The 57671-nt window shown below is 54.4% G+C and carries 39 protein-coding genes (2 of these 39 cut by a window edge); 17 read left to right on the top strand and 22 right to left on the bottom strand.

What is annotated here, in order from left to right:
- Window positions 1-76 carry the start of a sensor histidine kinase gene (locus OHL19_RS21330; RefSeq protein WP_263359865.1) on the bottom strand. Its footprint begins 1088 nt before the window's first position, so the window shows 76 of its 1164 coding nt (coding positions 1-76); it begins with the start codon at window positions 74-76; the stop codon falls past the left edge of the window.
- A 185-nt stretch (window positions 77-261) separates the two neighbouring features.
- On the opposite strand from OHL19_RS21330, the gene OHL19_RS21325 reads away from it, so the two are divergent.
- On the top strand, window positions 262-3105 hold the full coding sequence (locus OHL19_RS21325) for a TonB-dependent receptor (RefSeq protein WP_263359864.1): 2844 nt from the start codon (window positions 262-264) through the stop codon (window positions 3103-3105).
- 176 nt (window positions 3106-3281) lie between these two features.
- Here the strand turns inward: OHL19_RS21325 and cynS are convergent, their stop codons facing one another.
- Window positions 3282-3731 carry a cyanase gene (cynS, locus tag OHL19_RS21320; RefSeq protein ID WP_263359863.1) on the bottom strand — a complete coding sequence of 150 codons (450 nt, stop codon included), beginning with the start codon at window positions 3729-3731 and terminating at the stop codon, window positions 3282-3284.
- Between the two features lie 372 nt (window positions 3732-4103).
- Here cynS and OHL19_RS21315 point away from each other — a divergent pair, with 372 nt between their 5' ends.
- Entirely contained in the window at window positions 4104-5729 is a 1626-nt protein-coding gene (locus OHL19_RS21315; protein ID WP_263359862.1) for a glycoside hydrolase family 5 protein, read from the top strand.
- An 85-nt stretch (window positions 5730-5814) separates the two neighbouring features.
- Window positions 5815-6219, top strand: a complete 405-nt coding sequence (locus tag OHL19_RS21310; protein WP_263359861.1) for a nuclear transport factor 2 family protein — start codon at window positions 5815-5817, stop codon at window positions 6217-6219.
- A gap of 140 nt (window positions 6220-6359) precedes the next feature.
- Here OHL19_RS21310 and OHL19_RS21305 read toward each other — a convergent pair whose 3' ends face one another.
- Window positions 6360-6905, bottom strand: coding sequence for a carboxymuconolactone decarboxylase family protein (locus OHL19_RS21305; RefSeq protein WP_263359860.1), 546 nt, complete (start codon window positions 6903-6905; stop codon window positions 6360-6362).
- Window positions 6906-7063: 158 nt separating this feature from the next.
- On the opposite strand from OHL19_RS21305, the gene OHL19_RS21300 reads away from it, so the two are divergent.
- Window positions 7064-7624, top strand: a complete 561-nt coding sequence (locus tag OHL19_RS21300; protein WP_263359859.1) for a TetR/AcrR family transcriptional regulator — start codon at window positions 7064-7066, stop codon at window positions 7622-7624.
- Between the two features lie 129 nt (window positions 7625-7753).
- Here the strand turns inward: OHL19_RS21300 and OHL19_RS21295 are convergent, their stop codons facing one another.
- Window positions 7754-9607: a S9 family peptidase gene (locus OHL19_RS21295; protein WP_263359858.1), complete on the bottom strand. Its 1854-nt coding sequence runs from the start codon at window positions 9605-9607 to the stop codon at window positions 7754-7756.
- Between the two features lie 57 nt (window positions 9608-9664).
- Here OHL19_RS21295 and OHL19_RS21290 point away from each other — a divergent pair, with 57 nt between their 5' ends.
- Window positions 9665-10297: a TetR/AcrR family transcriptional regulator gene (locus tag OHL19_RS21290; protein ID WP_263359857.1), complete on the top strand. Its 633-nt coding sequence runs from the start codon at window positions 9665-9667 to the stop codon at window positions 10295-10297.
- 160 nt (window positions 10298-10457) lie between these two features.
- On the opposite strand, the gene OHL19_RS21285 is transcribed toward OHL19_RS21290, so the two are convergent.
- Together OHL19_RS21285 and OHL19_RS21280 are read right to left on the bottom strand one after the other, a co-directional pair.
- Complete coding sequence (locus OHL19_RS21285; RefSeq protein ID WP_263359856.1) at window positions 10458-10808, bottom strand: cytochrome P460 family protein; 351 nt, start codon at window positions 10806-10808, stop codon at window positions 10458-10460.
- A complete protein-coding gene (locus OHL19_RS21280) occupies window positions 10774-11496 on the bottom strand; it encodes a c-type cytochrome (RefSeq protein WP_263359855.1) in 723 nt (240 codons plus the stop codon). The genes OHL19_RS21285 and OHL19_RS21280 overlap by 35 nt, the downstream gene beginning before the upstream one ends.
- A 529-nt stretch (window positions 11497-12025) precedes the next feature.
- On the opposite strand from OHL19_RS21280, the gene OHL19_RS21275 reads away from it, so the two are divergent.
- Window positions 12026-12373: a PadR family transcriptional regulator gene (locus OHL19_RS21275; RefSeq protein ID WP_263359854.1), complete on the top strand. Its 348-nt coding sequence runs from the start codon at window positions 12026-12028 to the stop codon at window positions 12371-12373.
- A complete protein-coding gene (locus tag OHL19_RS21270; protein WP_263359853.1) occupies window positions 12370-15120 on the top strand; it encodes an ABC transporter permease in 2751 nt (916 codons plus the stop codon). The genes OHL19_RS21275 and OHL19_RS21270 overlap by 4 nt, the downstream gene beginning before the upstream one ends.
- A 52-nt stretch (window positions 15121-15172) precedes the next feature.
- Here the strand turns inward: OHL19_RS21270 and OHL19_RS21265 are convergent, their stop codons facing one another.
- Window positions 15173-17842, bottom strand: coding sequence for an ABC transporter permease (locus OHL19_RS21265; protein WP_263359852.1), 2670 nt, complete (start codon window positions 17840-17842; stop codon window positions 15173-15175).
- Window positions 17839-18186, bottom strand: coding sequence for a PadR family transcriptional regulator (locus OHL19_RS21260; protein ID WP_263359851.1), 348 nt, complete (start codon window positions 18184-18186; stop codon window positions 17839-17841). The genes OHL19_RS21265 and OHL19_RS21260 overlap by 4 nt, the downstream gene beginning before the upstream one ends.
- A gap of 562 nt (window positions 18187-18748) precedes the next feature.
- Between OHL19_RS21260 and OHL19_RS21255 the strand changes: the two genes are divergently transcribed.
- The gene (locus tag OHL19_RS21255; protein WP_263359850.1) at window positions 18749-19105 is read left to right on the top strand and encodes a TonB-dependent receptor domain-containing protein; all 357 of its coding nucleotides are present in this window, start codon (window positions 18749-18751) and stop codon (window positions 19103-19105) included.
- A gap of 353 nt (window positions 19106-19458) precedes the next feature.
- Here OHL19_RS21255 and OHL19_RS21250 read toward each other — a convergent pair whose 3' ends face one another.
- The 7 genes from OHL19_RS21250 to OHL19_RS21220 all read right to left on the bottom strand — a co-directional run bounded on the left by OHL19_RS21250 (window position 19459) and on the right by OHL19_RS21220 (window position 32966).
- Window positions 19459-21045 (bottom strand): EAL domain-containing protein, encoded by a 1587-nt coding sequence (locus tag OHL19_RS21250; protein WP_263359849.1) that lies wholly within the window; start codon window positions 21043-21045, stop codon window positions 19459-19461.
- A gap of 297 nt (window positions 21046-21342) precedes the next feature.
- The gene (locus OHL19_RS21245) at window positions 21343-22131 is read right to left on the bottom strand and encodes a response regulator transcription factor (RefSeq protein WP_263359848.1); all 789 of its coding nucleotides are present in this window, start codon (window positions 22129-22131) and stop codon (window positions 21343-21345) included.
- Window positions 22128-22838 carry an RNA polymerase sigma factor gene (locus OHL19_RS21240; protein WP_263359847.1) on the bottom strand — a complete coding sequence of 237 codons (711 nt, stop codon included), beginning with the start codon at window positions 22836-22838 and terminating at the stop codon, window positions 22128-22130. Before OHL19_RS21240 ends, OHL19_RS21245 begins: the two co-directional genes overlap by 4 nt.
- Before the next feature lie 878 nt (window positions 22839-23716).
- Window positions 23717-25786 (bottom strand): sigma-54 interaction domain-containing protein, encoded by a 2070-nt coding sequence (locus tag OHL19_RS21235; RefSeq protein WP_396126818.1) that lies wholly within the window; start codon window positions 25784-25786, stop codon window positions 23717-23719.
- A gap of 508 nt (window positions 25787-26294) precedes the next feature.
- Window positions 26295-28382: an alpha-N-acetylglucosaminidase gene (locus tag OHL19_RS21230; RefSeq protein ID WP_263359846.1), complete on the bottom strand. Its 2088-nt coding sequence runs from the start codon at window positions 28380-28382 to the stop codon at window positions 26295-26297.
- A 215-nt stretch (window positions 28383-28597) separates the two neighbouring features.
- Entirely contained in the window at window positions 28598-29545 is a 948-nt protein-coding gene (locus OHL19_RS21225) for a metallophosphoesterase family protein (RefSeq protein WP_263359845.1), read from the bottom strand.
- A gap of 31 nt (window positions 29546-29576) precedes the next feature.
- Entirely contained in the window at window positions 29577-32966 is a 3390-nt protein-coding gene (locus OHL19_RS21220; protein WP_263359844.1) for a TonB-dependent receptor, read from the bottom strand.
- A gap of 443 nt (window positions 32967-33409) precedes the next feature.
- Here OHL19_RS21220 and OHL19_RS21215 point away from each other — a divergent pair, with 443 nt between their 5' ends.
- Entirely contained in the window at window positions 33410-34795 is a 1386-nt protein-coding gene (locus tag OHL19_RS21215; protein WP_263359843.1) for a hypothetical protein, read from the top strand.
- A 215-nt stretch (window positions 34796-35010) separates the two neighbouring features.
- The gene (locus OHL19_RS21210; RefSeq protein ID WP_263359842.1) at window positions 35011-36501 is read left to right on the top strand and encodes a metallophosphoesterase family protein; all 1491 of its coding nucleotides are present in this window, start codon (window positions 35011-35013) and stop codon (window positions 36499-36501) included.
- A gap of 373 nt (window positions 36502-36874) precedes the next feature.
- Here the strand turns inward: OHL19_RS21210 and OHL19_RS21205 are convergent, their stop codons facing one another.
- Window positions 36875-37057 carry a LuxR C-terminal-related transcriptional regulator gene (locus OHL19_RS21205; RefSeq protein ID WP_263359901.1) on the bottom strand — a complete coding sequence of 61 codons (183 nt, stop codon included), beginning with the start codon at window positions 37055-37057 and terminating at the stop codon, window positions 36875-36877.
- 386 nt (window positions 37058-37443) lie between these two features.
- Between OHL19_RS21205 and OHL19_RS21200 the strand changes: the two genes are divergently transcribed.
- From OHL19_RS21200 to OHL19_RS21190, 3 genes are all read left to right on the top strand, one after another.
- The gene (locus tag OHL19_RS21200; protein WP_263359841.1) at window positions 37444-37599 is read left to right on the top strand and encodes a hypothetical protein; all 156 of its coding nucleotides are present in this window, start codon (window positions 37444-37446) and stop codon (window positions 37597-37599) included.
- Window positions 37600-37635: 36 nt separating this feature from the next.
- On the top strand, window positions 37636-38529 hold the full coding sequence (locus OHL19_RS21195) for a TolC family protein (RefSeq protein WP_263359840.1): 894 nt from the start codon (window positions 37636-37638) through the stop codon (window positions 38527-38529).
- A 90-nt stretch (window positions 38530-38619) separates the two neighbouring features.
- Complete coding sequence (locus OHL19_RS21190; protein WP_263359839.1) at window positions 38620-38940, top strand: hypothetical protein; 321 nt, start codon at window positions 38620-38622, stop codon at window positions 38938-38940.
- 314 nt (window positions 38941-39254) lie between these two features.
- On the opposite strand, the gene OHL19_RS21185 is transcribed toward OHL19_RS21190, so the two are convergent.
- A complete protein-coding gene (locus tag OHL19_RS21185) occupies window positions 39255-41918 on the bottom strand; it encodes an ABC transporter permease (protein ID WP_263359838.1) in 2664 nt (887 codons plus the stop codon).
- The gene (locus OHL19_RS21180) at window positions 41915-42265 is read right to left on the bottom strand and encodes a PadR family transcriptional regulator (RefSeq protein ID WP_263359900.1); all 351 of its coding nucleotides are present in this window, start codon (window positions 42263-42265) and stop codon (window positions 41915-41917) included. The genes OHL19_RS21185 and OHL19_RS21180 overlap by 4 nt, the downstream gene beginning before the upstream one ends.
- Before the next feature lie 404 nt (window positions 42266-42669).
- Here OHL19_RS21180 and OHL19_RS21175 point away from each other — a divergent pair, with 404 nt between their 5' ends.
- The 4 genes from OHL19_RS21175 to OHL19_RS21160 are packed head-to-tail and all read left to right on the top strand — an operon-like array spanning window position 42670 to window position 48895.
- Entirely contained in the window at window positions 42670-43062 is a 393-nt protein-coding gene (locus OHL19_RS21175; RefSeq protein WP_263359837.1) for a hypothetical protein, read from the top strand.
- 54 nt (window positions 43063-43116) lie between these two features.
- Window positions 43117-44376, top strand: a complete 1260-nt coding sequence (locus OHL19_RS21170) for an efflux RND transporter periplasmic adaptor subunit (RefSeq protein WP_263359836.1) — start codon at window positions 43117-43119, stop codon at window positions 44374-44376.
- A 2-nt stretch (window positions 44377-44378) separates the two neighbouring features.
- Window positions 44379-47570 carry an efflux RND transporter permease subunit gene (locus OHL19_RS21165; protein ID WP_263359835.1) on the top strand — a complete coding sequence of 1064 codons (3192 nt, stop codon included), beginning with the start codon at window positions 44379-44381 and terminating at the stop codon, window positions 47568-47570.
- Entirely contained in the window at window positions 47567-48895 is a 1329-nt protein-coding gene (locus tag OHL19_RS21160) for a TolC family protein (RefSeq protein ID WP_263359834.1), read from the top strand. Before OHL19_RS21165 ends, OHL19_RS21160 begins: the two co-directional genes overlap by 4 nt.
- 232 nt (window positions 48896-49127) lie before the next feature.
- On the opposite strand, the gene OHL19_RS21155 is transcribed toward OHL19_RS21160, so the two are convergent.
- The 4 genes from OHL19_RS21155 to OHL19_RS21140 all read right to left on the bottom strand — a co-directional run.
- Window positions 49128-50117 carry a YncE family protein gene (locus OHL19_RS21155; protein ID WP_263359833.1) on the bottom strand — a complete coding sequence of 330 codons (990 nt, stop codon included), beginning with the start codon at window positions 50115-50117 and terminating at the stop codon, window positions 49128-49130.
- 418 nt (window positions 50118-50535) lie between these two features.
- On the bottom strand, window positions 50536-51915 hold the full coding sequence (locus tag OHL19_RS21150) for a hypothetical protein (RefSeq protein WP_263359832.1): 1380 nt from the start codon (window positions 51913-51915) through the stop codon (window positions 50536-50538).
- A gap of 45 nt (window positions 51916-51960) precedes the next feature.
- The gene (locus OHL19_RS21145; protein ID WP_263359831.1) at window positions 51961-56139 is read right to left on the bottom strand and encodes a TonB-dependent receptor; all 4179 of its coding nucleotides are present in this window, start codon (window positions 56137-56139) and stop codon (window positions 51961-51963) included.
- Window positions 56140-56192: 53 nt separating this feature from the next.
- On the bottom strand, window positions 56193-57671 hold the 3' portion of the coding sequence (locus OHL19_RS21140) for a hypothetical protein (RefSeq protein WP_263359830.1). It continues 405 nt past the right edge of the window; 1479 of the gene's 1884 nt are visible here — the last part of the coding sequence; its start codon lies beyond the right edge, outside the window; it ends in the stop codon at window positions 56193-56195.

Raw genomic sequence — 57671 nt, 5'->3', positions numbered from 1 at the left:
CAACAGCGGTCCACAGCCCGAAGAACTGCGCGAATCGGAGAATCGGGTTCTTCAAAGACTGCATTGGCGAATTCATCGGCTACTCCGGCTTTGTCCTCTTACGCGATCTTAAGTCCGGCCGCCACTGCTGGGAAAGCATGATTAGGTCAGTGCTACGATCCGGCACGCGCTGAATACTACTCGTCCCGATTGTTTTTGAAAAATTTCTCTTTGTTCCTATCGTGAAGCTGGACAAGCTGCACAAGCACGATAGGAGCCGAAATGAAGCCAAAGTGGAGCGAAAATTCACTGCCAACACGAATGGTTCTTTACGCCTTGAGCAGTTTCTCATGTGCGTTTATACGAAGAACAATTTGGACGCTGACTGTTTCCCTGGTTCCGCTATTGGCCTTCTCTGCCCTCTCTGATGGAATAGCCCAACAGCCTTGTCCGCAAGGATTCTCGGTCGAGGGAATCGTCACCGATCCCAGCGGAGCAGTTATCGCCGATGCTAAAGTCGAGATCGCCGGGAGTTCGCAGGCGACAACAGACCCAGCCGGGCAGTTTACTCTGTCGTGCCTGAGCGGAAATCAGGTTGCCATCACGGTTCAGGCTGACGGCTTTGCGGACGCTTCCGTCACTGCCGCCCCCTCGCCAAACCTGGTCACGCATCTCAACATCCAACTGCAAATTGCCAACCTTGCGACCAACATACAGGTGGGCGATGACGTAACAGCACTTGACGCAGATCACGGCGTAGGAACGCGCACACTCAGCACGCGGGATGTTCAGCAGTTATCGGACGACCCCGATGATTTCCTCCGCGAATTGCAGGCTATAGCGGCGAGTGGCGGAGGAATGCCCGGTTCGGCACTGCTCACCGTTGATGGCTTCGAAAACGCCAGCGCGGTTCCACCCAAAGGATCCATCGCCTCAATCCGCGTTAACCCTGACCTGTTTTCAGCGGAGTACGAATCAGCTCCTTACCTGGGGGGCCGGATTGAAATCTTCACAAAACCAGGCGCAAGTCCCTACCACGGTGCATTGTTTTTCACCGACAGCAATGCAATCTTCAATGCCACCGATCCACTTTCGGCAACCGCCACGCCAGCCGGAAAACAGAGATACGGTTTTGAAATAAGCGGCCCGGTTGTTGCAGAGAAGAATGGTTTCGCTCTTGCGCTTGAGAAGCGCGACATCGATGAATTCAATGTGGTCGATGCAGTCACGCTCGATGCGGAGGGCAACCCGAGTCCATTGCAGCAGTCTGTTTCGGCGCCACAGCGGCTTTGGATAGCTTCCGCCCGCGATGACTGGCAGGCAGCTGTCAACGACAGCATGGCCGTGTCGTTCACCGCGAACGTCAACAATCTCGGCAACCAAGGCATTGGCGGACTTACGCTGGCTGAAGCCGGTTATTCCAGCCTGGTAAGCGAATACGATTTGAGGCTGAACAACACCTTGACGCTGGGCACCAATATATTGCACGAAACCCGGATCGGCTACACCTGGAAGCGCACTGCGAACACCCCTGTTTCAATGAACCCTTCTCTCCAGGTGGCCGGCTATTTCACCGGAGGCGGAGCCACAAGCCAGAACCTGGACAATCGTGAACAGGATCTCGAAGCCGACGACGATTTGATGGTCACACAGGGAAAACACACATGGAAGATTGGTGCTCAGTCACTCGGGTTCTTCGTTCACGACTATGATCCCAATACCTTCAATGGAGCCTTCCAGTTTGGAGGCGGAAGCGCACCGGTACTTGATGCAAACAACAATCCCACTGGCCAGACAACCACAATCAGCGGCATCGAACAGTACCGCCGCGCATTGCTCAGTCTCCCCGGCGGCTCGCCCACCACGTATCAACTTACCACCGGCACGGCGCTCGTCCCTTTAACCCAATGGCGCCTCGGCCTGTATGCCCAGGATGCAATCAAGCTGGCGCCACAATTCAGCGTGATCGGGGGCCTGCGTTATCAGCTTCAGACATCTCCAAACAGCTTTAGCAACTTTTCTCCGCGCGTTGGCCTGTCCTGGTCGCCCGATAAGAAGTCCACCTGGATCATTCACCTGCGCGCAGGAATCTTTCACTTTCCAAACCAACAGAGTTTCGCAACGGAGGTGGCCCGTCTCAACGGCGTCCGGCAACAGGAGACGACGGTATATTCGCCCAGTTATAACAACCCGTTGACGCCCGTCTCAGGATCGATTCACGTCAGCGCTGTCGATCAATTTCCGCGATCTCTCATCCAAATTTCTTCGTTTCAAACGCATGTCGGAATCGAGCGCACATTCCCTGGCGGCTGGCATTTGGAGACCACGCTCTATTGGTATTCAAGCTGGAACCAACTGCTGTCCAGAAACATCAATGCGCCGTTGATTCTCGGCACCTGCATTGGAATACCGCCCGATCCAATTGCGGCGCTCATGAGCCCGCGCCCCGGCGCTCCGAATGAAAATGTGATTCAGTATCAAAACGCCGGCCATTCAAGCGGCAATGTGTTTGTTATCGCTGCGGATCGACCCACCGGCAAATGGGCCAGTATTTCTGGCGCCTATGTACACGTCAATGGAAAATCCAACACAAGCGACGCTTCCGGTCCCCAATCAAGCTACAGCAACATCGGCGAAAACTCCCGCGACAATTGGGTAGGCAACAATGCCGTATACGCGAACGGCAGCCTTCATCTTCCACGCAAACTGGATTTCTCCTCCATATTGGATGTGAGAAATGGGACTCCCTACAACATCACCACGGGCACCGATGCAAATGGAGATGGGAATTTCAATGATCGCCCATCCTATGCATCGGCTCCGGGCTCAGGTGCTTACAGTACGCCCTTCGGACTGTTAACCACGAACACCGTCAATGGAAACGTCCCGCGCAATCTGGGAACCATGCCAACCGTCATGCATCTCGACGCAAGTTTGAGCCGTGCCTTCACACTCAACCCCAAGGACAAAACTCGCACCCTTATCTTCAGCGCGCGTAGTGCAAACCTTCTGAATCACACCAACATCACTGCCGTGAACACAGTCCTTTCGTCTTCAGCCATCGGCCAATCATTGGCCGCCGAAACCGCCAGGCGCATAGAGTTAGGCGTCCGGTTTGCCTTTTAAAGCTAATCACGCACGACTTGCCTGCGTTCCTTCACCGAGGACTGCACTCTCTTGTATCAAATTGCGAAGACCACGCTTACGTCCTCACGAAGCACATAATCGCCTGTGCACCCATCAAAATCGGATTCGTATCAGCGAATTAGCTTCTGTTGAGCGATGTAGAGTTGTGTACCACTCTAGTAGCGCTTGTAAGAAAGAAACTTTCCGGACATGCCTATCTTGACCCTGTCACCCTTGGGATTTGGTTCCCGCTCGATCTGCATTTCGAAGTCGATAGCACTCATGATGCCATCGCCAAACTCTTCCTCGATAAGCGCCTTCCACGTCGTCCCATAGGTCTGAATGAGTTCGTAGAAACGATAAATGAGAGGATCTGTAGGTGGCAGCGTCGTCAGAGACCCGCGACTCGGAGGCTGGGTTAGGATGCTCGCTTCCAACTCACTCAGGCCCAGAAGTCTGGCCGCGTTTTCGGCTTCGGGTTTAGTCAATGTCATTTGTCCAAGTAGCGCGGCTGTGTAGAAAATCGGGGAGCCAGGGCCGATTTCCTTCGCAATGTCCTTCCAGCTCAAACCACGGCTAAGCTTCGCGTCCTGAATTTTCGATGTTAGCTCTTCTCTGCTCAACATGATCGGGATCCTTTTAATTGGTTTATGCAACCTGAGATGAGTCGCTCATTCGGTCCGCCCATCTAAGAATGCAAACTTGTCTCTTGCTGAAGATGTCGGAGTACGTCCTAGTGACAGAAGTATAACGGTCTTACGCAGAAAGCGAAGCAACCGAAATATATGATGCCATGCCGTTGTGAGGTCGTTGTGAAGCCGTAGTGAGTGATTGCCCTGCTCGACGCTCTTAGAGAGACAGTACTCGTCACAGTAGTGCAACTTCACAATAAAGACTGGTGGAACGATCCATGTCGCCTGGGAATGCTCCCACATCGAGGGCAGAAGCCAGCCACGGACAGTGCAAACAATTTAGAATCTCGTGATTGGAGAAAGTACATGGCGAAGGAATCGATTGGCAGTCAACCACGGCGTGAGTTTCTAAAGCTGGCAGCTTTCACAGGAGTGGCTGTGTTCACTCCCAACGAATCCGTCGCTGAAAGAATCTTACCCGGCGATTCTCCAGTGTCAGCGATAGATCACCATGAACAGAAAATGGATTTCCTTCGCGTCAAAGGTCGTGACATCGTCGACAGCAAAGGAAAAACTGTTCGGCTCAGGGGAACGTGCCCCGGCGGCTGGATGAACATGGAGGACTTTATCAATGGTCATCCGGGTGCCGAGCACACTCTGCGAGCACAGATGGCAGAGACGCTCGGCGCGTCGAAAGCTCAGTTCTTTTTCGATCGAATGCTGGATTATTTCTTCAATGAAGACGATGTGATCTTTCTTCGCAATGCTGGAGTAAACGTCGTTAGATTTCCGCTGAATTATCGGCACTTTGAAGATGACATGGCTCCCTTCAAATACAAGGAGTCAGGGTTCACGCGCCTCGATAAGGTTTTAGACCTCTGTGAGAAACACGATCTCTATGTCATTCTCGATCTTCATTCGGCGCAGGGATGGCAGAACGTTCACTGGCACTCCGATAATGCCTCGCGCATCAGTCTGCTTTGGAGGGATGTGTCCTATCAGGATCGCTACGTCGGTCTTTGGAAGGAGTTCGCCCGGCGTTACGCGAACAGGTCAGTGATCGCCGGATACGACGTGCTGAACGAACCTTGCACAAACAACGAAATGGGCGATTACCCCTGGAACGTGCCTCCCAATTACAAGCCCAACTGGAACGCGATGAACGCGCTCTACCGGTGCCTGGTTACAGAAATTCGCAGGATAGATTCCAGGCACATCATCTTCCTGGAAGGTGATAGCTACGCATCGATGTTCTCTGGACTCGAAAAGCCTTTCGACGACAATCTCGCCTACAGTTCGCATAATTACACCGTCCCGGGATTCGGCCCTGGCCAATACCCGGGCTTGATACATCCTCGGACTGCGCTGGGTAGCGGCTCTGATCCGTGGGATATTCAGAAGCAGGAGCAGCTCTTCCTCAATGCGGAAGGCACAAAATTCACACAGCAGAATAACGTTCCGCTGTGGGTAGGCGAATTTGGATCGGCCTTCAATGGCCCAGCCGACGAGGCTGGAGACAGGCTCCGCGCATTGGACGATCAACTGGGCATCTTTGAGCGCAACGGCGCACATTGGACGACGTGGAACTACAAGGACATTGGCGTGATGGGTATGCTGACGCTCAATCCTGAATCGCCTTACATGGAGCGGATCAAAGATCTTCTCCGCAAGAAAAGAGCTCTCGGCACCGACGATTGGATGAGATGGCTGCCAGCAACACCAATCAAGGACTCCACAGCGCAGCTCGCAGAGCAGATTCGTCACGTGGTAGATGATCCAAATATCAATCCTCTTCTCAACGCTAAGAGTATGAGCCAGACATTGCTATGCTTCTATGCCGGAACGCTGATGCAGCCAATGTATGCCAGCTTATTCAAAGGGTTGTCGGAGACAGAGCTGGACAACATCCTCTCGTCCTTTTCAGCGAGGCAGTGCATTCCTAACAAAGGTTTGGTGGATGTACTGAGCAAACATATGGCCAGGCCTGCGTAGGTAGTAAAGAAGCTCGTGAGTTAAAAGAGAGACAGCACGAATTCGGGTCTCACCCATCAACCTCACATAAAACAACGGAGGAACTATGGCGAACACTCAGACTTTGATAACAAGAGCTTATGCTGCCTTCAACAAGAGGGACATCGACGGTGCGTTCGCGTTGATGAGTGAGCATGTCAGCTGGCCCAAGGCTTCGGAAGGCCGCCGAGTAGTGGGAAAGGACGAGATCCGTGCCTATTGGACCCGCCAGTGGCACCAGTTCGACCCGCATGTCGAGCCGATTGAGTTAATCGACCGTAGCGAAGGCAAGACGGATGTCAGGGTTCATCAACTCGTTAAGAGTCTTGACGGCGATGTTCTTTCAGATAGCGAGGTCTGGCACACTTACACTATTTCAAACGGCCTGATCGACCGTATGGACCTGAAGGACGTTAACGAAACTGAGGCAAGCCCAGGCACGACTCCATCCGCCGCATTCTCGAACCACTAACAGGTGAGCATCCTGCTCATCCCTTGCTCCTTCTGGCTCATTCGCTGTTCCTTCCAGATGGTCGGTTCAATGTCATGCGACTGGCCCAGCAGAAGTCCACGGCTTCCACCGCGGACTTCTGCTGTCGCATTTCGGTCGGCTTAGCCAATCTCGGAGTACGAGACCTTCGGGAAGTCGATATCGACATCGGTGGCGATGTTGAAATAGTTGGTGAAGACGTTCAGGGCAACATGCGCAATGATCTCAGCGATCTCACCATCGGAGAAGCCAGCAGCCCGCACGGCATCGAGATCGGATTCTGTGACCTGGCCCTTGGTATCCAGCACGCGCTTCGCGAAGGCCAGCGCAGCCGTAGTCTTGTCGGTCTCGCCGGTGCCCTTGCGGCTATTCACTACCTCCTCATGATTCAGGCCAACCATCTTGCCGATGGCCGAGTGCGCCGAGAGGCAGTAGTTGCAGTGGTTCTCCTGCGCTGTAACCAGGGCGATCTGTTCGCGAAGCTTGGCGCTCAACTGGCCCCCGGAGAGTGCGCCGCTGAAGTTCAGATAGCCCTCAAGGACTACGGGAGAGTTCGCCATAACACCGGCCATGCTCAGATCACGTCCGAGCTTGGTGTGAATGGCAGTGAGTAGGTCTTTGGATTTGCCTGTGGCAGTGGTGGAATTGAAGGTCTGGAAACGCGACATGGTAGTTCTCCTGGGTGGCCATTGAAGGCCGGAATTGTTTGCTACTGCTTTTTGATACCGACCGTTCGGTAACTATTCATGGATTCTGAAAACAATCTTGTAAAAATCTGGATGAATCATTACCGAACGATCGGGAATCTATTCGGGGGGGCATTCACATGGCGCACCGCATCGTCAGCAACGAAGACTTTTACAACAGGGCTTTGGACCTGTTCCGGACCTATGGCTTTGACGGCGTTAGCCTGCAACGCCTCGCTGAAGCCACTGGCCTCGAAAAGGCAAGCCTGTACTATCGCTATCCCGGCGGAAAAGATGAGATCGCTCTCGCCGTGGCACAGGGAGTCGTCGCCTGGTTTCAGGCCAATGTCTTCGACCCACTTACCGACGACACACCGCCGCGGAAGCGGGTCGCCGCCGTGGCCGACAATCTGCGAACCTTCTACGCGGGCGGAAAAAAGTCCTGCGTCACCGATGTCCTGTCGCTACCTGGCGGCTCGGATGCCCTCCGGGCCGGACTCAAGGGCGCAATGCAGGCCTGGATTAAGGCATTCGCTGGCATCGCTCGAGAGTGTGGATTTTCTCCGTCTGCCGCCAAAGCCAGGGCGGAAGAAACGATCATCCGCATTGAAGGCTCATTGGTCCTCGCCCGAGTTCTCGGCGACAACTCGACCTTTGAACGCACCATGAAGCTCCTGCCTGACTTGCTGACGGCCGAGTAATCGTATCGACCAGTCACTGTCCTTGACTATGGCGAAGAAATAGTAGATCGGTAATGATAAACGCTCTTTTCATCAGTTGGGTTCACTGACGATAAGTCTGCTTAGCAGTATTCAACGTACATTTGTGAATCAGCTGTAGGTGCCAATCGGTTCGGCTCGGCCGCCAAGATGGCGAGCCAGGAATACTTCCGCGATCTCGGCGAAGTGTTGCAGGTTCTCTGCGTCGGCGAGGCCGTGTCCTTCATTGTCAAAGACGAGATATTCGATTTCCGTGCCGTTTTTTCGCAGGGCTGCGACGATCTGATCGCTTTCACGCTTGTTCACCCTGGGGTCGTTTGCTCCTTGAACGATCAGCAGTGGCGCGCGGATGGAAGATGCCCGGTACAGTGGCGACTGCGCTTTGAGAAACTCATCCCCACTGCCGACCCGCTCCTCAAACATCCTGCGCATGGGCTCCCAGTATGCGGGGATCGCCGCCATAAATGTGGTGAGATCGGATGGCCCAACGACGTCGATGCCACAGCGGAACGCGTCCGGCGCCCAGGCCAGCCCCGTGAGGACGGCATAGCCGCCATAGCTTGCGCCGAAGATGGCAAAACGTTCGGGGTCGGAGAATCCCTCTGTGATAGCCCAGTCGCGAGCATCTAACAAGTCGGTGCGCATTGCTCCGGCCCACTCGCGATTACCCGCGTTCAGAAAGGCTTTTCCGTAACCGGTCGAACCGCGGAAGTTCACCTGCAGAACGGCGTAGCCCCTGTTGGCAAGCCATTGAACCACTGGATCGAAGCCCCAGCGATCACGATGCCAGGGCCCGCCGTGCACATAGAGCACGGTTGGGAGCATCGTTTGCTCCGGCCCAGGTGGCAGCGTCAGGTATCCATTGATCGCCAATGCATCCCTTGCGAAGAAGTTGATGGGCTTCATCGGTGCAAAGGTGTAGCAGCGCAGCGCTGGCCGACTCTGGAAGAGCAAAGACTCACGCACTTTTGCCGGCTCGTAGAGGTAGAACTGATCCGGCTGTATGTCGCTCTGGCATTGGAATAGCAGGGCATCTCCGTTTGCTGCGCCGGTGATAAGAGACAGCTCGCCTGCATCAAGCTTCTCGAAGCTCTTCAGCGCACGTTTCGACGAGGGAGAAAGAGCCGTCCAGACGAGTTTGTTCTGTAGGGTTGCGACAGCTCCGACCTCCCGTGAGCTCGGGTCAATGTACACTTTTTCGACATCGAACTCCGCGTGCTCGAAGAGCGTCGTGCAGGAGCCACTGGCGAGTTCATACTGCACGAGACGGTTGGTGTTAGCCGACTTCGCAGTAATGGCGTAAAGAGCGTCATTGCCGGGCGAGAATCCAATGAGGCAAGGCAGGCCGTCTGCAAACGGAAGCTCGTCCAGAGTTCTCCAGGGGGCGTCCGTCGTGTCGCGCACGCGGATGGCGTGACCTCCATCCGGCCTTTGTGCGACAGCTGCGCGTACGATGTGCTGATTGTCTGCGAGCCAGGTGAGCACATCGCCCGAATTTTCTGTGTCCAACACATGGGTGCCTGTCGAGAAATGGATCCGGTGCACGTCCATGAGGCTTGGTGTGCGTGCGTTCATCGCTACCAGGCACTCGTACGGGAAACGAAAATCGATAGCCAAAGGCTGTGCGCGGATTGCGTAGCCAGGGGTCAGATCTTCGGGTTCGCCTCCGAGCAAATCGACACGCAGCAGGTGATAGTTTTCGTCTCCGCCACGGTCTTGCAGGTAGAGGATGTGGATTCCATCCCCCTGCCAACGAGCCCAGGCGATGGGCCGACTTGCATCGTGAACGACGATACGGCCATCTGGCTCTTCGATGGCTCGAACCCAAACGCCCAGCTTTCCTTCAACCGGGGCAAGATAGACGAGCATTTTGCCGTCTGGAGACAGACGTACGCTGTCAATCTCAGGATTCCCAAAGAGGATGCTCCTAGGGATCAACGGTATAGCGCCATCGTTGGGTTTCATAAATGCGAATGTATCATCGCATTCGCTTATTGATCAACTATCCTCTATTCTTACCGAATGACGAAAGGTTTCCTGCCACCTCAGCAGCAAAGGAGTCGCGAGACATCGGCCCTGCTAATCGCAGCGACACTCACAACGCTGGAGAAGCACGGCCTCGATGGAGCGACCATTCCACGCATCGCCAGTGCTGCGGGTGTCGCTCCGGCGAGTGTCTATCGGAGGTTTCGCGACCGAAATGCTCTATATCGCGTCGCACTTCTCGATGCACTGGAGAGGTCCACTGACCAGAATGAGCTCAACGAAAAGTTCCGACAGAAGACTCTTAAGGGCCTCGTCCATCAGATCGTGCAGGTTACATTGCAGCAGTATCGGTCGCGACCTGGACTGATGCGAGCACTGACGAGGTTTGTGGAATCCGACTCGGATGAGGAGTTTCGGACGCAGGCTCTACATTGTGTTGCGAGCAACTTCAACAGTCTCGCGGAAAAACTGATTGTCTATCGCGATCAAATCCAGCACCCTAACCCGCGTAAAGCAATCATGTTTGCGCTTCTTACAACAGCCACCGTTGCTGAGGCGCGTGTTCTGGAGCAGGTGTCTATGTGGCAGGAGCTAACCCGCATGACGGACAAAGAATTTACAACGGAAGCCGCAAAGAGCTTTCTTGGATATCTAGGGTGCCGTCGTTAAAAGGATGAGTCGGATATTCTGATATCTAACTCGATCGCTTCTTCGTCAGTACTAATCCTGACGAAGAAGCGATCGACAAGAGCGCGAGTAACTTGGAAGTTAGTGACTTGGAAGCATAGACACTGCCATTCCTACCCAGGAAAAGCGTACTCACATCGCGTCACCTATGTGCGTAGTCCGTGAAGACGTAATCTTTTGTCTTCACTGCTGTATGGCAAGCGAATCCGCACTTCGCATCGTTCCCTTGTGGCGGTTTGTCCTTGAAGGTGGCGGGCGTGAACGTATCAGACGCTGCGTTATACTCGAACGCGCCGTAACCCCATCCGCCGCTGTCGGCAAACCTCTTGCTGTCCTTCACCATGAGATCGACGTCGTGCTGGGGTCCTGGTATCGTCGGCGCACCGGGTTCACCGGGATTTACTTTTGCGTTCCAATGCACCTTTGCCATCATGGCGCCATCGGGAAAGGGCTTGCCGTTAGCGGGGTAGCCGGCCTTGTAGGCTTTGATCATCACGGGGGTTGCCGAGGATTGCAGCGAGTGCGCCTCCGTTGTGACTAATGGCAATTACAGGCCAGCCTTCGTATCCTCTGAACTCAGCGAACGCGATGCCGTTGGGTACTTTGATTGTGTACTTATCCTGCATTGAGGCAGAGGTCTGTGTCTTGGATGGAGCTGCCGTGGGAACGGACGCAGCACTGGGTAGGCTGTGGATGAAATGTGCAAGCTTCCACGTGTCGTTATCGGAGATGCTCGACTTCCAGGAAGGCATGCCTGTAAGGCGAACTCCGTTCTGTATGATCCAAAATAGTTCCGCGTCGCTCCAGTGCTGCACGTGGGATGAGCTCAGGTCCATGGCTGGCGGGGCCATACTGCGGCCAAGGTCAGAGTCTCCGCGCGCATCCGCACCGTGGCATTGAGCGCAAGACCCCAGAAATACTTCCTGGCCCTGGCTCACGACCTCACTCGTGTCAGGCAGCGGGTTCTTCATCTTGCCTGCTTCCAGCGGAATCGCAACGTCTTTAGCCGCGTTCGCCAGGCTGGATTCTCCCTGTGAGGGATGTTTGTCCGCTGTGCAACCCTGGAGCAAAACTCCTAGAATTGCACCGGTCACACTGAGTATTAGTTTGTGTTTCGGCGATACGCCACGACTGTTTCTACCCCATCTGCCAGTCCACTCCGTAGCAATAGATTTCGTCATACACTCAGGCATCGTTTGTTCTCCTTGACAAGAAAGTCTTCTCTGCTCGACTTGACGTACGCCAAGAATAGTAGAATTATGCGAGGTCGAGTAATAAAACAATTGGGCAATGATATCGATCCACGCGATCTACAAGTTTGTTCCAGGTCTGCTGGAACAGTGAGCATCTCACTATGTAGCGCTACGGCAACGCCGACGATGTTACTCCGTTCTTGTAATTACCCGCACAGCGATAACATCGGAAAACGTGGATCGGATTTTATAAGACCGAGGGATAGTCGATAGCCTGGTCTTAATAACTTGGTATGAATGCCAAAGGGAATCAGTATCAGAAGCGCGCTGCATCGGCGACTGGATGAGCCTGATAAACGGACTTATCGTGAGTGGCGCAAAAGCTGCCTTATTGAGTCGATGGGTGCGTCGGCCTGTTCTTGCCAACCCAGATCGGGCCTCCGAAAGATCGTCAAAAATCTCCTATGGACATCGCAAAGGACAGGTGGTACCTTTGCGATGTGCAAAGGAAGAAACTATGGCCGCTGAAAAGTCGGAAGTCCTGCAAGGCACTCTTGATTTGATGATTCTCAAGACGCTTCACGCTCTGGGGCCACAACATGGGTTTGGAATCGCCAGACGCATAGAGCAGGTGAGCGAGGATGTGCTGACGCTTAACGAGGGCACCGTGTATACATCGCTGTTGCGATTACAGCAGCAACGTTGGATCGCGGCGAAATGGGGCGTCTCGGAGAACAACCGCAAGGCAAGGTATTACTCGATAACCAAGACCGGCCTCAAGCAGCTCACAATCGAGACGGAGAACTGGGAGCGGATCTCCGGCGTCATCGCTCGTGTACTTAGCCTTCAGGAGCAACAACGATGAAGGTCTGGATTAGCGTATTCACGGCAAGGCTTCTGGGTCTTTTGGGTCAGCGACGGACCGGTCTCGAACTCGATAATGAGATCCAACTGCACATCCAGATGTTGACTGATCGCTACATTCTCCAGGGAATGGAGCCTGCCGAGGCTGGAGCAGCGGCGCGGCGGCAGTTTGGGAATACAACGCTTCTCAGGGAGCGCCATCATGAGCAACGCAGCTTCTCGATGTTCGCAACATTATTGCGGGATCTGAAGTTTGGCCTGCGCCAATTGCAGAGAAATCGGACACTCACATTTGTGGCCATTACTTCGCTGGCCCTTGGTATCGGTGCAAACACAGCGATTTTTACTGCGGCTAAGCGCGTATTGTTCGACACGCTGCCAGTGGCGAATCCTCAGCAATTAAGAATGCTGACCTGGGTTAGCGGTCATGAACTGCCTGTTCCTCCTGTGTGGGGAGATGTCGGACCGAACGAAACCGGTGGCCTTACAAGTAACGGATTCTCTTATCCCGTGCTCGAAGAAATGCGTAAGAGAACCGATGCTGTTCAGGCATTGATTGCCTTCAAAGATATTCCGATAACCGCAACCATCGATGGACATGCGGAGATGATCAACGGAGAGCTGATCAGCGGCAATGCATTTCAGCCTCTCGGCGTAAATGCAGAGTTGGGCCGGACATTAACCCCATCTGATGACCAGGGGCCTGGCAGTGGCCCTGTAGCAGTAATCAGCGATGGATATTGGACGCAGCGATTTGCGCGCTCGCCTCTGGTTCTCGGAAAAGCAATTTCATTGAATGGCTTTCCCGTTACGATCGTAGGTGTCACTGACGGACATTTTGGCGGCTTGCAGATGGGAAGCTCCATGCAGGTCTTCGTTCCGCTCACGATGCAGCCGCTCGTTTTGCCCAGGGCACAGAACGGAAGCGTCTCTCTCCTCGATAATCCGCAATCGTGGTGGGTGCAAATCCTCGTTCGTCTGCGGCCGGATGTTTCTGAGGAGCGCGCGCAGGGCGAACTGGACGCAAGCCTGCGGCAGAGCGCGATGCCGGTTCTAAAGCAGACAGGCGACCTCGATCGATTTCACCTCCAGTTGGAGCCGGGCGACCGCGGGTTGGATTATTTGCGAGGAAAATACGAGCGACCGTCCTATGTGTTGCTTGCGCTGGCCGGGTTTCTTCTGTTGCTGGCTTGCCTGAATCTGGCCAATCTACTCCTTGCGCGCTCGGCAAGCAGGCAACGTGAGCTAAGCACGCGGCTGGCGCTTGGCGCGAGTCGCGGAAGCATTGTCCGCCAAATACTAACCGAGAGCGTATTGCTTTCCAGCTTAGGCGGAGCGGCAGGTTTACTGCTCGGCTATCTTGGGCGCAATGTTATTCCAAGGCTGTTGATGAATTCATCCGGGCCGGAATTGGTGCAAGTACAGTTCGACTGGCGCGTGCTCCTGTTCACCCTGGGAATCTCTTTGGGAACCGGCATTCTCTTCGGACTGGCGCCTGCGTGGCAGGCTACGAGAATTGCTGCGCACGCAGGACTCCGCGATTCGGGCGGTGCAACCGCCAGTCGGCACAGACTCTGGTTTGACCAGGGCCTTGTAATCGGTCAGATTGCGCTGTCGGCAATATTGCTGACAGGCGCAGGGCTTTTCGTGCACACACTACTCAATCTCAATCGCATTCCATTGGGCTTTGAATCAAATCACATTCTGCTTTTCCGCATTAGTCTTCCGCGTGCCCGCTACAGCGATGAACGAACGATGACTTTCTTTGGACAAATGGAGGAAAAGCTTGCCTCTCTACCCGGAGTGCGTTCGGTAACCGTCAGCAATATAGGGATCATTGGCGATGGACATTCGGGCGCAACTTTTCACGTCCTCGGTCGCGCGCGAGAGAAGGACCCTTCTCGCGTTCAGACCAACAGCGTCGGTGTCGATTTCTTCCAGACGCTTGGCATTCCTATTCTGCAAGGACGCCTATTCAATCGCCGTGACACCGCGACCTCCCCTAAGGTCGCAATTGTGAATCGCGCACTCGCACAGAAGTTCTTTCCTGGCGAGAGTCCTATAGGCAAGACATTTGAAACAGATATCGAAGACGTCGATGGCTCGATTCAGATTGTGGGTATCGCTGCCGATACGCGCTACGCGGATCTGCGCAGCGATACTCCTCCTATCTTCTATATTCCGTACATGCAAGAAGTGAAAGGACCGGGTCGTATGATGGTCGAAGTCCGCACCGTCGCCGACCCGACAAGCGTTCTGGCAGAAGTCCGGCCAGCTATCGAATCCCTCGATCGAGATCTGTCAATGGCGGATGTGAGCACGATGAAGGATCAGGTCAGGTCAACTCTGGCTGACGAGCGGACTCTTGCGAAGCTTACAGGTGGGTTCAGCGTGCTCGCCCTGGTGCTTGCGAGCATCGGTATTTACGGCATGATGGCGTATGCGGTGAATACGCGGACCAGCGAGATCGGCTTGCGTATGGCTCTTGGAGCACGGACCAACCAGGTCTTTTCTCGCGTATTGCGCGAGGCGTTTTGGTTGACGAGTGCAGGAACCGTCCTTGGATTGATTGCGGCCCTTGGGCTCACACGATTAACTAAAGTGATGCTGTACGGAATTGGAAATGCGGACCCACTCACGGTCGTCGGCACCGCAGTGATTCTGGTATCAGTGTCGCTTATGGCAGCCTTCGTGCCTGCCCGTCGAGCATCTCGGATTGATCCAATCCGCGCCCTGCGACACGATTGAAATGCAGCTCAACCTGCATTCTGCAAAATGCAAGTTGAGCTGCTTCTTAAAATCAATCGCATCGCAGTGCTTCGAGCGGGTCAACCTTTTCCGCACGCCATGCAGGCACCCAACACGCCAGCAGGCCCACGGCCAGGAACAGCAGTCCCACAGCAATCAACGTTGCAGGATCGCTGGGCTGCACTTCGTAGAGAAAAGATTTCAGCACTTGCGATAAAGCGACAGCCAGCGCTGCACCGAGCAACACACCGCCTGCAATCACTCGAAATCCTTCTCCCAGGATCAACTTGCGAAGGTCGCTATGTTGCGCTCCTACTGCGCAGCGAATCGCCAACTCTTTGCGGCGCGAAACCACAGACAAGGAAAGCACGCCGTAAATTCCTACCAGGGTCAACAAGCTTCCAACTGCTGCAAAGCCTACCAGCAAGCGCATAGCGAAGGTACGTGATGCAAGCGAATCATCGCGAATCTGCTCCAGCGTCCTCACGTTTTCGATCGCCGCAGTCGGATCCACTGCACGCAGTTCGCGCTCTACTGCAACTACTATCGCACGTGGATCGGCCGTGGTTCGTATAACCAGATGCTTTGAGAATGCATTGGCCTGCCAGAGCGGAAGATAGACCTCCGACGAGGCTTTCTGCGTCAAATCGTCTGTTCGTCCATCGGAGATTTCTCCAACGATTGTGATGCCTAGTTTGTCTCGTCCGTCAAACCAGAGCTTTCTTCCGATCGCGCTGTCATGAGGAAAAAAGCGGTCCGCGAACGCGTGGTTTACGATCGCCACCTTTGGCGCCTTATCGTCGTCCGTCGAACGAAATTCGCGCCCGTTCATCTGCGCCATTCCCATCAGCTTGAAATAGTCCGGCGTCACCGCACGCATCGGCAATGCCGTTTTATCGCTCTCCTTGACCGCTGGAGGCTGGCCCTCGATTTCTATCGTTGCCGGCCAATTGTTTCCTGTTAATGGCACGCCCCAGGCAAACGCCGCGTACTGCACACCTGGAATGGCTGCAACGCGCTCCAGCGCATGGTGGTGAAAGCTGGACCAGGTCGATCCGTTCTGCACATCGGTTACGCTCATCGTCAGGATTTGGCCTGTGCTGTATCCGGACGGTACTACTGCGATTTTGGCCATCGTGCGGATCAGCAGTCCAGCGCCTACCAGCAGCGCCAGGGTCAGTGATGTCTGCAGCATGGCAACAGCTCGCAGCAAACGCCGCTCGCCGACCCCTGCTGTGCCTTTCGGTCCAGCGCTTTTGAGTACCTCCATCGGATCCAGCCGAAGCACCCGAAGTGCAGGAAATATTCCTGCGAAGAATGCTGCGAGTACCGCAGCCACAAGTCCCCACACTAAAACTGCTGAACCTGCGTGTACCGAATCGAGCCGCGGAACGGCGTGGATCGCGATCATCTTGAATAAGGTGACTGCGCCGAATGCAAGCCCGATGCCAAGTGCGCCACCGAGGATCGCCAACAGCAAACTCTCCGTCAGGATGAGCCGCACTAGGGCTAGTCGTCCCATCCCCATCGCAATTCGGATTGCATATTCCTGTTGCCGTTGCAGCCCTCGCACCAGCAGCAGCGCTGCGACGTTTCCACACGCGATCAATAGCACGAGCGCTGCGGCACCGAGCAGAGGTAGAAGAATCCGCTGCCCATCCTGATTCATTTCATCCTTCACGGTTTGCAGTTGCGGCTGGAACCCTTCAAATGTCTTTTCCGATAGTGCTCCCCGCGCTGTAAGCACAGCAAGTTCCTGCTGTCCTTTCTGCAGTGAGACACCATCGCGTAGCCTCGCGACGACGTTCCAACCGGGATCCTTTAGATTCTTGGGATCGGGATATATCGGCACCCACAGGTCCACCGGCGCATTGACGTCGTAATTCGGCTCCTTCGCCGCCCCTGGCGAGGGAAGAAAGCGTACACCCGGCTCCATGATTCCGATTACCGTCGGCGGCGTATCCCAGCGGCTGATGCGTATCGTCTTGCCGATAATCTGGGGATCGCCAGCAAAGGCCCGTTGCCAAAACTCATACCCTAGCACAATCGCTTTCACCGGACCTGGCGCAAAATCGGAATCCTCAAAACCCCGGCCTGCCGCGGTCTTCAGGCCCATGAGCCGAGAATAATCTTTGCTTACTTCCATTCCCTGCATCGACTGGCTGCCGTCGTTGCGAACCAGAAAATTGAAGGTCCAGCCATACCCCGCGACGCCCTGCAATGAAGTCGCATCTTTGCCCCAGTCCATCCACTGCTGAGCCGCCCAGCCCCTTGCGCTGTCCATCTTCTGTTTATCCGTGCGCACGGCCGAAACCAGCACGAGCTGATCCGGCTTATCGTAGGGCGGCGGTGTCAGCAGCACGCCCTGGATCAGGCTGAACACTGCGGAAGTTGCCCCAATTCCCAGCGCCAGCGTCAGTGCTGCTACCGCTGTGAAAGCCGGCGACTTCCTCATCATGCGCATCGCGAAGATGCAGTTCTGCAGAATCGTTTCCATAGCTGGTAGTCCCTCCTCTGAGTGATAGCTCTCGCGGATCGCTTCGACCGGACCAAATTTCATCCGTGCGGTTCGGAGGGCCTGTGCAGGTGTCATTCCCGCCCGGATATTTGCTTCCGTTTCGAGGGCAAGGTGCTGCTCAACTTCCTCGCGTAGACGCTGGTCGCCACTGCGCCGAGTGATAAAAGTCCACCCGCGCAGCCACGCTCGTCTAAGCGCTCTCATGACAACTCCTCCGACCTCGCCGAGAGAAACCTGGCCATGATTTCAGTCGTCTGCTGCCAATCCCGGAGTTCGCTTTGCAAATGTCGTCTCCCGGCCTTGGTCAGACGGTAGTAACGGGCTCGGCGATTGTTTTCAGAAGCTCCCCAGTCTGAGTCGATCGAACCCTCCTGCTCCAGTTTCAGGAGCAATGGATACAGCGTGCCTTGATTTACCGAAAGCAGATCGCCGCTGATCTGTTCAATCCTTCGCGCAATGCCGTATCCATGTAAAGAGCCAAGGACTTCCAACGTCTTCAAAACCATAAGAGCTAAAGTGCCCTGTTTTACATCCGTCTTCTGACTCATAAGCTTCAACCTTTTGGTAACCAACAGAAGTTTTACACACTTTCCTTTTGGAATACAATAGGAATCCTTCCGCCCTTAATCCGCAGAAGAAAATCGTCAGCATCAGCTGTGGAAGACGAGAGCAGTTGCTCTATACGCTAGAAATATAGACCGAAAGGGAACTTTCGACTGACCTTTCCCTCTAGGAAAAAGCCAGCATCGCAATCTATGAAAAGTTCACATAATTGGCGAAGCTGCTCTAATATCGGGAAACGCGTTTATCGTCAGCAAGAGATCAGTGACGATAAGCTGACTTATCGGGAGTGATGTGCTACCTGTGATTCTGTAGACCGGCCGACGTTGAGGGATAACAGTCGCCTGCCTGAAAAGAACTTTGCCGTTCAAGCGGCAACGGCAAAGCCTGAAGCGTGAGCGTCGATAGAGCTGGGACTAGATGAAGATCAGTGGTGCAGCTTGGCCAGCTTCGTGTTCAGCGTAGCAGTCCAGTCAGCTTCAGCGCTCGGTTCCATACGCTGCGCAATCGAGAGAGCTTGTTGTACGCCGCTGCGCTTTCGTCGTCGCGGTGAAGAGCGGCGACGCATCGCAGGACAACCATCCGCAGGGTGCTCCGGCTCATATAGCCAATCTTTGGTCGACGTATGACTTTGCAAAGGCTGGCATGCAGGGATTCAAGGTTGGTGCCGGTTTGAACTATCTGGGCAAAACATTCAGTGACATTACGGATGTGAATTCCGCCCCGTCATACGTGATCGGCAATGCCACATTCAGTTATGACAAATCCATGTGGGGCTTTCACTTGAACGTAGATAACTTCACCAACCGGCGATATTTCCTCGCTGCGAATGCGGCGGGAGCATATGTGGGCAATTCTGCTGCGGTCTATGGTCAGGTTACGTTTAACCTTGGCTCGCATCGATAAGAAGAAGACAAATGTTCGCATTTCAGTGTGGCTCGATAACTTCGACCGAGAAGGAGCTCAGGTAGTTTACCTGAGTGAGAAATAACATTCTCCGGAAGAGCAGACTCGACATTGTCTCGGGGCCACAGATATGCAAAGCATGCATATAGCCTGGAGAGATACAGATAGCGGATAGATCCCGAAATATCGCTCTTCTTCGCGCATGAGAGGGCTGGGTTTGGTTCTAAGCCTGACCCAGCCTCACAGCATCGGGGACGACACCGTTAAGGCAGATAATCGCAGCAACATTTCTCGACGGGCGAAAACGAAATCCGTAGCAACCATCCTTTTCCCTGATTCAAATCCCTTGGAATTCAGTCAACCGCAACGATCGTCCGCCTGCTCTCGTCGATTTCCTCCACGGCACCGTACCAACGAATGATTTCTGCCGTTGGACTCAATCGTGCGGAGCCTCGGGATCGCATCCATTTCCAGTCCCCATCGAGGTTTCGCACCCGATATTCAATATCGATTGGGTTACCGGATCGTAGCGCTTCCTTCATGATCTTCATCGTGGATTCCAAATCATCCGGATGTAAGGCTTCCAGCCATCCGAGGTTGCGCATCTTCTTCCTGCTCAACTCCGTGGTCTGCACCCATCGGGAACTCATATGCAGATTGTTGCCTTCGGAGTCCATGATCCAGGATTTAGGATCGGTGGGTTCGGTTGCAGCCTGATCCCGTTCGTCGCGGGCGCGAAGGGCCTCCTGCGTTCGTTTGTGCTCAGTAATGTCGGAGACGGCAACCGAGATTCCAATGACTTCATCGGCTTCATCCAACGCCGGCTGATAGGACAGCAACGCCGCCCAATTTTCTTCTCCGGGGACATTCGGCGACCGGGTGACCTCAACCTCAGAGACAGCTTCGCCTTTCAGAGCGCGGAGTAAATAGGGCTCCAGCGCCGGAAACGATTCGGGAATCATCTCCTGTACCGTCCTGCCCATGTGCGCAGCTATAGACGCTCCATTCATGTCGGCAAGCCGTTGATTGAGACTCACGTAGCGCAGATCGCGATCAAGAAAACATAAACCTACGGGCGCGCCGTCGTAGATGGCCTGTAGTTGGGCAAGATGCTGGGCTGGCAGTGCTTCCAGACTCGAAACCGCCCACCCGTCACCCGGCGTGGATAGACCGGCAGAAATGGCTCGGGGAGGAGCTTCGACAATTGCGGATACCTCACCGATGGGAACCCCCTTTCCATAAAGCCAACCCTGGCCAATCTCGCAGCCAAGCCAAAGCAGCATGTCTGCCTGCTGCTCGGTCTCAATCCCTTCCGCCACGGTTGTGAGACCTAGGCTATGTCCCAGACCTACGGTAGCGGCGACGATCTTGCGGCTTTCCCTGGTCTTGGTCATTGATGCAACGAAGCTGCGATCAATCTTCAGTTCATCGAAGGGAAGCGCCTGCAAATGTCCCAGACTTGAATAGCCGGTCCCAAAGTCATCCAGCGCAAGTTTGCATCCCATGGCCTTCAACTGAACAGCGATAGCCTTCGCTCGGTCCAGGTTACCGAGAAGTGCGCTTTCGGTAACTTCGATGGTCAGTCGCTCAAGTGAGAACCGGGCTTGATTGGCTAGATTCTCGATCTGCCGGGGAAGGTTCAGATCCCGCAACTGCGTTGGAGATGCATTCACAGCAAGAGACAAAGGTTCAGGAAACAAGGACGCGGACAAAAATGCTTTCCGTAAGATCTGTTCCATGAGATCGCCGATCAAGCCGTTCTCATCGGCCAGTGAGATAAAGTTTTCGGGTAGCACTAAGCCAAATTCTGGATGGCGCCAACGCGCCAAAACTTCAAAACCGGCCAGTCGGCCAGTTCGCAGTTCTACCAACGGCTGGAAACATGGTTCTAACTCTTCATTCTCAAGCGCTCGACGTACTTGCAAGCTATCTAAGGCCATGGAGAAACTGTAATCCAAATCACACACAGCATCCATTAATTACGTGACGTTGGTCAGCATCCCTGCATTTGGTCTCCACCGACCCGGAGACCTGTCCGCGGCAATAGCCACTCTCGCCATTTCCCCGCTCTGCCTGAACTGGCCGACGCAAAGAGCGCCGTGCAGGCTGCGCTGCAGAAACTCAAGCAGCATCCCGAAGACACCACGTTCTTTTAGACGGATGCCCTGGGGTGATTCTGACCCCGGATCAAGCTACTGCGGCCGCTTCAACAGGACCCCATTGGTTCTACGAGACCACTAGTTCTGAGATAAGCACAATGGGTCCGGAGTGAGCTTGTCTGATTGTTCTTTTCGCGAGGACTGCGTCGAGCGCCTACCGAAAAAGCAGGATTGTGCTTGAGAGATTGCCAAGCCGCGTTTCTCAGCATTTGTGAAATACACATCGCTTGCTCCGGCACTCCATTGCGTTGGCGTCCGGCTTGGTACTCCCACCAGGACAGCGAGCCATACAAGTTCCGCAAGGGACGAGGCTTTCATCTTTTTCATGATCTTCCCTCGGTGAATTCGAATGGTAATTTCGCTCGTCCCCAGTTCGTATGCGGTTTGCTTGTTGAGATATCCGCTCACCACATACGGCAAAACCTGTCGCTCTCGTGGCGTCAAGTGAGAATAGTTGCTTTGAATCCGGCGAAGAAACTGGAAGTCAGCCCACTGCTCATGCGCCTGCCTGATAGCCAGGCTCACTGCAGTTAGAAGCTGCTCTTCATCCACCGGTTTCAACAGAAACTCGGTAGCTCCATTCCTTATCGCCCCGACAATGGTTGGAATATCGCAATGCGCTGACGTAACGATGAAAGGCATGGCAGCGTCACAGATTAGTTTTTGCAGTACGGTGAGTCCATCCATAGTTCCCGGAGTGAGATCGAGAATCACACATGCGGGCAGGTTCGGTTTCGGCGATAAGAAAAACGTATCGAGGCACTCAAAGGCCCTGACACAATATCCATGGGATGATAAAAAAGCCAGAACCGACTGACGAAGCGTCGAGTCGCTGTCAATTAAATAGACCATCGATTTGTTTGTCATCGACCCTCCGTTGTTCCTTCGCTTGTGAGCCGATTCGATAGATTCCTCTCCGCTCCATGCCTCGACAGCACATTCGCTTCTATATCCACGGAGCGTCTCGAATTAGTGGCTCCGCCAAGGTAGTTCCGAGCCCGGAAAAGACGGGATTTCACGGCTGAGGGAGAAATCCCCAATACTCGTGCAGCATCGTCGATCGAACGTTCTCGAATGACTCTCTCTTCAAGAGCTGAGCGGAGAACCATGGGAAGTTTCTTTATCGCTTGATCGAGAATGTCACGCTTCTGGTTGTAACGATAGGATTCTTCCGGTCCTGGCCGTGCATCAACGAATTCAGTTGCAGGGCGCTTGCTCTCAGTCTCCGATGCTCCGTCGATCGAAATTTCGCATCTCCGTCGCTGCTTTCGAAGAATCATGAGGGACGAGTTGATGGCGATACGCGTAATCCATGTACGAAATTGGGCGTCCTTTCGAAAGTTTTTGAGACCCATGTAGGCGCGGAAGAAAGTATCTTGCATCGCATCTTCCGCGTCTGCCTGGTTTTTTGCGATGGAATATGCAGTCCGAAACACGATCCCTGCGTAGATCGAATAGAGTTCTTCAAATGCAACACCTGAGCCTGCCTGCGCTGCTTGTATGAGCGCGTTCACTCTGTCGCTCTGATCCCTTCGAGAACCATCTCGTTCGGGCCTGTATCTGGTCTGACTCACTCATTTCTCCGTGAACATTCAATGCGAAAAGGTTTACGTCTCACCCATGGTTGGCACGGAGCCGACTCACCAATAAGTCGTTATTGAGAATGCATTCCTGGATCTGGCTAAGTTCGTAACGTCCCGGTTACAACTCAAGGAACGTCCCTTCGCCCAATCCTCCCCACCTGAGCAGAGCAAGATGATGAACCCAGCCGCCAGAAACTGTGCTTCGAGGCTATTGTGTGCAGTCGTCATGAAAAACCTCCTCTTAACTGTTAAGCGACGGTAGAGATAGATCGGCACCTCTACTTATGCCGCTGGTGTTTGGGTCATAATGATTTCTCTTACACAGGGACATTGCTTGCCATCTGAAATGTGTTGTCTGCTAAGCCCCTTCCTAATTGGGTTCGCTTGCTCGCTCTTGAAACATCCATTCCCGAATGTAGGGTGCGCAGTTGACCAGCCTGATATTTTGAGCCTCACAGGAATTCAGAAATCGGACTGCGTGAATATCCACCAGATCCAGTTCGTCCAATTCCAAAGTCACCTGCCAGCCATCACGTTCGATCTCACTGAGCACTGCGACCAGTTGGCAACACCGAAGCGCGCCACTTAGCCGAATTCGGGGCCCGTGCTTTCCAAAGAACCGTTGAATTTTCAGCGTCATGCAAGGTTTCCAAATTTGCCTTCTATATATGCAAAAGAAAGGCCATTTTAAGTTGTTGATAATTAGTAACTTAGCCTGGGGTAAAACCCTTAAATTTAAGGGTTCCCGGATCGCAGAGGGAATTACGCGCAATGGGAGTTCCGAATGGACAGGATGAAAACACCAGGATGAGGCTGGACTTCTGTGCGGAGTTGAAGAAGCGAGGCGCGGTGCGAGGTTCCTTCGAATATCAGTATTTCTGCGATTTGAACCGATATTTGTCAATTCCCAGGCGAGCGATCTTTGAATCGAGCGATCGTGCCGGAAGACCTAACTTCGCGGCTGCTCCTTCCGGTCCATAAACCCGGCCACGGCTCTCGGCAAGAGCCGCTTCAATCATTTCCTTCTCCTGGTTCACTAGGACGCCATTCAGGGTAGCTGTCTGAGAAGAAGCCTGAGGTTGCTTTCGCTTGAACCAGGTCTCATCCACGGTAAAACAATCCGAATCGTTGAGGATGACCGCTCGCTCAACAACGTTTTGCAATTCGCGGATATTCCCCGGCCAATCGTACGTTTGGAGGAGCTTTAAGGTCGTCTTATCAATCGTTCTAAATTTTTTCCCAGCTTTACTCCCGAATCGAGCGATGAAGTATTCGACGAGCAAGGGGATGTCCGTGCCACGATCCCGTAGCGAAGGTATCAGGATAGGCACCACATTAAGTCTGTAAAGGAGATCTTCACGAAACCGACCTTCAGACACTAAAGTGTCCAAATCCCGATGAGTGGCGGCCACGATCCTCACATCAATAGGAATTGGCTTACCACTCCCTATCCGTTCGATTTCACGTTGTTGCAATACCCGGAGAAGCGCCACTTGTATCTCCGGCGGCACGTCGCCTATTTCGTCAAGGAAGATCGTTCCACCATTCGCTGCTTCAAAACGCCCCAGTCGCCGTTGCGTCGCACCGGTAAAGGCGCCCTTCTCATGGCCGAAGAGCTCCGAGCCTATCAAAGATGGAGTGATTGCAGCGCAATTCACGGCAATAAATGCTCGTGATGCCCTATTCGACCGCTTGTGGATTGCGCGCGCAACCAACTCTTTACCTGTGCCCGTTTCGCCGAGGATAAGAACTGTGGAATCCAAAGGTGCAACCTTACTAATTTGAGACAATACCTTACGAAGGGGAACAGAAGATCCGACAATGTCCTCATACATCGAGTCACGTTCGATTTGTTCTCGGAGGATAAGGTTTTCATTCCGTGTTCTCTCTTCCGAGCGGATGCGATCGTCGATGTCAATTCCCGTCACATACCACCGAATTACCTGTCCTCGCTCATCCATGAGCGGGTTAAATTGCGCGAAGATCCATCGATACTGACCATCTTTGCGTCGAATTCTCTGTTCCACCGAGAACGATTTGCAGCCGAGCATGCCCCTGCGTCGCTCCTCGCGCAGTTGCTCGACATCGTCCGGGTGAAATCCGCGCTTGGCCATATCCGGCTCGCGCGCTTGTTCGATAGAAAACCCCGTGTAGTCCAAAATAGCTTGATTGGCCCACAGAACTGAGCTATCCGGCTTCATGACGCTGATCATTACGGGTATCAGATCCACGATTTTGCGAATGGCCAAAGACTGGTCTGCCTGCACGCGCATGAACGTCGCCGCGATTAGTTTGCAGGCCGAATCCAGGAACTCACGATAGGCAGCATCCAGCTGTTTGTGTGGATTGATCCCCGCCACGACAAGTGCCACTGAGGTTTGTTCGCCGACCAACGAAATCGGCAACACCAGACCGGAGTGCGGAGAATCCTCCCAAAAGCCTCCCGGCAACGGTCCGATTTTTTGCTCAACGTCATCTATTTCCTGGACCGAATTAGTTTGGAATGCGCGCGCGATAGGCCACGCTGTAGACGCATCCGTTTCTATCAGCTCGGTTTCTATTGGACTTGATGGTTGACCAGGATTCAAGCCGACATGTGCAACCAGGCGCGCCCGCTTATGATCTTCACCCGGTACATAAAACAACGCGAAAGGCAAGTCGTACGGATTTTCACCGATCGTCTCGGCGGCGATTCTACACACTTCATCGATCTCTTTTGCTTCCATCGAACGTGCCGCAAGATCTCGAAGCATGCGAAGGCGTCGTTCGCCGATAACGCGATCTGTTGTGTCATCGGAGAGACAAAAACAGCCCCCGATTCGTCCTGACTCTAGAACGATGGGATTAAACGATACAGTGTAATATCGCTCCTCGAGAAACCCACTGTGATCATGAACATGAAGCAGATCTCGTACTAGGGACGGCTTGCCGGTGGTCATTACGCCCTGCAACGTCGGCTCGATGGTAAGGCGTAGCTCCGGCCACGATTCAAACAGCAGCGAGCCCAGCGCCGCGGGATGCTTCTCCCGTATTAAAGGAATAAAAGCATCGTTGTAAAGAACAACAGGGTTCGGCCATCCCCAATGAATGATGATTGGGAATTGAGAGCTGACGCAAAAGCCGACAGCAATCCGCAACGGCGACGGCCAATTAGAAAGAGGTCCCAGTGGTGTATCGGACCAATTGTGGAGTAGGATTCGCTCTCCCATTTCGCCGCCGTCACGGAGGAAATCCGTCTCCAGGGACTTTCGAGCATCTCCGAAATCATCTTGCGTCGCTATCATGCGAAAAAATTATAGCCCACCGCCCTGATACGGACCGCGTTGTTCTCGGAGGGTGGTCCTCGATAGTCATGGTGCCCCCAGCACAATCGACCTCACCGCAGGCATCGGGCAAATGGAGGATAGCCTTGAAGTTCTGCTCGTCCAGAGAGAACAATATGACCATTCATCTTGCCTTTGTTAACCCCAGATGCTCTGCAATCCGCAACGCGATAGCATAAGAATCGCCCTGGGCCTGGGCTGAATATTGTTGATGCTCCCGATTCCATTTATCTCCAATGGCAAACCAGTCGATTTGTTCCGGCTCGGCATGCATCTGGAGTGCTCTTTCCAGGCTCTCGAAATAGAGCTTCCACCTCCGCAGATAGTAGTCTCCCGTCAGTCCCGCCCAGTCTTTGTTCCCATAGTCATGCAATCCAGCTTCTGCGGCTTTTCGGTCTCCCCAGGTTGTGAGTATGGAACGCGCGTCATAGAAAAGGCGAGCGCTTTCAGCGTCTGAAGAAGCCCACGCCGACACATAGCGCAACCACTCCCCGAGAAGAAACGACTGATTGCTGGAGAGCAACTCGTCCTGCATCTCCATGAGGTCTAACCACTCCTTGGTCAGGCAGTGAAAGAGAGGTTCGTTACCGCTCACGTATGCGTCTTGAATCTCCGGCAGGAGTTCACGACTGCGGTTAGCCAGTACCTGTCGCGTTACATCGACAATGTCGTATCGATATGTCTCGGTCTTTCGAACAGCAGGCGATGCCTGCAGCAATTCAACAAGTGCTTGAGAGAACTCCTGCGATTTGTAACGCATTTCATCAGGAGCCCACGTCGACGCCTTCGCAACCGACAAGCCCGGCTGCGCATTGAACAAAGACTCCTGCGCCGCGTCCCGCTCCCCATGAGTCTCCACTCCATCAGCGCGACTTCCGTAGGCCGTGTTGAGCAAGACCTGCCAGGCACGAAGCGCATGCGGATCGCGCTCACCGTAGCGGCGTTCAGCATACTCTGCGGTCCATTGGGGAAGACTGACCGGCTGGGCTCGCCACGCCATCTCGGTAAACAGATCAAAAGCGAATGGATTATTGTCCATCCCTTCAGGAAACACGGCAATACCCGACATATTTGTGGCTTTGGCTCTCATGGATGGAAGTCGGACGCCATAGTCGTAGAGATTCGCTCCCATCGTGGAACGCCCCCCGAACTCCCACAGTCCTCCAAACAAAAAAGGCGCGTGCATAAAATCTAGCTCGCGGCTTTCTCTGGGCTTACGTCCCTGCTCTATATCGACGATCAGCAGCTTGTCTCGATTGACGCCACGCAACAGCTCTGCAGGCGGATTGTTCTGCCATGCCAACATCATCCATGACGCTTCAGGGTGTGCTTTGAGAAGCTCCGTTTGGATCCGTTGTGAAGCTTCGCCGATGGGAACATCCGCCGCAGTACCACCTTCCTGAAAGACATTCATGTCATAGATGGAGCTGTCACCAAAGAGGGCGCGTTGATGCCGATAGAAAGATGCGGCAACCTTCGCAAACAGTGGGTCTCTTGGGTCGAGCCACGCCGGACGCTTCAGGCCATTCCAATCTCCCTGGGGAACGATATGAGCCTGAGGGTATTTTGTGGCCATACCCTCAGGAACCATCCCGTAGAAACCAGGAAAGACTGGTGTTATACCGAGCGACCTGAGGCGTGCAACGATCTTCTGTGCGGATCGAAGCCGCTTCGCAAGGAGTGGTCTCGAAATTGGACCGTCGAAGCAACACATATTGCCCAGGAGTTGCCAATTTTGGTGAGCGGGTTGAGTGATCCACCTTCGTATCTCCAGATCGGAAAATCCGAAGTCACGAAAGGTTTCATAGAGGACGGTATCTGTACCACGCTCCACCAGCGTTGCGTTGATGCCGCTCAACGCAAGTACATCGATCTCGTGTTGCCAACGAGGCCAATCCCAGTACGGGCTGGAATACCCGTCAGTGTTTTCGTTGAGCGCATAGCGATACGCACACGCCGTATCGAGTTCGATCGTCTCCACGGGTACTGGAAGTCTCTCTCGCAGCTTTAGTTGATTACCGTTCGTTGAGATCTGCAGATGCGCAACATATTTCAGGTACCAATTGACCCCGAACAGCATTGCGCTTTCAGAGCTGCCTTGGACCATAATTCCGCCACGGACATTAGAGATGCGAAACCGATCACGCCCATCCTTCGGCGTGATCATGCCCAATCCGATCTGCGATGAAACACCCGGAAGCAGGCGATCCATCGCATTCCGCACATTACGGACTCGGAGCGCATCGCTGCTTTGCCCCCGCACCGTGGTTGCGGTCAGGCATAGCAGGCAAAGACAGACAATCAGTCGGAAACAAACAAAGGTCAATCTACAAACGGATTTCAACAATGATTCGCGCCTTGAAGTAAGGTCTCAGCTCTTCGTAAATATAGTTACAGAACATTAGCCGAAGTGCGGCCTGAATTAGCTCAGGAACGAAGGTTCAAGCGATATGGTCTGCTGTAGTGCGTGGACCACTCTACCAGGCCGGCATTGACGAATCGCCATGTCTGCTTTTGTGTATCAACCTCCATGAGCATGTAGGCGTTCTCGTCATATCGCGTCGCAGCCATGACATAGTGCTGCGGTCCAAAGGTATGGGCAAAATCGATCCACTTGTGCCAGTGTCCAGTTACAACGAGTTGAATCGTCTCTTGATACTGACGGAGAAGCGGATGCAGGCCATAGTCCTTTACCTCTGTCGGAGTGCATTGCCACAGTGGGAAATGAGTAAAGACAAAGGTTGGCTTATGCTCTCGCAGTTGGCTTTCAAACCAGTTAAGTTGCTCTTCTCCATACGAGCCCACATCGAGGTTGTAGTCATTGGACGTGGGTGTCCAGGAGCTTCCCAGGGCATTGTTCAGATGAATAAACTTCCAACCTTTGTGATCGATTGCATAGTAAGGCTTAAGCTGAAATTTTGCCGCGAACAACCTATGGCTCATCTCGCGCGACACATCCGGAACCGAATAATCATGATTGCCAAAGCCGACGTGTACTGGCATGGTGAAACCGTCCGTCAGCTCTTTCGCGTAGTCTAGCCTCGTCTTGTTCTGGAAGTAGAAGTCGTAATCTTTCGATGGATAATCATGAAAGTAGTCGCCCACCAGAAAGACCTTCTCGATCTTCGGCTGAAGGCTGTTGATCAGCTCGCGCGCTGACGTCAGTCTCTTCGAAGTGAGGAAGACGCTCTCCGTGTCCTCGGGACTGTTTTCAGGCCCTTTATAGAACGGGTCGATAATGTGTGTGTCTGCAACAACTGCGAAGTAAAAGTACCGTCCGGCGGAGACAACCTGTGTCTCGCGAGCCCAAAGCTGTTGGGTTAGAGCAGCGCCCAGAGCTCCAGCGCCCAGCGAACTGAATTGACGTCGATTCATATACAAATTGCCTCCACCAGCGGGTTAATTGTTAGAAAACGAAACGAGCTACGACCTGGGCGACGCGACCACCACGGTCCGCATTGAGAATTCCGAAGTTAGGATTTCCAAGCGTGAAACCAGTGGGGCTCGTTGAGCCGCTGTCCACAAGGAAGTTCGTGGTGTTGGTTGCGTTGAAGGCCTCCAACCGGAGTTGCAGTCTCGCAGATTCAGTGAACGGCACCTCTTTGGCAAGAGAGGCATCGAACTGACGATGAGCTGGCCCAAGGACGGAGTTCCGGCGAACATTGCCTACTGTTCCATTCGCCGCGAACTGAAAGGCATTGACGTCAAACCAATGCACCGCGGTATTCGTTGGATCGACCTTGCGCGGTCCTTTGTTTGCGTCCTGCCCAGGAACCACGTCCGGCCTCTGCCTGCAGGTCCCGCAGAAGCTTTCGAGCCCATTGTTGGCGCTATCGAAGTTCTGGTTGACCGTATACCAGGGGCCACTTTCAACAGTTAAAATGCCACCCAACTGCCACCCTCCGAGGAGCGCATCCGTCGTTCGGCTGATGCTGCTGCCGAAGGTCTTTCCGCGTCCGTATGGCAAGTCATAATGGAAGCCCGTGGTCCATCGATTCGTGATATCCCAGTCCGAGTTCCCTCTCTGCGCGTTTTGATTCCAGGGATAGTTGCCGCGTCCGTTGTTGCCGACACTGAGTCCGGAATTGGTGATGTTGTCGATATCGTGGGCCCAGGTGTATGAGCTGATCATCGATAAGCCATTCCGGATGTGGCTTTGGAACTTCACGCCTAATGCGTTGTAGGTGCCCATGCCGTCGTTCGACGGTCCTTGGATCGCCGCTCCAGGCTGAAGATTGCCGCTCGCATCGACATCCGGAAAAGGTTGCCGCTGCGCATAGGGGACAGAGTTGTTGAGAGCGATGGAAGGAATGTTCCAGTCCATCGTGGTATACATTGCGGTCGTCTTTGACCCGATATAGGAGACATCCAAAGAAGTATTCGGCGTGAGCTGCTGTTGAACCGTTACATTCCATTGACCGAAATAGGGCGTTCGTAAATTGAGTTGAGCCGCAAAGAGAGTCGTGCCGGTAGGATCTGTCAGTGCCGTCGGTGGAAAGCCAGTATCCATCGTCACCGGGTTGCTCGTGCCTGGTGAGCTGTTAGCTGGAGCATAGGTATCCTGATCCAGAAAAGGAGCCGAAAATCCCGGGCTGGGCTCGCCAAATGGTCCAAGCTGTTCAGGGCCATAGAAAAGTGCATACCCAGCGCTGAGTACCGTTGTCGGGGTCGCGAGATAGCTGAGTCCTATCCGTGGTGCGAAGTCATGATGATCCGGCTGCACTCCAAAATATTGATTGGCATTGTTATTGAGCGTGAAGATTCCTGCGTTGATCTGACGCTGGATTGAGTCGGGGAAAGCGCCCGTGTAGTGATCCAGGTTAAGGGTCTTGGTATAAGGGTTGAGGATTGCACCGTGATTCTGCGCCTCTGAGACCGGCGTAACATAGTCCCAGCGAATCCCCAGATTGATAGTCAGCTTGGCCGAAGCTTTGTACGTGTCCTGTACGAACAAAGAGTAGGCTTGCCGACGGTAGTCATCTGTATGAATGGCGGAAAGCTGTGACTGGTTCGGCAGATCGAGAAGGAAATCTGCAAAGGCATTGCCGAGGGCCGCTCCGCCAGCCGTGTAATGACCGTCAAAATCGAACTCTCCATTCGGAGCGAACGAGCTGGCGGCACTCAGGAATCGGATGCGTCGGAACGTTCCGCCCAACTTGAGTGCGTGTCGTCCTTTGATCCAGGTCACCGTATCGGAAGCCTGGTAGGTGCCATTGAGATCCTGCTCAGAGTAGGATCCACCGAAGCTGCTCAGTCCATTGGTAAAGGTGATAGAAGCCAGGCCGCCCGCAAGACCCTGCTGAACCGGTACACCGCCGATGCCTACCTGCTCGTTCACGTTTGCAGAATTGGCTGGTTCGTTCAGCCAGTTGAGTCGTGTCCAGCCAAAGCGTGCATCGTTGATTAAATTCGTGTTGAACGTATGGATCCAGTTTCCGACCACTCCCTGAGCGTCTGCGGAGTTATTGTCGTCACCGGTGAGGATCGTTCCTGCGAAGAGTCCCACCTGGGGTTGGTTCTGGTGCTGGTACTGGTAGCGTCCGAAAACGCTGTCCTTCGTAGTGAGTTGATGGTCGATGCGCACCGCGACGCGGTTGTCGTCTGTATTCTGAGCGCCATTGTGAAGAAAGTTGTCCGACCCTGACAGATTTGGAGCCGGGATGGCAGCCGCAATCTTGGCGGCAATAGGGCTGATACGGTCGGTTGGAATCTTGTTACCGGGAAAAGGCTTCCCTGTGGCCGGATCGTAGATGGTCGCATCGGCACTGAAATCGCCGGACGCCTCTGCGGCCGTGGGGATCAAACCTTTGTTCACCGCTCCGGGAGAGCGGTATGGCTGCATCTCAAAGTCCGCGAAGAAGAATGTCTTGTCGTGGCCGTTGTAGAGTTTCGGAATCCAGACAGGCCCTCCCAGCGACGCTCCAAAGATGTTCTTCTTGTAGTCCGGTTTTGCGATATTCAGTGCGTTGTTGAAGAAGTCATTGGTATTAAGAGAACTGTTTTGAACGTATTCGTATGCGGATCCGTGAAAATGGTTCGTACCGGCTTTCGTGATGACATTAATGACCGCTCCGCCGTCTCTGCCAAACTCGGCAGAGTAGGAGTTGGTCTGTACTCGAAATTCAGCGATAGCATCGAGGGACGGTTCGATGGCATAGGTCCTGCCCTCGTTTACGTTCTGGTCGTAGCTGTTATTGTCTGTTCCGTCGAGGATGTAGTTGTTCTGGTACTGGCTGACGCCATTGGCGGCGAAGCCCTGTCCACTATCGCGAGGGCCGGAAGGAGTCGTCATATTGACGCCGATGGTAAGAGGAGCGAGGTGGTTGAAGCTGCGATCAATGACCGGAAGGTCGTCTTTCAGAACACCGTCGATCGTCTGGCCGATAGAGGTATCCTCCGTCTGCAAAGTAGGCAGCTGAGTTGTCACCACCGTCTGTACCTCAACAGTGCCGACCGCGAGCACCACAGGCACGCGCGTGTTCTGTTGAAGCTGAACTGAAACATGCGAGATGATCTTCCGACCGAAACCCTGCTTCTCGACAGAGACTTGATAGTCGCCAACCGCAAGCGGGGTCACAATTACCGAACCAAGAGTATTGGTTGTTACTGTAAACTTGGCGCTGGTTCCGTTATTTGTCACGGCGACTGTAGCGCCGGATAAGACCGCGGATGTCGGATCGGTTACGGTGACCGCGATTCCTCCTGAATCCTGTTGAGCGTGGGCAGCAGCGCTTATCAAAAACATCAGAACTGCTAGCCATGATCCTCGATAGCGTTGAAACTTCCTGGTGGACACTGGGCGTCTCCTCTAAAATTAAACATTGGTCTGCCGTTGAGAGAGTGGTACACGGCCGCCAGGGCCAAGTCAGATTGGCGTAACGTTCGATTCATATTTCCTACCTAGAATCGGAACATCTCGGCGGGGCGTGCACCAGTAATGAAGCCATCCTAAGAGAAACGTTTCTACCCGCTAGGTGCATTAACCGTTCAAAAGCATTAACCTGCCGTTAAATCCTCAAACTATTGATTTTGAGATAGATAGCGCGCACGAAAGCTTTGAACGTATCAGTGGGGACGGTGTGATGAGCCGGTTTATACACGGTTTATTCCAGGTTCTGATCTGCCAATCGACCGGCAGCGGAACCCTCACCAGGAAGGGGTCGCGATGACACAGGATGATTTTCCAAGGCACGACGAGAACAGAACGATGCTGACCCATCCGACCGACTCGAGGGCTCAATGAACGCAGAAGCAGACCTATCCCAGGCCAACGAAGCGAGCGGACCCGGCTTGCCACCTCCCCTGTCCTACACGGACTGCTGGGCTCTGACCCAGCGCATTGTGGCGAGCGAACATTTCTCGAAGTCTGAACGATTGCCGAAATTCTTGTCGTATATCTGCGATCGCGAATTGCACGGATTGTCACATGAAATCACGGAGCAGCAGATTGGGGTGAGGGTGTTCAATCGCCCCGCCGATTACAATCCCGGCGACGACAACATCGTCCGCAACTACGCGGGGCAATTGCGGAAGCGTCTCGACTTGTACTTCGAACGGGAAGGAATGGAAGAGAAGATCAGGATCAGGATCCCGCGCGGGGCATATGTTCCCGTGTTTGAACGCCAGGAGTCGTCCCCTTTGGCCGTCGACTCTCAGCTCGCTCCTCCCTTGGACAACGCAACTCAGGAAGAACTCAGCCACAATGAGCCCCTTGGCGAAAGCGTGGTCAAGGATGGCGTCTCCGCAGCGACGCATCCCTCCCATCCTCGCCAGTGGAAAATGTTCCTTCTGGGTGTTCTCGCCTGCGCCTCTGTACTAAGTGCGTTCAAATGGCTTCCCGGCATCTTTCATTCGTCTGTGCAGGTTAAGCAAACAGCACCCCGCTCAATTTGGTCGGAAATCTTCGTGAAAGACCGCGACACGTTTATCGTTCCAGCGGACAGCGGGCTCGGAATTCTGCAGAACCTTTCCGAGCAGCAAGCATCTCTCTCGGACTATGTGAGCGGAAAATATCTGTCCGAGGTAAACATTCGCAACGTCGATCTTCCAAACGTCGAAGACTTACGCACACAGAGGTACACCAGTATCGTCGACCTCAATATCATCGCCAGGCTGGCGCGCCTCCCGGAGGCAGTTCCCGATCGTACAGTGATCCGATTCGCTCGTGATTTGCGAATGGAGGATCTCCGAGACGGCAACGCTATCCTATTGGGAGCAATTCACACCGACCCCTGGGTCGACATGCTGCAGAAGCAGCTCAACTTCCAATTCGTTTGCGAATCGCACGTGAACCACTGCTCCGTCGTCAACGTGCACCCTGAAAGTGGCGAGAAAACTGTGTTCGAGAACGACTCGCAGCAACGCTCACATCAGACCTATGGCGTTGTCGCTCTTATTCCGAATCTAAATAGGACAGGCCGCATATTGCTTATTGAAGGTCTGAATATGGCTGCAACGCAGGCAGCAGCGGACGCGCTCCTGGACGAAGCCACGATGCGTCCCATTATTCAGCAGGCGACTCGCAAGAATGGAACAGTGAGCCCATTCGAACTCTTGATTGAGACGACCAGCGTGGATGCAGCGCCACTGCCCCCTCGGATCATTGCCTCCAGGTTTGACCATTGACCATTGACCGCCATTGATCATTGCCCCGAATGGTCAGCTTCGTGAAAGGGAGACACAGCGCGCCTTGCCAATAACGCGTTTGCAACGAAATATTCACGTTGCTGCACACCCGCTATAGTAAAGTCATTTGCGCTCAAGCTACCTCCGGCGATTCGCATCTGGATCGGTCCGGGCGATGCTTGAAAAAAGCATCTCGTCCTCCCGGAGCAGCGTACATGACCTATATCAAGAGCTTCCATTCTGCGCCTCACTCTCTTGTCCAGTCCGCAATCGCCGCCCAACTCAGAAGTTCTTCGCCGGCGACAGCAAGTATCGGCATCGCCGAAGGCAATCAGAATCTGCAGCACGCTACTGAGATCCTCGATAGGCTGCCTCACCCCCGTCTCTATCGCTCTCGGGAGAAAGCACTCACCGCAGCTTCGGCAAGCCCCTTGAGCGCAACCAACCCGCTCTCGCCCACCTGTATCCAACTCATGCTGGAGTATGCCTGGGCAGCGTTGCGCGGGAACCAACAAAGCATGACGGATGTGACGAACGAATTCGAAAAATCAGGTTGTGACGGCACCGGCTGGTTGAAAGCAGCATTCGATTACCTGACTGCGCACAATTGGTTCCACAACGCCACCATTCCCTATGTTGCCTCGGGAAACACACTCCAGCTTCCGGAGCAGACCAGCTTTCGGATCGGTATTCTAGGCGATTGGGGAACAGGCGAGCCAGTCGCGCAACTCGTACTCGAATCGCTCATGGAGCAGAAGCCAGATCTCATCCTTCACGTAGGTGACGTCTACTATGCAGGAACCAGGGACGAGATGCAGGTCAATTTCCTGAATTTCATCAAGACTGCCCGCGCTAAAACTGGACACTCGGCCCCAGTCTTCAATCTCGACGGCAATCATGATATGTACACGGGCGGAGAGCCCTTCTATGACGCCCTGTCCCAGGTCAACCAAGGCGCCAGCTTCCCGAACTCCCCTGCAGCTCCTGTCCCTACGCAATCTGCCAGCTTCTTCACACTGAGCAATTCCTGGCTGCAACTACAAGCGATGGACACCGGATACTACGATAGCGATCTCTGGGATATCGGAAACGACACCACAATGCTCCATCCCGCCGAAGCCGCCTGGCACGTCTCTGCTATTGAAGATGCCGCCAGGAACAGCCGCGCTGTCATCCTGTTTTCTCATCATCAGGGGTGGTCAAGATTCCTGGGCATCGGCGAAGGTCATGGGGCAGCAGGCGGCTCGGGGAACACGGCTCAAATGGGCAAGCTCGGCTACAACGTCAATCTCCAATCAGAACTCAAACAAGTACCAGTCGGCCCCGTCAAAGCATGGTTCTGGGGACACGAGCATGTCCTCGAAGTCTACGACCAGCCTTCGATCGCTGCATCTACTGTCACCACTCCCGGAAACCAAAGCGTGAGCCTATCAAGTCTCTTCCCGTGGGTTCCCTTCGGTGCCTGCATCGGCTACTCTGCGTTTCCGATGCTCGAAACCGACGCCCCCTACGACGTCGCAGTCTCCAGCATTCAAAGCAACGGCAATCTCCAGGTCGGGATGACGGGAAATCCGCCAGGGTACAACCACGGGTTCACCGTCCTCGATATCGCCCAAGGAGGGTCAGCAACCGCCACATACTTCTCCATCGCTGGCGATGGAAGCAGTCCATCAAGCACCATCATCGGGTCTTCGCAAATCTCCTAACCCAACCATGTCTGGACAGGAACACCAGAGAACCTATACCCGACTGATTCCAGTCGCGGGAGATACCGACATTCCTCAACAGCCGATTCATTTCATTCAGAGATACAGCAAACGGTGCTCTCTCTTATTCAAAGAGATTGAGAGAACGTGCCTTCACGAGACAACTCACCCTATTTCCAGGATGCCTATGGGAACGATCTGCGTGTTCAACTCATCATTGGCTTGACGGGTACCATCGCCCCTTGCTCTACCCAAGCCGGCAGTGTGTGGCTGGGTCGGTCCTGTTGGCGATGATTCCAGCCGCAGCGGCCTCATCGACGGATAGCAGCAGTCGTCGATGGCAATTCGGGGGAGCGTGGAGGGAACCTTACACTTAGTTTGCTCCTGCAAATTCGGGGATAAGCTGAAGTTCGATTGCAATCTGAATTAACGAAGCCAATGAACTTGCCTCGAGCTTTCTCATCAGACTGCTTCGATGGACTTTCACCGTAATCTCGCTAATACCTAATTCAACCCCAGATCCTTGTTTGCCAATCGCGGAGTACGTTCGTTCCATTTTGTCGGACGCTGACACGCTGCCAAGTATGCTTTCCTCGGCACAGCGAAGATACGCCACAAACAGTCAACTCCCCGGATGATGTTTCATCGCAGAGAAGTTCGAATCCCAGCAAGAGTCGCGGGCGTGGCTTCTCCAATCTCTGCATAATGTTGGCTGCCCCATGACATGAAACAGTCGTCAGCTTCTATTGGAGGTTTCTAGCAGAAGTTGGATAGGTTCTACTAAACGTGCTCGTCGGGAACGACCGGGCATTGGATCAGTTGCGTCAATGAGTACATTGGCATGAAGCCGACAAATAACAATCGTAGAGATATGTGAATCAAGGGACGAGGGTTCTCGTTTGCACTATTGAGCGCTGAAGGTTGCGATCATGTTGTAGCCGGTTGTCGGATACGATATTCACCGTCAACGCGCAATCGCTGGCTTTCAACTTCTCTCAGTTCGACTACATTCGGGCGGCGCAGGCTGGTGTAAAAGCTGCGAACGCTGCGCTTAGGGATATTAGAGAACAGGTCGAAGAGGATGCAGCCGTCACTTAGATTTCCCTCGATCGCGCACAGCAACGGCAAGCAGCGATGACCGATGAATATGGCTATGCTCTCAGGCTGGTTTCCATCGTTCAGGATCGACTTGATGCTGGCATTGAGTCTCCATTGGAACTGAAACAGGCCCATCGCACCGCACTGCAGATCCAGCTGCAGCAGGAGCAGCTTGAGGATGAAATTACGTCGCTTCGGGAACACTTCTCTCAACTCATCGGACTGTCTGCCACCCAGCTCGTAACAACGTCGAGTAGCATCCCGTCCAGTCCGGCGCCTCTTCTGTGGTCAACCGAACATCTGAATGAATATCCCGATACGCCTGGCGTACTGTCCGCGAAGATGAATGCGTTCGCAAAGCGCAAACAGGCCAATGGAGATTCACGCTATACATGGCGTCCACAGATTGCATTTGCGGCGCAATATGGGCGAATCAGCCCCTTCAATGGAGCAGCCACTTACTACAATCTCAATGGCAACTACAACACGGCTTATGCTGCCGCTCAGGTTCAATTGCCATTTTCCGATAGTGCTCGTAAAGCGAAGGCTCGTGAGTCATTGGCGGACGCGCAGCATGCCGAGCACACCGTAGAGTTTCTTCGTCAACAACAGAACACCACTCGCGTAAAGCTACAGCATTCGGTCACGGAACTTGGGACCAAGGCAGAACTGGCCCAACTCGATCGAGGCATTGCCGAGGACCAGCTCAATGCCATGCTTGTGCGGCTCACGTCGGGAAATGGAACTGACTCTACTCCGCCGATGACTCCCAAAGATGAGATGAATGCCCGTATCCTTGAGCGGCAGCGCTATCTGGAGATGCTGGATGCGACCCTTCGATTGCAAGAATTGCAGATTAATCTGCTCCGTCGAAACGGGCAGCTCGAGAGCTGGATTCAGTCTGCGCATGATGCCCAAACATCAGATTGATGCCGATAAGAACATTTATGATGAGTATCCGAGCCGCCGTCGATACAGCGCTTTCAGACAGGTTTGTGCACCTCGTGAGAACATGCTGACATGATCGCCCTATGGAATGAGGAGAAGCCCAGGCAAGGCAAGAATGGCGAACGTTGGAACTTCACATATTGGTATTTGGTCTGCACTTCGGACCGAACGAAAGATGCGCAGCGGCTATTCTTTTGGAACGAAAAGAAGAGCGAATGTGGCGTGGTTATCCTTACGCCGGACAAGACGGTGCGTTACTCCCGAATCAGAAGCCTGATAGAGAAGCTGGTCGCGGATCATGAACTTCGAAGAAAGTACCAACGCGACATTGAGTTTCCGCTAGAGCGACACTATCCCGAGTATGGTGCCTTTCCCGAGGAACATCCTGCTTAGGCGAATAGCACAAGGCGAAGTGTAACCAGACAACCATTCACAATGGCGGCTCTGGTTCCAAACAGATCGGGCCGTTTACAGCGTTCTGAAGGCGCTGTTTGCATCGCAGATAGCGTTAGTCGTTTGAATTGATACATGCCCAAGCAACAATTGTATTTGTTCAAGCTCTCTTCCAGCCTGATGGCGAAGCCGGGCACAGGTTCGAAGGAGTGGGCAGTAATCTCTAACTGACAATAACGGCGTTTATAGGGACCTACGCTTCGAAAAGATCCCCAGAACGACTCCGCGCCTGAGCCACGTAATAGGCCGCCTGCTTATTCGGATCGCAGTGCCCGCATCGGATCGAGCCGCGAAGCTCGCCACGCAGGAATCAGGCACGCAAAGCCAGCAACCAGTAGCAACGTTACGGCAACCACCGCAAAGACCGCCGGGTCGAGTGGCTCGGTCTCGTAGAGCATGGATTGAATCTGCCGCACCACCGCAACACTCCCTGCGAGCCCAAGCGCCAACCCCAGCAGAGCAGGACGCAGGCCGTCCAGTAGCATCTGGCGCAACACCTTCTCGCGCTGCGCTCCCAAGGCTATGCGGATACCGATTTCGCTGGTTCGCTGCGTGACGAGGTAGGCCAGAACTCCGTAGAGCCCTGCCGCCGAAAGCAGCAGGGCAATCAGGGCGAAGGCAACGATCAGTACCGAGGAAAATTGTGAAGCTACGGTCGACCTTGCGATGGTTTCCTGGAGCGTCATCACGTTCGCGACGGGCAGGTCAGGGTCCATCGAAGCGACAAGTCTCTGAATTGGCATTGCCAGAGTATTGACGTCTGTGCTCGACTTGACCACGATGGTTGCTGCTGAAGACTCGTTGCCATAGATTGGCCAGTAAAGCGTGGCCTGCATCGGTATCGAGACTTCATAGCGTGTGTCGCCTACAACACCTACCACTTCATATATGTCACCGCCCAGCTCTGAGCGCAGATGCCTGCCGATTGGGTCTTCACCGGGAAAGAGCAGCTTTGCTGTCCTCTCGCTGATCAGGACGACGTGGTCCCGGGTCAGACGCTCATCCGCAGTGAAGAGGCGGCCGCGTATGAGCGGCAGCCCGATAGCGGCGAAGTAGCCGGGGTCGGCTCCGCGAGCCATGATGTCGTAACCCTCCCCTTTGGCCAGTGGAGGATGCTCGACGACGGACATCATACGATCTGCGCCCCAGCCCTGGCCCGGAGCCGCTGTCACCAGTCCGGCTGCGCTGACGCCGGGAACAGAGCGTACTCGTTCGATAAGCTGCTCGAAGAATTGTACCTGCTGCAATGCTGCCTTATAGCGGCCGTCGGGCAGGCTGATGCCGAGGGTCAGGGTGTTGGCGATGGGTACTCCAAGGTCGACTTTGAGCAGGTGCTGGTAGCTTTTCAGCAGCAGACCGGCTCCGGTTAGAAGCACTACGGTCAGGCCTACTTCGAGTACGAGCAAAATGCGGCGCAGACCGGCTTTCGCACCACCTGAGTTTTGTGAACGCGAGGCCTGCTGGAGTACGCCCATAATTGCGCGGCTTCTGCCGCTCCATGCGGAAACCAGTCCGGAGAATAGAGCGCAGAGCAGGATCAGGCCAGCGGCAAGAGCGAAGACCATGCCGTCGATGTGGACTGCTTCGATGCGGTTCATATCCTGACGGGCGCCGGTGAACCAGGCTACTGCGAGCCACGCCAGACCAAGACCGAGAATGCCGCCCGAAAGGGAGATCATCAGGCTTTCGGTCAGGCGTTCGCGGAGCAGACGCAAAGCGCTGCCTCCTAACGCGGCGCGGATCGCGTGTTCGCGTTCACGGGCTGCCTGTCGCGCTACGAGCAGGCTGGCGACGTTGAGGCAGGCGATCAGCAGGACACAGCAAGTGGCCCCGAGCAGGACGTAGAGCGACTTCCGGTAGTCTTGGACAGAGTCGTCAAGCATCGAACGTCCGCTCGCTCCTTCGTGTACTCCCCCTTGCGGATGGCGGATTTTGATTTGCGCTTGAAGGGCGCCTAATTGATCGAGCAATGCATTGAGCGTTACGCCCTGGTGCAGTCGTGCGATCACCACGAACTCGTGATCGTTATAGATATGCAGCAGCTCCTGCGGAATTTCGTGCATCACCGGAACCCATACCTGGTTGGTGTTTCCGGTAAGCGAACCGGCATAGACGAAGCTTGCTGGCAGCACTCCGACTACCGTATATGGGCGAGCGTCGAGGATGATCTGACGCCCGATGATGCCGGGGTCGCTGGCGTAGCGGCGTTTCCAAAATCCGTTGGAGAGGATTACGGTTGCATTGGCAGATGGGCTGTCATCGGATTCCGTGAAAGGCCGTCCCAGGATTGGCTGCACGCCCAGCGTTGGAAAGAAATTAGCCGAGACCCACGCGGCATCCACCTGCTCCGGCATCTGTCCCGATTGGCCGGAGACGTTGTACTGCCGCCACGGGCAGATGAGGGCCAGATCGGCGGCAGAGCCAACATTCTCACGCCACTCCTGCGCACTGCCGGCGTCGACCGGCATGAAGTGTTCCTTATCCGGTGAGGCTGCGGCTTTTGGGCCGCGTTGGTAGATTGTGTAGAGCTTGCCGGGATCGCGATAGGGCAGCGGATTGATCAGAACGCTTCGCACCACGGTAAACAAAGCTACATTCGCACCGATACCCAGCGCGACGACGAAAACCGCCATCAGCGTAAATCCCAGTGATCGCGATAGCGTTCTCACGGCATAGCGAACGTCGCGCCAGAGGCCATCCAGAAAAGCGAAGGAGTTCTGCTGCCACACGTCTTCTCGGACCCGCCTGGGGCTGCCGAGCTTGAGATGTGCCTGCCTGCGTGCCTCATCGGGAGACAGGCCCCGCGCCTCGTTCTCGGCTGTTTCTTCCGCCAGGAAGGAATTCATTTCTTCGCTTAGCTCGGCGTCTTTGTGAGCGCGATGAAAGAGCTTACGCCAGCTATCAAGGACTCGGCTCAAAGCTTGCCTCCCTGGGGTAGCTCGTCATGAGTAAGCACATTCTCGCCCATCACCATCGCAATCGCCCGCGCCATTTTTCTCCAGCGATTGGTCTCGTTCACCAATTGCTTACGGCCAAAATCGGTGAGCTTGTAAAACTTCGCCTTGCGGTTGTTCTCGCTAGTCCCCCAATACGACGAGACCCAGCCGCGATCCTCAAGCCGGTGCAGTGCCGGATAGAGCGACCCCTGCTCGACCTCCAGCACATCTTCGGACGTCCGCTCAATCACCTTGGCGATCGTGTGCCCATGCGCATCGCCAGTCACCAGCGTTCGCAACACCATCATGTCCAGAGTGCCCTTCAACATCTCCGAACTTGAATCTTCTTTCCTGACCAAAACGATTCTCCACTAGAAGTCCTATGGGAACCGAGCCGACTCCACTCGAAATTTTATGTAAAGGCTTGCATGCAGAAATTTAGCCGCCGCGAAGCGCCGGATCGGTAATGACAAGTCGGCTTGTCGGAAGTAATCCCCTGCCCTCGATGAGTGATGAGTACATTGGCGATTTGGTACTAATCCAAATGGAGTCATAATGGAGTCATAACGAGAAAAGCGTTTCCGGGGATATGTATAGTGCGAGAAATGCTCAACCATCTCCCCTTGGACCCGAGACGAATTAGTAGAAGAATCTGATGCGAAATCGAACAGTAAGCGTCGGCCGGTGCAAGCTATAATTACCGAGGATAATTGGAACAGGAGTTCATTGCCCTTTGAACGCGCCTCCCAACCCGACGCAAGATGCCCAGCATCGCCCCTCTTTATGGGTGATGCAGGTCGCATTTCTTGTCTTGGGATTTGCAGTTTTCTTCTGGGGAACCTCCTATAAACTCTCCTTATACAGGTCTGACCAGGCAGCCCAGACGCCCGTCAAACTTTCTACACGCGGTGGAGATCTGGTTAAAGAAGCAGTTAGTAATGCCATCGAAAAACCTGCTGCGGATGAACCCCAACTGCATCCCAGCGAACTAGGTTTTTCACTGGTGGCCGTGGTCTTCTATTTACCCAGCATCATCGAATGGCAGGCTCCTCCTCCCATCCCCGTCGATCTTCCTATCCAGCTTTCGTTTCGACCCCCGCCAGCTTCTCTTCGCGCGAACGTTTAGCCGCTCTTTGTTCTGAGCGGCATAGATTGCTTGCTGCTGAGAGAGAGGTTATACGTGCGAAATCGACGTGTCCTGGCATTCGTGTCGGTTGCCGTGGTGGCAATTGCCCTGCTGGCCCTGGTGCTTCATCGTCATAAGAAAGAGCCTGCTGCCGCGGAGCGCGGCTCAACTATTCCTGTCGTGCCTTATGTTCCTGCTCAGAAGGGCACCATTTCTCAAGGTCTCACCGTGGCTGGCATCTTCCAGCCATTCCAGGAGATCGACGTTCATGGCAAAGTCTCCGGTTATATCCGCCATATCTATGTGGATATAGGAGACAAAGTTCACCAGGGCCAGACGCTTGCTGTACTTGAGGTGCCGGAACTCCAGGCCGAGGTGGCTGGCGCGGATGCTGGCGTGAATCAGTCGCAACAGGATATCGCTCGGCTGAAGAGCGAGATTGCGCGCGAGCAGGCCAGCTACCAGGCGGCGCATGCAAACTATACGCGGCTGAAGCAAGCGTCCGATCAGCAGCCCGGCCTCGTAGCCGCTCAGGAGCTCGATGACGCGCTGGCACGCGACCGCTCGGCCGAGTCCCAGGTCGAGGCTGCGAAGTCCGCTGTCGCCGCTGCGGAAGGAAAACTAGATGTCTCGCGCGCAGATCGATTGCGCGTAACCAGTATGGCGCAGTATGCCACCATCACAGCTCCCTTCTCCGGCGTTGTGACGATGCGCTATGCCGATACCGGCGCGCTCATCCCTGCAGGAACATCAGAGAGCAATGCGCAGGCCGTGGTGCGGCTTGCGCAGAGCGATCTGCTGCGTCTACGTATGCCTATTCCAGAGCAGGATGTTCCGCTCGTTGCCGAAGGCTCGACCGTGATGGTGCATGTTCAAGCCACTGGGCAACAGTTCCCGGCGAAGGTTGTTCGCTTCACACGCGATGTCAGTAATGCCACTCGTACCATGCTTTGTGAAGTAGATGTACCGAACCCCAAGCTCACTCTTACGCCCGGCATGTATGCCAACATCAGCTTCCTTCTCCGGCAGCAGCAAGGCTCGCTCGTGATACCAACAGTTGCCGTAATTCAGGGAGATGAGCCAGCAGTCTTCCTAGTCGATTCGAATAACAGGTTAGAACGGAGACCGGTGGTTTTAGGCATCACCTCGGCAAACAGCCAGGAGATCACCGGTGGTCTTCAGATAGGCGATCACGTAGCCGTGGGCGATCTGGGAACGTTGCAGCCCCGCGAACAGGTGCAACCGCAGCTTGCATCCCAAGACCTGCTCAGCTATCACGCCAGCTCTAAAGCCAAGTCGAAGGGAGACCAGTAAGCATGTCCTCCTTTGCCATCCGATATCCCTTCTTCATCCTCATGGCATGCATGATCATCGTTGTCGTCGGCGTTGCCGGCGTGATGGGCATGCCGGTAGACCTCTTTCCAAAGGTCAACATTCCCGTTGTTGTTGTTGCCACCTTTTACTCCGGCATGCCGCCGCAGCAGATCGAATCCGATATCACTGACAGCGATGAGCGCTTCTTCACACTCGGGAGCAACATCGACCACATCGAATCCAGATCGATGTCCGGCGTCAGCCTTATCAAGATCTACTTTCAGCCCGGCACCGATCCCAATGCAGCCGTCAGCAACATCTCTAACCTTGCGATGGCGAACCTTCGCCGTCTGCCCCCGGGCACGCTTCCACCTGTCGTTCTCAGCTTTGATGCTGCGAATCTGCCGGTATGCCTGATCACGCTGAAGGGCGCAGGCATGAACGAGACGCAGCTCAAAGATCTTGCCCAGTTCACCGTACGCAACCAGGTGGCAAACGTCCCAGGCGCGTCCGTGCCGCAGCCCTATGGCGGCCGCTATCGCCAGATCATGGTGTACGTGGACCCGCTAAAACTGCAGGCCGCGCAAATGAGCGTGATGGATGTAGTGCATGCCGTCAATGAGTCGAACCTCATCCTTCCCGCAGGCGACGTTCGCATTGGTCCCAAGGATTACAACATCTATGCGAACAGCCAGGTGTCTACGCCAAACGATGTGAATAGCATTCCGCTCCGCACTGTCGGCAACTCGTCGATCCTTGTTGGAGATATCGGCCATGCAGTCGATGGCGGCCAGTTGCAGACCAACATCGTGCGTGTCGACGGACAGCATTCTGTTTATATTCCTGTTCTCAAACAGGGCGGCAACTCAAACACCATCACCATCGTGGATGGCATCCGTAGTGGCGTCAAGCACCTGCTCGATATTCCTTCGCAGCTCAAGACGGATGTTGTCTTTGATCAGTCTGTCTTCGTGAAGACTGCTATCAAAAACGTCATCAGTGAAGGTGCGATCGGGCTCTGCCTGACCGGCATCATGATCCTGCTCTTCCTGGGAAATTTCCGGGCAACACTAGCCGTGATGCTGTCGATCCCGATCTCCTGCCTCGCAACATTTCTTCTGTTGGATGCCTTTAATAGTTCCATCAACACGATGGTTCTCGGAGGCATGGCACTCGCGCTCTCGCGCCTGATCGACAACTCAGTCGTAGTGCTCGAAAACATCTTCCGTCACTTTGAGATGGGATCGAACAACGTCGAAGCTTCAGAAACCGGCGGTAAAGAGGTGCAGCTTGCCGTGCTCGCCGCTACATGCAGCACAGCAATTGTCTTCTTCCCGGTTGTGCTGCTGACCGGCGTCAGCAAATACCTCTTCTCGGCGCTTGCCCTTGCAGTGGTCATCGCGCTCTTCTGTTCCTACTTCGTTGCAATGACAGTTGTGCCTCTCTTCTGTTCGCGCTTTATCAAGCACACAGGACACGGCGCAGCCCACCAGGCCGCAGAGCATGACGATCCGGTTCCTGAACACATGCGTGGAGGCCACGGCCACATGAGCTTCTTCGCAAAGATCGTCTTCTATTTCAACAAGGCCTTTGGCTGGCTGCAGGAGAAATACGATACCGCGATTCACTACTGCCTTGGCCGTCCCGGCAAGGTCATCGTAGCCTTTGCGATCTTTGTCGTTATCAGCTTTGCACTCTTTCCATTCCTTGGTCAGGCTTACTTCCCAAAGACAGACGCAGGCCAGTTTGTCATCAGCGTGAAAGCCCCGTCCGGCACGCGTATCGAGTTGACGGACCAGTACATCGCGCGCGTGGAACAAGTCGTTCGCCAGGTAGTAGCACCGAGAGATCTGAACATGATCGTCTCGAATATAGGCGTCACGCCGGATCTCTCCGCTATCTACACATCGAACTCCGGCATGCACACAGCTTTCGTGCAGGTAAGCCTGCATGAAGAACACAGCATCAGCAGCGAAGCCTACATGAGCCGCGTACGCGCGAAGCTTGCCAGCGAACTACCCGAGGTTCAGACCTACTTCCAATCCGGCGGTCTCGTAGACTCCATCGTCAACCAGGGCATGCCCGCGCCATTTGACATACAGGTCAGCACAAACAACATGGAAGGCGGATACGCCATCGCGCAGCAACTCGCCCACCAGTTCAAAGCGCTTCCCGGAATAAGCGATGTTCTGATTCCTCAGGACGTGGATTATCCCGGGCTATCTTTGAATATCGATCGTCAGCGAGCCAGCCTCGAAGGCCTGACGCCGAAAACAGTCGTTGACAACGTGATTACCGCGATGACCTCGAACGCTATGGTCGCGCCCAGTTACTGGATCGATCCAAAGACTGGCAACAACTACATGCTCACGGTTCAGTACCCGGAAACACAGGTGCAGACACTCGAAGACCTCAAGCAAATCCCCTTGCGATCTGCGGACGGTAAGACAACGACACCGCTTGAAACAGTGGCCTCGATCAAGCCGATCAATACGCCAACCGAAGTGGATCACTACCAGCTTAGGCGTGTCTTCGACATCTATGTCATGCCCAGACAAGAGGACTTAACAGCAACGAGCAAGCGGATACAGCAGGTGCTGAATGGCACGCACCCGCCACACGGCACAGTGCTCAACATACGCGGATCGATCAACAGTATGCATTCTTCCTTTCAGTCGTTCGGCATCGGCCTGATCCTCTCGATCATTCTTGTGTTTCTGATCCTGATGGCTCAGTTCGCTTCCTTTGTCGACCCCTTCATCATCCTGCTTGCCATTCCACCGGGTATATCGGGCGTCATCCTGTTCTTGCTCACGACACACACAACACTCAACATCATGAGCTTGATGGGTGTGTTGATGATGACCGGCATCGTGGTCTCGGACAGCATTCTGATCGTCGAGTTTGTGGGGCAGCTCCGCAAATCAGGAGAGCGCCTCGAAGACGCAATCGTTACTGCCTGCAAGGTTCGCCTCCGCCCGATCCTGATGACAACACTCGCCACCGTTCTCGGCCTGATCCCGATGGCGCTGGCATTGGAAGCAGGCAGCGAGCAATACGCTCCGCTGGCACGAGCAATTCTCGGGGGACTCACCGTCTCCGGCATTGTGACTGTCTTCCTCGTACCCTGTGCGTACCTGCTGATTCACCGCCGTCTCGAAGCTAGCCATCCGCAAGCGGAGGTGCATGCATGAAGAGCCTGTTCCTGATACCCACTCTATGTTTCTGTCTATGTTTATGTGCGCAATCCAGGGCGCAAAATGCTGCGCCAGGGCTGCAACAGAATGCCACCTCCATCACACGGTCAGAGGCCGAGCATCAGGCTCTGAAGAACAATCCACGCATTACAGCGAGCCGCCTGCTCGCTCTCGCATCGGGCCAAGTCACCCGCGAAGTACAATCGGCCGAGTTGCCGCAAATCAGCGGCAGCATGACAGCCGTGAAAGCGGAAGACGCAAGCCGTATCGGTGCGGGCACGCTTAACTCATCGCGCTTATACACCCATGCCGGGGTCGGTGGAACTCTGACGCAGCTCATAACCGATTTCGGTCATACGCATAACCTCGTCACCAATGCGAAGCTGCTTGCCAAGGCGCAGGAACAAACTGCTCTTGCGACAGAACAGGATGTGCTGCTCGCTACAGACCAGGTTTTCTATCGCTTGCTGAATGCCCAATCCCTGTTAGAGGTAGCGAAGGCAGCAGTTGCTGCTCGCGGCAACGTGCAGGATCTAACTCAGGCGTTAACGAAGAGCGCATTGAAAAGCGAACTTGATCTCAATGTGGCATCTGCGGATTATTCTCAGGCCCAACTGCTTCAGTTGGATGCAGAAAACGCGGTCGCTTCGGCGAGCGCAGATCTTGCGGCTATTCTGAACGCGCCGGCAAACAGTGACTTCAAGGCTGTCGAGCCCAGCAATCAAACACCCCAGCCTCCACCTGAGAATGCAGCATCAGTCATATCTGAGGCGCAGCAGCAGCGCCCTGACCTGCGTGCTCTGAATCTCGACACGCAGGCCGCTCACAAACTAGTCACCGCACAAAAGGAGCAGCGTCTCCCGACGATCTCCGCAACCGCTATCGGAGGAATCACGCCGGTACGTCCTGATGGAATTTTCGGAGAAAACTGGTACGCCGCTGCTGGAGTAAACCTTAGCCTGCCGCTTTTCACCGGCTTCCGTATCTCAGCGCAGACAGAAGAAGCCCGCCTGCGAGAGAAGGCCTCGCAGCAGCAAGCACAAGATCTCTCGAACACGATTGAGCGGGATGTGAAAATTGCTGTACTCGCAACACAAACCGCCTACCAGCGCATTGACGTGACAGAGAAGTTCCGCACCCAGGCTGCGCAGGCTCTAGGCCTTGCAAAGACCCGTTACAAGTTGGGATTGAGCTCAATCGTGGAACTCAGCCAGGCGCAGCTTCAGAGCACACAGGCAAATGTCGCAGCCGTCAACGCACGATACGATTACCTGCTGGCGCTTCGAACGCTGGATTATGCACGCGGAAACCTCACTCCCTAGCTAACGACGGCATGCTCTAAGCACAATCTTGCCCGCGACAAAAGTGGCTGTGTTGATATCTCTTGTCTCGTCCCATAACAAGCTCCTCTCATCCCCGTTTCTTACGTCTTCACTGGCACAAAATTTGCCGGACTCTCCATTTCCATCCAGGTCATAATATGAGGCCAGCGCATACCGCGCTGGCCTCATACGCTTTATCTATTCATACTCTTTATTTAAATAAGAGACAGGGCTATTTTTCGGTTACGACAGACACGCCAATACGCCCGGAGACGTAGAGCTTCTGGGTGAGATAGTTTACCGCAATATACGACGCAGGCACGCCGGTAACAACACCCTTGACGGTGTTTGTCTTGCCATCGATCACGTCGACCGAGTCGACCGCCGAGTTAGCCACAAAGGCGAGGTTGGTGACCGGGTCCACGTCGACTCCGAGCGGAGCATCGCCTACTACAACGCTGGCGACCTTCTGCCCGGCGGCGTTGAGAACACCCGTCATGGAAGGACCTGTTTCGGCATCAGTAACATACACCTTGCCGGTAACGAAATTGGCCGCCGCTCCTACTGTAGTGCTTCCAAAGTTCGCCATGGAGAGGACCTTCCCTAGAGACGGATTCACAATAGCGGTAAGGTTGCTGCCGAGTGGCACATAGAGCAGGTCGAGAAGAGGATTGATCGCGATTGCGGATGGTGAATTGCCCTTCAGTCCAATGCTGGAGACAAGCTTGTTCGTCTTGCCGTTAATCACGTTAATTACATTGTCATTGGCATTCGCGACAAAGATGCGGCCATCGACTTCATCGACGGTGATCCCTGTAAGGCCAAGTCCCGGATTGCTGGTGATAGCAATAGTATTGGTTACCTTGTTTGTCTTGCCGTTGATCACGGTAACCGTGCAAGGTGAGGGGGTTTCAAAATAATTGCAGCCAGCCACATAGATCTGGTTCGTCAGATAGTTTACTGCCGTTGCGTTGGCTCCAAACGGAACAGAGATGTTTTGCAGGAGAACGTCGTTATTTCCATCTATCACGCCCAGGTTGTCAGAAATTCCGTCCAGAGTGGGAGCAACGACATAAACCCGGTTCGTTACTGGATTTGCAGCGATTCCCAGGGTTGCGTTAGGAAAGTTGACCACTGTCTTGATTGTTTGTGCGGTTCCAGCGATGGAGCAACCGGCACACAGAGCGGCCAGAGCCAAGACTTTCAGCGACTTGTTCTGCATTGATATCTCCTTGATCTAGGGTGAAGCCAAACGCGAGAGAGAGACACGCTCTTTCCATTTATCTGGCGGATGCGGTCATATGGACGCAGGAGTTTCTACGCTACTGCAATGGACGGCGGAGGCGAGTACGTTCGAAATGGCAGAAAGACACAATATGGGATGACATAGAGCTGCTCTAACTCCCAGGTCGCGAGCAAGGCTCATTTCCCCTGTTATGTTTCTTACTGCCTACATGAATGACGGAGCAGAAGGCGTATCTCAATATAGGGTGATTGAAGATATGATGAATTGGCTGGGGAAGATAGGATGCTTCTCTCAACACACCTAATTGCTGCTGCAATGTGCATGGCTCATGCCTTGCAGCAGCGAAAAAAGGGCACGATCAGATAGCATCCGATACTCGCCTAACTAGACTTTCCTAATTAGATTGGAGAAGATAGATGGCCCACGGCTGGCTTGCATCCTTGCCGAGCAGAAAAATTGCATATTTCCCACTTAGCTGGCCGGCAATTGCAACTGCGGAAAACGAGTAGTTCTCCCCCGTCGTGTTGCCACTGTAGCCCGCTCCAACCCAAACCGTGGCATTGCGATAGAGTCCATTGTTCGCAGAGTCCTGCGGCCCCAGATCGATTGCAAAGTCGCAGTTGCCAAAGCCATCTGAAGAACTGGAGGGATCATCGTTCTTGAAGTCGCCTCCGTAGATCAGCGTACTGGTACTCGCGGCGACTGAAGAGCAAGCAGAAGGGACAGCGGAAAAACCAAAAGAAGCTACATGCGAGGAACCAGAAAACGAAACAGGATTCGATGGATCACCGGTGGCATAGACAAAGCCCAGATACTGGCTGCCGACAGCGGAACCGGTATCCACCGGGCTTGATGATCGTGGCAATCCCACAGCGCCATAGCCCGCGCCCAGAACGTTCTCATAGGGCAGAAAGGGTGACGTGGAAGCTCCTGCCGGAAACAATGCTGTCGCAGAACCGTTATCTTCCACGAGCAGCTGGTTCGGGCCGATTCCAATCTGTGCCTGAGGCGGTCTGCTCTGATGAATTCCTCCAGGATCGGTAGTAGCGACCTGTCCCGGAACAGCAACAAGCTGCCCGAAGGAGGTCTGATTACAGACACCGCTCTTGGTAGCAGACGACGGTTGGGCTGGAGTTCCGCTTACTCCAGCGGAAGGCAGCGTGAACTGTGCGATGTTATTGAAATTCACCGCTGTTCCATTTGTACTGATGTCAACCGTGCCGTATGCAGTGTCCGTTGCAGCATTCCAGCCGCCGCTGCTGCCCAGCAGGGTAATAAAAAGATACGTTTGCGCGGCGCTGAAGTTTGGGCAGTTGATTGCTGCAACCATCGGCTTCACAGGTACCACCACCGGGGCACTGCTCTGAGGCGTCTGCATCGGCTGAATCAGGCCACCCGCCTGTCCCGCCAGTTCCAGGGCAAACCCACCTGAAAGTGGCGGATCGTAAGTAGCAACCGGCTGAGAGCTTCCAGTAGCGTATTGAGTCGTAAAACCCAGAATGCGCAGTCCGCGCGGGTTCACAGTGAGGTTGCCTGCGGTGAGGACCTCCGAATACGTGCCTTCATCACCGTACTGAATCTGCGAATACTTATGATTAGCATCGTCGATCGTATTTGTGAGCCAGGGCTGTAGCAGCGATGTGGGGGCAAAGTAGTTCTGGAGAGTTTGCGGCTTTGTTGTTCCGGTGCTTGCAGAGTTATTGTTGCCACATCCAATAAGGGATACAGCGAGTACGAGTAAGCCTGGAATACGCACGCCGACTGTTGACCGCATTGCCCGATTACTCCCTGTATGTTGCATCGACTCTCCCTTAATAACCTAGAAGCTGCCCTTCAAAGCAAACTGAAGGATACGTGGATCATGCGCGTCGACCGGGTGAAGGAAGGAATTCCCCACCAGGCAGCCGGAGGCGCCGGCTGAATAGAACTGGCTCTGGCTGCCGTAACAATTAATCACGTTATTTCCGATATTTCCGGGGTTAGCAGGATCGGTGATTCGGAACTGAGTGTGATTCAAAATATTGAAAGCCTCTGCACGAAACTCGATGTCGAGCTTCTCATTGGAAGACTTGAAATGCTTGAAGAGAGACGTGTTGAAATTCACACGTGAAGGGTTACTCAAAGAATTGCGTCCTGCGTTTCCGAACGTCAGTCCGCGTGGCGCTGCATAGGCATTGGGATTGAGTAATAGAGGTCCCACATTATTTCCTCCTGGACTGACAAACGGCTTTCCGCTGTGAACCTTGCCAATCACATCCGGATACGATCCGATGCCCAGCCCATCCCCCACGCCGGCGTTATCTGAAGAGCCGATGCCGTTCGCTCCGCCGCCATTCACTACACTGAAAGGCGTTCCCGTATTGAATGTAGTAATGCCGCTGAGTTGCCAACCGCCCAGCAGCGTCTTCATAACAGGTGACGGAGCCCACAGGTCGCTCTTCGACATGACAGGCACAGTTTCCCCGGTGGGGTCTTGACCGCTGCCAAGTAGGTTAATCATCCCTCCAAAGAGCTTGAGCAATGGAAGGTTGTAGATGTAGCTGATATTTAACAGGTGCCTCTGATCGAAATCCGAACTGGCATGATTTGAGTGAATGTCCAACGAATCCGCGAAGTTTGCACTGGCGCGGTCAGATGAATCATCGAGCGAGTGGCTGTAGGTGTAGGCAACATCGACCGTGATTGGCCCAGTTACTTCGCGCAAGGTCGCTTGCAAGGCGTTGTATTCTGAGTCGGCGACGTTTTCAACAGAGATGATATTGCTGAAGCCCAGATAAGGCCGGGCCACGTCAGCAGATATACCCAGCTTGCGCGATGGGCCGCCCTGGGAAACAGGAGCCAGAGCAAAACCTGGATTGCCCGTGCATGCCACAAACGCATTCACGTAGCCCTGCGAGGCAGGCCCTATCGTGGGAGCAGATGGATTGATAACAGGGCCTTGAGGCGGGTTGAGTCCACCCACGATGAAGCCGCCATTTGCACCGCTCTGGCAGAAGTCAGGAGTAATCGGCTGTCCTTTCCCAAATGGATTCGATGTATTGCCAAGCGAAGGCAACTGATTCAGATCGCGGACAGCGGTAAGGTGTGTTCCCTTGGTACCCACATAGATAAACTGGCCAACCAATCCCTTGCGCAGTTCATGCTGAACGCTCAGGCTCCATTGCTGCGTGTAGGAATAGATAGCCCTGGTAGGAATGGAGGTAACGTTCAGCGGGAAGGTTGCACCGCCAGCAGGAATTGTGGCGCCGCTTGCAACCGGGCACTGTATTGTCCCGCCCTGGCAGGAGAGACCGATCAGGTTGTATGCGTTGTAACCCTGGATCGACTGACCATCTGTTCCAGCTCCGGAGATATTGGACTGTGTCTCGCTAAGAACCAGCGGAGCCCCGCCGATGAGCGATCCGACATTCGATTCGTATCCGGTGCCACGCTGCCAGAACAGACCATAGCCGCCATGAATGGCTGTCTTTGCCTTACCCCACGGATCCCAGGAAAAGCCGAATCGAGGGGATGGGTAAAAGAGTTTGCTACGCATGCAGGAATCCGGTATCCCGTTCACGCCGCATTGGGCCAGTCCATTGGTGATGACCGGACCGAGTGAACTCAGGCTATACGGCCCCGTCGGTTTCAATGGTACGGCGCTGCCGCCGTTTCTATTGACCAGGTTTCCTGCAATCGGATCGATGAAGATAGAAGCTCCGAGGGACTGGTTGAAATCCTCCGGCCTCCAGTTGTAGGCCGTATTCCTGGGGTTGTACCACGCTCCAAAGAGGCTCGCTCGCAAGCCTGCATTGATTGTGAACCGCGGAGAAACCTTGAAATCATCCTGAAGATAGAACTCTGCCGTCTTATTGCGTGTGTAATATCGCAACTGACCACTGTCCTGGGTAAAGCTTTTAATCGCGCCGCCCGGCGAGGGACCTAGATCTTGAGGCCGGAATCCCGTGCCTGCGATGAAATCCGCAAATGCATTGCCGGAAGTATGGATGGATTGCTGGTTACTGAAGGTAATTAAGCCCTGTACGTCTCCGGAGTTAGCTCCGCTCACCGCGCTTAGTTCATTCTGCTGGACAAATGCTCCCCAAAAGCCCCACTGCAAGTTATGTTTCCCGATCGCCTTGCTGGCGTCATCTCTCACAATGAACGTCGGATTGGATTGGTTATAGGGGGCGTAACCGGTGTCCGCAGAGAACCCATGCCCGCCATACGCTCCGTTGCTTCCCTGAAAAACAAGTCCAGGGAGCTTGCCGCCGTATCCATTGTCGAAAATGTGGCCGACGGGACATTCCGTGATTTGAGCCGGTACCTGCTGAGCATTTGTCCTGCTCACGTTAGAGCAAACCGTCGCCCCGGCAACCGGCACTCCACCGGCCTTGCCAGGGTCGTCCAGAACAATGGGCCTTGCAAGTGACTCGACACCCACGCCCGGCTCAGGGTTGAGGGTTATATGTTCCACTTCGTAACTGGCTGAGACGAGGTTCAGGAAGTTGTGCGGCAACGCCTGAGTCAGGATAACCGCCATATTTTCGCCAGGGCTGCTCAACCGGTTCTCTACAGTAGGAAAGCTGTTATGGACAATGCCGTAGAGCGGAGCAAGTACAGTCGAATCGTAAGTATCGTGAACGTAGCGGTAGGATAGCCGCGTTCGCTGACTAAGATCGTGATCGATGCGGAACAACTCTTCGCGATAGGTAGTCAGTGGAGAGACCGAAGCCACATAGCAATGCGGCAAAGGCGATATCGTGGTTGAGTTGCACCCGCTGCTCGAATTCGGCGCGGGAATAAGTTCCGAATTCAGGAGCGCCAGACTGGTGTAGTCGGTCGCGACATGCCGTTGAATCAGATTGGTCGTAGGGTTTATCGGGCAATCTGGATAGGCAGGATCAGGCGTCAAACCTGACCCAGGCACGAACGGTGGGCATACATCCGAGAAATCGCCAGATCGTTCCGCCATTGTTGGTACGGCTTGGTTGTAGTCGACTGGAGTCTTCTCCCTGCGGATTTCCTCTGACAGGAAGAAAAATGTCTTCGAGTCTCCTCGATGGAGATAAGGAACAGGGCCGCCGAATGTGCCGCCGAAATCAAGACGCCGGTACAGCGGCGTTCTATAGGTAGGTTTACCTTGATAACCCGGCTGCATAGGATTGGGCTGATCGAAATAGTTCCTCGCGTTGAACATTTCATTGCGCAGAAACCCATAGGCATTGCCGTGATATTTATCGGAGCCGGACTTTGTTGTGATCAGTACACTGCCGGAAGAACTCTTGCCATAGATAGCGCTATAGTCCCCGGTGAGTATCTTGAGATCCTGAATAGCATCAACACTGGGATAAACGATCAGAGGTTCGCCTTGGCCTCGGCTGGCATTGATGCTTGTATTCAGAACATCGCTTCCATCAACTTCGAAGGTGTTGTACTCGACGCGACCGCCGTTCACGCTGAATTTGGCGCTGCCCGCTAATCCAACCTTCGCCTCATCCTGACCTGTCTGATTACTGACACCGGGAGCCAGCATAGCTAGCTGGGAAAAGTTCCTCCCATTCAGCGCCAAACCGGTGACTTCTTCAGTTCCAAGGGTGGTCGAGATAGAGGCGGTGTCCGTATCGATCGTTGTTTCGGAGGCGCCTGCGGAAACGCTGACTTCGCCCCTGACGTCACTCACGACAATCTGAACGTTAAACACAATGGCCTTGCCCGCCAGCAGGGTGAATACCTGGCTCGACCGCCTGCTGAATCCATTGGCCTCGACAATCACCTGATAGCGCCCTGCAGGGAGAGCCAGCAGGCTGTACTCTCCTGTAGCACCTGTCGTCACCTCCCGCTTCACAAGCGTGTCCTGATTGATGATCTGTACAGTAGCTTCCTGGATTACGGCGCCGGTCGGATCCGTGACCCGACCGGAGAGGCTGCTGTATTCCGGCTGACCCATCATCTGCAGGCAACCGGCCAGAGCGACGAAAGCCAGTAGCGGCGCGAATCTGGAGAACAATCGATACATGTTAGATTTCCTTCTAAGACTGGTTAACAATGAGCTTCGCCATATCTCCCGGTTTAAGGGATGTAATAGCGAAAGGATGTAAACCACATGTTGTCGATCGCCTTGGGGGAGTTGGGCGCACCGGCCTCAGGATCTCCGATTCCTTGCCAGGTGTGCTTCGCGACATAGGAGTATTGAATTCCCTGTTGCACAGTCCCGTGCGTGCCCCTGTATAACCGAAACCAGTAACCAAGCGTTCCTTCCTGAATGTTGCGCGTATCGGCGTTGCAGTTCGCAGGACCGCTGGCCACCGTTCCTCCGCCGTTCGGCGAAGTAGTGGGCAACACCTCCGTATAGCAGCCACTGACAATGTTCGTTGGCGCACCATAGCCGGCGAGAATCGGTTGACCCTGCGCCGGTCCGGGCGTAGTGTTCGTGAATCCGGTCGCGTAGTAGGCGCGCTTCACATCTTCGCCGCCATAGTAGGCATACAAGTCGAAGCGCGGCGTGGCATGCCATTCCACAGTGCCAAGGGCTGACCCACCCGTAAGCAGCTCCAATGTTCCATCGGCATGCGCGGTAGCATCAGGCAGTGTTGTCGTGCTGTAGCGGCCCACGCCATTGCCAAGCAGTCCATGGGCGCCGATGCTGAGCGTATCGTTCAACAGGTGAATGCGCCCATTGACGCCAACTCCGCCGCCTTCCGTCCGCGCAGTAAAGGCTCCCAGTGCAGACGTTGTCGCAGGAGGCGTTGCCCCCGGCGGCGTCGGGCCGTTCGGGAAGACACGATCCCGGAAGAAGCGCCCCACTCCAAAGACTTCGAAGTGTCCCCAATCCCGATCGTAGGCGATCTTGCCGACGAGGTCCGGAGCGTAGTTGAAGCTGTAGTTCGCCGTGGAGTTATATAGGCCGCCGCCAGTCCCCGTCTGCTGAAACGTAAGCGTAGGCAGGTTGTGGCCGCCGATATTCAAGATCTGAGACTCTTCGACCGCAACGCCGAGAGCAAGCCGCTTGCCCGTTTGCTTCACCACGCGGAAGCCGTATTGCCGCGCCCAGGTGAATCCAACGTTATACTGCGCATCGATCGTCAACGGCGTTGCTTCGGATCGATTGGCAAGCCCGTGATTGTACTCAGTCGCAAGCGACCACATCTGGCCGCCTGTAAGCGTCCAGCCGCTATTCAGCGCAGCTTGCCCCCAGACCTGCCTCTGCCGCAGCGTGTAGCTATTGCTTTGATTATCGTTGGAGGTTGTTCCCGCAGCCAGGAAGTCCGCTTCCCAGTAGCCGCGCAAAGTCGCATTCGGTATATGTCCCTCGGCAAGCAGGGAAACACGCGACTGCCGCCCGCTGGCGTTGAACTCCGAAAGTTTCCCGGCCGTCGTGCCCGTAAAAGGGATGCTGGAGAAAGGCGTATTCACGTCACCGCTCACGGCTCGCTGTCGGTTCACCGTTTCCGCTGCCGCAAAACCACCCGGTATGATCTCCACGCCCTTGAAGCGGATACCTTCAGGATGCTCCAGCGATTTGGTCGTCTGTTGCGTCGTTTCAACTGC

The sequence above is a fragment of the Acidicapsa ligni genome, from assembly GCF_025685655.1.
Taxonomy (GTDB): domain Bacteria; phylum Acidobacteriota; class Terriglobia; order Terriglobales; family Acidobacteriaceae; genus Acidicapsa; species Acidicapsa ligni.
The sequence above is the reverse complement of the archived record's forward strand: the minus strand, read 5'-3'. Positions and strand labels throughout refer to the sequence as shown.

Excerpts from the sequence above, each read along its gene's own strand:
- OHL19_RS21165 (WP_263359835.1), top strand. The coding sequence starts at position 44,379 with ATGTCCTCCTTTGCCATCCGATATCCCTTCTTCATCCTCATGGCATGC.
- OHL19_RS21195 (WP_263359840.1), top strand. The coding sequence starts at position 37,636 with ATGACCGATGAATATGGCTATGCTCTCAGGCTGGTTTCCATCGTTCAG.
- OHL19_RS21295 (WP_263359858.1), bottom strand. The coding sequence starts at position 9,607 with ATGAAACCCAACGATGGCGCTATACCGTTGATCCCTAGGAGCATCCTC.
- OHL19_RS21300 (WP_263359859.1), top strand. The coding sequence starts at position 7,064 with ATGGCGCACCGCATCGTCAGCAACGAAGACTTTTACAACAGGGCTTTG.
- OHL19_RS21215 (WP_263359843.1), top strand. The coding sequence starts at position 33,410 with ATGAACGCAGAAGCAGACCTATCCCAGGCCAACGAAGCGAGCGGACCC.
- OHL19_RS21190 (WP_263359839.1), top strand. The coding sequence starts at position 38,620 with ATGATCGCCCTATGGAATGAGGAGAAGCCCAGGCAAGGCAAGAATGGC.
- OHL19_RS21210 (WP_263359842.1), top strand. The coding sequence starts at position 35,011 with ATGACCTATATCAAGAGCTTCCATTCTGCGCCTCACTCTCTTGTCCAG.
- OHL19_RS21280 (WP_263359855.1), bottom strand. The coding sequence starts at position 11,496 with ATGACGAAATCTATTGCTACGGAGTGGACTGGCAGATGGGGTAGAAAC.
- OHL19_RS21245 (WP_263359848.1), bottom strand. The coding sequence starts at position 22,131 with ATGACAAACAAATCGATGGTCTATTTAATTGACAGCGACTCGACGCTT.
- OHL19_RS21275 (WP_263359854.1), top strand. The coding sequence starts at position 12,026 with ATGGCCGCTGAAAAGTCGGAAGTCCTGCAAGGCACTCTTGATTTGATG.
- OHL19_RS21305 (WP_263359860.1), bottom strand. The coding sequence starts at position 6,905 with ATGTCGCGTTTCCAGACCTTCAATTCCACCACTGCCACAGGCAAATCC.
- OHL19_RS21285 (WP_263359856.1), bottom strand. The coding sequence starts at position 10,808 with ATGATCAAAGCCTACAAGGCCGGCTACCCCGCTAACGGCAAGCCCTTT.
- OHL19_RS21155 (WP_263359833.1), bottom strand. The coding sequence starts at position 50,117 with ATGCAGAACAAGTCGCTGAAAGTCTTGGCTCTGGCCGCTCTGTGTGCC.
- OHL19_RS21260 (WP_263359851.1), bottom strand. The coding sequence starts at position 18,186 with ATGAGTCAGAAGACGGATGTAAAACAGGGCACTTTAGCTCTTATGGTT.
- OHL19_RS21145 (WP_263359831.1), bottom strand. The coding sequence starts at position 56,139 with ATGTATCGATTGTTCTCCAGATTCGCGCCGCTACTGGCTTTCGTCGCT.
- OHL19_RS21270 (WP_263359853.1), top strand. The coding sequence starts at position 12,370 with ATGAAGGTCTGGATTAGCGTATTCACGGCAAGGCTTCTGGGTCTTTTG.
- OHL19_RS21290 (WP_263359857.1), top strand. The coding sequence starts at position 9,665 with ATGACGAAAGGTTTCCTGCCACCTCAGCAGCAAAGGAGTCGCGAGACA.
- cynS (WP_263359863.1), bottom strand. The coding sequence starts at position 3,731 with ATGTTGAGCAGAGAAGAGCTAACATCGAAAATTCAGGACGCGAAGCTT.
- OHL19_RS21205 (WP_263359901.1), bottom strand. The coding sequence starts at position 37,057 with ATGGAACGAACGTACTCCGCGATTGGCAAACAAGGATCTGGGGTTGAA.
- OHL19_RS21230 (WP_263359846.1), bottom strand. The coding sequence starts at position 28,382 with ATGGATCGCCTGCTTCCGGGTGTTTCATCGCAGATCGGATTGGGCATG.
- OHL19_RS21150 (WP_263359832.1), bottom strand. The coding sequence starts at position 51,915 with ATGCGGTCAACAGTCGGCGTGCGTATTCCAGGCTTACTCGTACTCGCT.
- OHL19_RS21225 (WP_263359845.1), bottom strand. The coding sequence starts at position 29,545 with ATGAATCGACGTCAATTCAGTTCGCTGGGCGCTGGAGCTCTGGGCGCT.
- OHL19_RS21265 (WP_263359852.1), bottom strand. The coding sequence starts at position 17,842 with ATGAGAGCGCTTAGACGAGCGTGGCTGCGCGGGTGGACTTTTATCACT.
- OHL19_RS21325 (WP_263359864.1), top strand. The coding sequence starts at position 262 with ATGAAGCCAAAGTGGAGCGAAAATTCACTGCCAACACGAATGGTTCTT.
- OHL19_RS21310 (WP_263359861.1), top strand. The coding sequence starts at position 5,815 with ATGGCGAACACTCAGACTTTGATAACAAGAGCTTATGCTGCCTTCAAC.
- OHL19_RS21235 (WP_396126818.1), bottom strand. The coding sequence starts at position 25,786 with ATGACCACCGGCAAGCCGTCCCTAGTACGAGATCTGCTTCATGTTCAT.
- OHL19_RS21315 (WP_263359862.1), top strand. The coding sequence starts at position 4,104 with ATGGCGAAGGAATCGATTGGCAGTCAACCACGGCGTGAGTTTCTAAAG.
- OHL19_RS21250 (WP_263359849.1), bottom strand. The coding sequence starts at position 21,045 with ATGGCCTTAGATAGCTTGCAAGTACGTCGAGCGCTTGAGAATGAAGAG.
- OHL19_RS21180 (WP_263359900.1), bottom strand. The coding sequence starts at position 42,265 with ATGTTGAAGGGCACTCTGGACATGATGGTGTTGCGAACGCTGGTGACT.
- OHL19_RS21160 (WP_263359834.1), top strand. The coding sequence starts at position 47,567 with ATGAAGAGCCTGTTCCTGATACCCACTCTATGTTTCTGTCTATGTTTA.